The 57,189-nt window shown below is 67.3% G+C and carries 53 protein-coding genes and 1 pseudogene (2 of these 54 cut by a window edge); 23 read left to right on the plus strand and 31 right to left on the minus strand.

Features of this window, described 5'->3' with window-relative positions; all coding sequences use genetic code 11:
- Both ACJEIK_RS14830 and ACJEIK_RS14835 read right to left on the minus strand, forming a co-directional pair.
- Positions 1-91 carry the start of a hypothetical protein gene (locus ACJEIK_RS14830; protein WP_061007381.1) on the minus strand. Its footprint begins 473 nt before the window's first position, so 91 of the gene's 564 nt are visible here — the first part of the coding sequence; the start codon lies at positions 89-91; the stop codon falls past the left edge of the window.
- A 10-nt stretch (positions 92-101) separates the two neighbouring features.
- Positions 102-593, minus strand: coding sequence for a universal stress protein (locus ACJEIK_RS14835; protein ID WP_061007371.1), 492 nt, complete (start codon positions 591-593; stop codon positions 102-104).
- 233 nt (positions 594-826) lie between these two features.
- Between ACJEIK_RS14835 and ACJEIK_RS14840 the strand changes: the two genes are divergently transcribed.
- Positions 827-1,510: a VC0807 family protein gene (locus ACJEIK_RS14840; RefSeq protein WP_064858237.1), complete on the plus strand. Its 684-nt coding sequence runs from the start codon at positions 827-829 to the stop codon at positions 1,508-1,510.
- Here the strand turns inward: ACJEIK_RS14840 and ACJEIK_RS14845 are convergent.
- Both ACJEIK_RS14845 and ACJEIK_RS14850 read right to left on the minus strand, forming a co-directional pair.
- Positions 1,458-2,456 (minus strand): Gfo/Idh/MocA family protein, encoded by a 999-nt coding sequence (locus tag ACJEIK_RS14845; protein ID WP_135355287.1) that lies wholly within the window; start codon positions 2,454-2,456, stop codon positions 1,458-1,460. The two genes, ACJEIK_RS14840 and ACJEIK_RS14845, sit on opposite strands and share 53 nt — an antisense overlap.
- A gap of 7 nt (positions 2,457-2,463) precedes the next feature.
- Positions 2,464-3,840, minus strand: a complete 1,377-nt coding sequence (locus ACJEIK_RS14850; protein WP_409429912.1) for an L-serine ammonia-lyase — start codon at positions 3,838-3,840, stop codon at positions 2,464-2,466.
- Positions 3,841-4,015: 175 nt separating this feature from the next.
- Here ACJEIK_RS14850 and ACJEIK_RS14855 point away from each other — a divergent pair, with 175 nt between their 5' ends.
- The gene (locus ACJEIK_RS14855) at positions 4,016-4,795 is read left to right on the plus strand and encodes a DKNYY domain-containing protein (protein WP_409429913.1); all 780 of its coding nucleotides are present in this window, start codon (positions 4,016-4,018) and stop codon (positions 4,793-4,795) included.
- Positions 4,796-4,854: 59 nt separating this feature from the next.
- Entirely contained in the window at positions 4,855-5,247 is a 393-nt protein-coding gene (locus ACJEIK_RS14860; RefSeq protein ID WP_226521989.1) for a hypothetical protein, read from the plus strand.
- Between the two features lie 9 nt (positions 5,248-5,256).
- Here ACJEIK_RS14860 and ACJEIK_RS14865 read toward each other — a convergent pair whose 3' ends face one another.
- Positions 5,257-7,113: a DUF222 domain-containing protein gene (locus ACJEIK_RS14865; protein WP_409429914.1), complete on the minus strand. Its 1,857-nt coding sequence runs from the start codon at positions 7,111-7,113 to the stop codon at positions 5,257-5,259.
- A gap of 95 nt (positions 7,114-7,208) precedes the next feature.
- On the opposite strand from ACJEIK_RS14865, the gene ACJEIK_RS14870 reads away from it, so the two are divergent.
- The 3 genes from ACJEIK_RS14870 (at position 7,209) to ACJEIK_RS14880 (ending at position 10,554) form a co-directional block, all read left to right on the plus strand.
- Positions 7,209-8,411: an MFS transporter gene (locus ACJEIK_RS14870; RefSeq protein WP_212811442.1), complete on the plus strand. Its 1,203-nt coding sequence runs from the start codon at positions 7,209-7,211 to the stop codon at positions 8,409-8,411.
- Positions 8,412-8,571: 160 nt separating this feature from the next.
- Complete coding sequence (locus ACJEIK_RS14875; RefSeq protein ID WP_061006101.1) at positions 8,572-10,005, plus strand: glyceraldehyde-3-phosphate dehydrogenase; 1,434 nt, start codon at positions 8,572-8,574, stop codon at positions 10,003-10,005.
- Positions 10,006-10,149: 144 nt separating this feature from the next.
- Positions 10,150-10,554, plus strand: a complete 405-nt coding sequence (locus ACJEIK_RS14880; protein ID WP_061006066.1) for a YybH family protein — start codon at positions 10,150-10,152, stop codon at positions 10,552-10,554.
- Positions 10,555-10,560: 6 nt separating this feature from the next.
- Here ACJEIK_RS14880 and ACJEIK_RS14885 read toward each other — a convergent pair whose 3' ends face one another.
- Positions 10,561-11,235 (minus strand): TetR/AcrR family transcriptional regulator C-terminal domain-containing protein, encoded by a 675-nt coding sequence (locus ACJEIK_RS14885; RefSeq protein WP_061006067.1) that lies wholly within the window; start codon positions 11,233-11,235, stop codon positions 10,561-10,563.
- Positions 11,236-11,309: 74 nt separating this feature from the next.
- Here ACJEIK_RS14885 and ACJEIK_RS14890 point away from each other — a divergent pair, with 74 nt between their 5' ends.
- The 3 genes from ACJEIK_RS14890 to ACJEIK_RS14900 all read left to right on the plus strand — a co-directional run bounded on the left by ACJEIK_RS14890 (position 11,310) and on the right by ACJEIK_RS14900 (position 15,894).
- Positions 11,310-12,323, plus strand: coding sequence for an NADP-dependent oxidoreductase (locus tag ACJEIK_RS14890; protein ID WP_409429915.1), 1,014 nt, complete (start codon positions 11,310-11,312; stop codon positions 12,321-12,323).
- A 7-nt stretch (positions 12,324-12,330) separates the two neighbouring features.
- Positions 12,331-13,452, plus strand: a complete 1,122-nt coding sequence (locus tag ACJEIK_RS14895) for a hypothetical protein (protein WP_409429916.1) — start codon at positions 12,331-12,333, stop codon at positions 13,450-13,452.
- A 111-nt stretch (positions 13,453-13,563) separates the two neighbouring features.
- Positions 13,564-15,894: a sulfatase-like hydrolase/transferase gene (locus ACJEIK_RS14900; protein WP_267325860.1), complete on the plus strand. Its 2,331-nt coding sequence runs from the start codon at positions 13,564-13,566 to the stop codon at positions 15,892-15,894.
- A gap of 69 nt (positions 15,895-15,963) precedes the next feature.
- Here the strand turns inward: ACJEIK_RS14900 and ACJEIK_RS14905 are convergent, their stop codons facing one another.
- From ACJEIK_RS14905 to ACJEIK_RS14950, 10 genes are all read right to left on the minus strand, one after another.
- A complete protein-coding gene (locus ACJEIK_RS14905; protein ID WP_131808687.1) occupies positions 15,964-16,749 on the minus strand; it encodes a hypothetical protein in 786 nt (261 codons plus the stop codon).
- Between the two features lie 159 nt (positions 16,750-16,908).
- Positions 16,909-18,144: an IS256 family transposase gene (locus ACJEIK_RS14910; protein ID WP_036437208.1), complete on the minus strand. Its 1,236-nt coding sequence runs from the start codon at positions 18,142-18,144 to the stop codon at positions 16,909-16,911.
- 292 nt (positions 18,145-18,436) lie between these two features.
- On the minus strand, positions 18,437-19,489 hold the full coding sequence (locus tag ACJEIK_RS14915) for an LLM class flavin-dependent oxidoreductase (RefSeq protein WP_409429917.1): 1,053 nt from the start codon (positions 19,487-19,489) through the stop codon (positions 18,437-18,439).
- The gene (locus ACJEIK_RS14920) at positions 19,489-19,995 is read right to left on the minus strand and encodes an SRPBCC family protein (protein ID WP_061006072.1); all 507 of its coding nucleotides are present in this window, start codon (positions 19,993-19,995) and stop codon (positions 19,489-19,491) included. The genes ACJEIK_RS14915 and ACJEIK_RS14920 overlap by 1 nt, the downstream gene beginning before the upstream one ends.
- A gap of 4 nt (positions 19,996-19,999) precedes the next feature.
- Entirely contained in the window at positions 20,000-20,596 is a 597-nt protein-coding gene (locus tag ACJEIK_RS14925) for a TetR/AcrR family transcriptional regulator (RefSeq protein ID WP_409429918.1), read from the minus strand.
- A 141-nt stretch (positions 20,597-20,737) separates the two neighbouring features.
- Entirely contained in the window at positions 20,738-22,540 is a 1,803-nt protein-coding gene (locus ACJEIK_RS14930; RefSeq protein WP_061010263.1) for a fatty acyl-AMP ligase, read from the minus strand.
- 61 nt (positions 22,541-22,601) lie between these two features.
- Positions 22,602-23,723, minus strand: coding sequence for an LLM class flavin-dependent oxidoreductase (locus ACJEIK_RS14935; RefSeq protein ID WP_409429919.1), 1,122 nt, complete (start codon positions 23,721-23,723; stop codon positions 22,602-22,604).
- A gap of 3 nt (positions 23,724-23,726) precedes the next feature.
- The gene (locus tag ACJEIK_RS14940; RefSeq protein ID WP_409429920.1) at positions 23,727-25,115 is read right to left on the minus strand and encodes an NtaA/DmoA family FMN-dependent monooxygenase; all 1,389 of its coding nucleotides are present in this window, start codon (positions 25,113-25,115) and stop codon (positions 23,727-23,729) included.
- On the minus strand, positions 25,112-26,281 hold the full coding sequence (locus ACJEIK_RS14945; protein WP_409429921.1) for an LLM class flavin-dependent oxidoreductase: 1,170 nt from the start codon (positions 26,279-26,281) through the stop codon (positions 25,112-25,114). Before ACJEIK_RS14945 ends, ACJEIK_RS14940 begins: the two co-directional genes overlap by 4 nt.
- Positions 26,282-26,663: 382 nt before the next feature.
- Positions 26,664-28,424 carry an N-acyl-D-amino-acid deacylase family protein gene (locus tag ACJEIK_RS14950; RefSeq protein WP_409429922.1) on the minus strand — a complete coding sequence of 587 codons (1,761 nt, stop codon included), beginning with the start codon at positions 28,422-28,424 and terminating at the stop codon, positions 26,664-26,666.
- A gap of 139 nt (positions 28,425-28,563) precedes the next feature.
- Here ACJEIK_RS14950 and ACJEIK_RS14955 point away from each other — a divergent pair, with 139 nt between their 5' ends.
- Positions 28,564-29,199 (plus strand): TetR/AcrR family transcriptional regulator, encoded by a 636-nt coding sequence (locus tag ACJEIK_RS14955; protein WP_064858160.1) that lies wholly within the window; start codon positions 28,564-28,566, stop codon positions 29,197-29,199.
- A 4-nt stretch (positions 29,200-29,203) separates the two neighbouring features.
- Here ACJEIK_RS14955 and ACJEIK_RS14960 read toward each other — a convergent pair whose 3' ends face one another.
- The 4 genes from ACJEIK_RS14960 to ACJEIK_RS14975 form a co-directional block, all read right to left on the minus strand.
- The gene (locus ACJEIK_RS14960; protein WP_409429923.1) at positions 29,204-30,061 is read right to left on the minus strand and encodes an SDR family NAD(P)-dependent oxidoreductase; all 858 of its coding nucleotides are present in this window, start codon (positions 30,059-30,061) and stop codon (positions 29,204-29,206) included.
- 63 nt (positions 30,062-30,124) lie between these two features.
- Positions 30,125-30,550: a hypothetical protein gene (locus ACJEIK_RS14965; RefSeq protein WP_133427382.1), complete on the minus strand. Its 426-nt coding sequence runs from the start codon at positions 30,548-30,550 to the stop codon at positions 30,125-30,127.
- Positions 30,551-30,607: 57 nt separating this feature from the next.
- A complete protein-coding gene (locus tag ACJEIK_RS14970) occupies positions 30,608-30,958 on the minus strand; it encodes a hypothetical protein (protein ID WP_409429924.1) in 351 nt (116 codons plus the stop codon).
- A gap of 106 nt (positions 30,959-31,064) precedes the next feature.
- Positions 31,065-32,222 (minus strand): acyl-CoA dehydrogenase family protein, encoded by a 1,158-nt coding sequence (locus tag ACJEIK_RS14975; RefSeq protein ID WP_020100487.1) that lies wholly within the window; start codon positions 32,220-32,222, stop codon positions 31,065-31,067.
- 86 nt (positions 32,223-32,308) lie between these two features.
- On the opposite strand from ACJEIK_RS14975, the gene ACJEIK_RS14980 reads away from it, so the two are divergent.
- Positions 32,309-32,938, plus strand: a complete 630-nt coding sequence (locus ACJEIK_RS14980; protein ID WP_073696716.1) for a TetR/AcrR family transcriptional regulator — start codon at positions 32,309-32,311, stop codon at positions 32,936-32,938.
- A gap of 45 nt (positions 32,939-32,983) precedes the next feature.
- Here the strand turns inward: ACJEIK_RS14980 and ACJEIK_RS14985 are convergent, their stop codons facing one another.
- From ACJEIK_RS14985 to ACJEIK_RS15005, 5 genes are all read right to left on the minus strand, one after another.
- The gene (locus ACJEIK_RS14985) at positions 32,984-33,373 is read right to left on the minus strand and encodes a hypothetical protein (RefSeq protein ID WP_064858133.1); all 390 of its coding nucleotides are present in this window, start codon (positions 33,371-33,373) and stop codon (positions 32,984-32,986) included.
- A 77-nt stretch (positions 33,374-33,450) separates the two neighbouring features.
- Entirely contained in the window at positions 33,451-34,497 is a 1,047-nt protein-coding gene (locus ACJEIK_RS14990) for an alcohol dehydrogenase catalytic domain-containing protein (RefSeq protein WP_409429925.1), read from the minus strand.
- On the minus strand, positions 34,494-35,738 hold the full coding sequence (locus ACJEIK_RS14995; protein WP_409429926.1) for an LLM class flavin-dependent oxidoreductase: 1,245 nt from the start codon (positions 35,736-35,738) through the stop codon (positions 34,494-34,496). Before ACJEIK_RS14995 ends, ACJEIK_RS14990 begins: the two co-directional genes overlap by 4 nt.
- Before the next feature lie 170 nt (positions 35,739-35,908).
- Positions 35,909-36,538: a TetR/AcrR family transcriptional regulator gene (locus ACJEIK_RS15000; RefSeq protein ID WP_064858163.1), complete on the minus strand. Its 630-nt coding sequence runs from the start codon at positions 36,536-36,538 to the stop codon at positions 35,909-35,911.
- 13 nt (positions 36,539-36,551) lie between these two features.
- Entirely contained in the window at positions 36,552-38,165 is a 1,614-nt protein-coding gene (locus tag ACJEIK_RS15005) for a PucR family transcriptional regulator (RefSeq protein ID WP_138249260.1), read from the minus strand.
- Positions 38,166-38,280: 115 nt separating this feature from the next.
- On the opposite strand from ACJEIK_RS15005, the gene ACJEIK_RS15010 reads away from it, so the two are divergent.
- Genes ACJEIK_RS15010 through ACJEIK_RS15040 form a run of 7 tightly spaced genes read left to right on the plus strand, consistent with a single transcriptional unit; the run spans position 38,281 to position 46,644 of the window.
- On the plus strand, positions 38,281-39,780 hold the full coding sequence (locus ACJEIK_RS15010; protein WP_409429927.1) for a CoA-acylating methylmalonate-semialdehyde dehydrogenase: 1,500 nt from the start codon (positions 38,281-38,283) through the stop codon (positions 39,778-39,780).
- A 27-nt stretch (positions 39,781-39,807) separates the two neighbouring features.
- Positions 39,808-41,190 carry an aspartate aminotransferase family protein gene (locus tag ACJEIK_RS15015; protein ID WP_409429928.1) on the plus strand — a complete coding sequence of 461 codons (1,383 nt, stop codon included), beginning with the start codon at positions 39,808-39,810 and terminating at the stop codon, positions 41,188-41,190.
- A 15-nt stretch (positions 41,191-41,205) separates the two neighbouring features.
- Positions 41,206-41,934, plus strand: coding sequence for a (Fe-S)-binding protein (locus tag ACJEIK_RS15020; protein ID WP_409429929.1), 729 nt, complete (start codon positions 41,206-41,208; stop codon positions 41,932-41,934).
- Positions 41,931-43,394: a LutB/LldF family L-lactate oxidation iron-sulfur protein gene (locus ACJEIK_RS15025; RefSeq protein WP_409429930.1), complete on the plus strand. Its 1,464-nt coding sequence runs from the start codon at positions 41,931-41,933 to the stop codon at positions 43,392-43,394. The genes ACJEIK_RS15020 and ACJEIK_RS15025 overlap by 4 nt, the downstream gene beginning before the upstream one ends.
- Positions 43,391-44,008, plus strand: coding sequence for a lactate utilization protein C (locus ACJEIK_RS15030; protein ID WP_409429931.1), 618 nt, complete (start codon positions 43,391-43,393; stop codon positions 44,006-44,008). Before ACJEIK_RS15025 ends, ACJEIK_RS15030 begins: the two co-directional genes overlap by 4 nt.
- On the plus strand, positions 44,008-45,498 hold the full coding sequence (locus ACJEIK_RS15035) for an adenylate/guanylate cyclase domain-containing protein (protein WP_409429932.1): 1,491 nt from the start codon (positions 44,008-44,010) through the stop codon (positions 45,496-45,498). Before ACJEIK_RS15030 ends, ACJEIK_RS15035 begins: the two co-directional genes overlap by 1 nt.
- Before the next feature lie 21 nt (positions 45,499-45,519).
- Positions 45,520-46,644 (plus strand): epoxide hydrolase family protein, encoded by a 1,125-nt coding sequence (locus ACJEIK_RS15040; RefSeq protein WP_346414768.1) that lies wholly within the window; start codon positions 45,520-45,522, stop codon positions 46,642-46,644.
- Between the two features lies 1 nt (position 46,645).
- Here ACJEIK_RS15040 and ACJEIK_RS15045 read toward each other — a convergent pair whose 3' ends face one another.
- The 4 genes from ACJEIK_RS15045 to ACJEIK_RS15060 form a co-directional block, all read right to left on the minus strand.
- Positions 46,646-48,022, minus strand: coding sequence for a cytosine permease (locus ACJEIK_RS15045; RefSeq protein ID WP_064858141.1), 1,377 nt, complete (start codon positions 48,020-48,022; stop codon positions 46,646-46,648).
- Positions 48,023-48,026: 4 nt separating this feature from the next.
- Positions 48,027-48,911 carry an EamA family transporter gene (locus ACJEIK_RS15050; protein ID WP_409429933.1) on the minus strand — a complete coding sequence of 295 codons (885 nt, stop codon included), beginning with the start codon at positions 48,909-48,911 and terminating at the stop codon, positions 48,027-48,029.
- Positions 48,912-49,044: 133 nt separating this feature from the next.
- Positions 49,045-49,290: a hypothetical protein gene (locus ACJEIK_RS15055; protein WP_082934594.1), complete on the minus strand. Its 246-nt coding sequence runs from the start codon at positions 49,288-49,290 to the stop codon at positions 49,045-49,047.
- Between the two features lie 108 nt (positions 49,291-49,398).
- Positions 49,399-50,220 (minus strand): acyl-CoA thioesterase domain-containing protein, encoded by an 822-nt coding sequence (locus ACJEIK_RS15060; protein WP_409429934.1) that lies wholly within the window; start codon positions 50,218-50,220, stop codon positions 49,399-49,401.
- An 85-nt stretch (positions 50,221-50,305) separates the two neighbouring features.
- On the opposite strand from ACJEIK_RS15060, the gene ACJEIK_RS15065 reads away from it, so the two are divergent.
- From ACJEIK_RS15065 to ACJEIK_RS15075, 3 genes and pseudogenes are all read left to right on the plus strand, one after another.
- Positions 50,306-51,229, plus strand: coding sequence for a LysR family transcriptional regulator (locus tag ACJEIK_RS15065; RefSeq protein WP_409429935.1), 924 nt, complete (start codon positions 50,306-50,308; stop codon positions 51,227-51,229).
- Positions 51,226-52,068 carry a tat pathway signal sequence gene (locus ACJEIK_RS15070; RefSeq protein ID WP_409429936.1) on the plus strand — a complete coding sequence of 281 codons (843 nt, stop codon included), beginning with the start codon at positions 51,226-51,228 and terminating at the stop codon, positions 52,066-52,068. The genes ACJEIK_RS15065 and ACJEIK_RS15070 overlap by 4 nt, the downstream gene beginning before the upstream one ends.
- 9 nt (positions 52,069-52,077) lie before the next feature.
- A pseudogene (locus ACJEIK_RS15075) lies at positions 52,078-52,551 on the plus strand (RDD family protein).
- A 3-nt stretch (positions 52,552-52,554) separates the two neighbouring features.
- Here the strand turns inward: ACJEIK_RS15075 and ACJEIK_RS15080 are convergent.
- The gene (locus ACJEIK_RS15080; protein WP_409429937.1) at positions 52,555-54,066 is read right to left on the minus strand and encodes a carboxylesterase/lipase family protein; all 1,512 of its coding nucleotides are present in this window, start codon (positions 54,064-54,066) and stop codon (positions 52,555-52,557) included.
- A 79-nt stretch (positions 54,067-54,145) separates the two neighbouring features.
- Here ACJEIK_RS15080 and ACJEIK_RS15085 point away from each other — a divergent pair, with 79 nt between their 5' ends.
- Positions 54,146-54,844 (plus strand): hypothetical protein, encoded by a 699-nt coding sequence (locus ACJEIK_RS15085; RefSeq protein WP_138249248.1) that lies wholly within the window; start codon positions 54,146-54,148, stop codon positions 54,842-54,844.
- Positions 54,845-54,847: 3 nt separating this feature from the next.
- Here ACJEIK_RS15085 and fadD11 read toward each other — a convergent pair whose 3' ends face one another.
- Positions 54,848-56,671 carry a fatty acid--CoA ligase FadD11 gene (gene fadD11 / locus ACJEIK_RS15090; protein WP_409429938.1) on the minus strand — a complete coding sequence of 608 codons (1,824 nt, stop codon included), beginning with the start codon at positions 56,669-56,671 and terminating at the stop codon, positions 54,848-54,850.
- Positions 56,672-56,807: 136 nt separating this feature from the next.
- Between fadD11 and ACJEIK_RS15095 the strand changes: the two genes are divergently transcribed.
- A protein-coding gene (locus ACJEIK_RS15095; protein WP_267325872.1) for a class I SAM-dependent methyltransferase crosses the window boundary here: on the plus strand, positions 56,808-57,189 show its 5' portion. It continues 452 nt past the right edge of the window; only the first 382 of its 834 coding nucleotides appear in the window; it begins with the start codon at positions 56,808-56,810; its stop codon lies beyond the right edge, outside the window.

Consider the following 57,189-nt stretch of genomic DNA (forward strand, 5'->3'; position numbering starts at 1 on the left):
CGAAGCCATCGGCAACGCGATCGGCGGTGACAGCGACCTCGAAGAACTTTCGGCCGAATTCCTCGTAGGTGGCAAAGTCGTGGGTCGACATCGGCACAAGGTCAGTCGACGGTGTGCACGATCAAGATGTCGATCTTGGCCTTGCGCGCAACGTCGGCGGGAACCGAGCCCAACAGGCGTCCTGCGGTCGTGTTCAGGCCGACATCGCCGACGACGATCAGGTCGGCGGCAACGTCGCGCGCCAGCGTAGTCAGCGCTTCGACGGGCGCGCCGATGACCGACCGCTCTTCCACGTCCTGGGCGCCCGCGCCACGCGCGAGTTCGCCTGCGTCGCGCAGAATTTCGTACACGTGCGCGTCGCCGTGCACCCGGTAGCCGGCGTCACGGCCGAGTACGTCCTCGGCGCGACGATCACTGGCCTTTTCCGGTGCGGCCGCTCGTGCCCAACTGCCCTTTTCGACTTCGTGGAAATGGGCGGTCGCAATCACCAGCTTGGCGCCCTGCTGAGCGGCGAACGTAGCGGCGTGCTCAACTGCCTTCATCGAAGAGTCTGAGCCGTCAGTTCCGACCAGGACCGTCCGATAGCTACCCATGGCTGTCTCCTTACGGGAGTGACGTCGAGACGACACTAGCGCGGACAGTCCGGTTGACGTGGGCTTTTGGCGTGCCTCGGAGGTACGCGCCGCCAGCGGCTCCGCCGATCGGTGGACATCGGTTTCCTCCCCCTCATCAACCGGTCGCCCGACAGACCCGGGACCGCCCGAGCGAGACGCTGTAGGCATCGCTGCACGGCGACGCCACCGACTCGTCCGGGAAGGACATCTCCATGACCGCCATGTCGATCGACACCATCGAACCGGAGCCGGTCGACCGCCCGGATGCCGCCCGATCCGCCGCCAAACGCCGCGCGATCGTCCGGACCGTCCTCGAGATCGGCACGCCGCTGGTCGCCTTCTACGGCCTCCGCGCCACCGGGCATTCCGAGTACTTCGCGCTCCTGGCCGCGACGGTCGTCGCCGGTGTCCCGGTCGCGTACGGGCTCGTGCGGGTTCGTCGGCTCGATCCCTACTCCGGGTACCTCATGCTGATGTTCGGGCTCACCCTGGCCGTCGCCCTGGTGACGACCGATCCCCGGCTCGTGCTGGCTGGGCAGACGCTCGTCGGCGGTGTGGCGGCGGCGGTGTTCCTCGCCAGCTGCCTGCTCGGCAAGCCCATGACGCAGTTCGTCGCGGCCCGATTCATGCCGGCCACCACCGAGCACACTCCGACCACCGCGTTATTGGCGTTGCACGTCCGACTGAGCGCCGTCGTCGGCGTCGGCCTGCTGATTCAGGTGGCCGTCCTGCTCGGCATCATCTTCACGTTCCCGTTCGACGTCGCCAACGGCCTGGTCAACGCCGTCGGTTCGGTCGTCGTCCTGGCCATCGGCGCCGTGGTGGCCCTCATGGTCCGCCGCTTCAAGCAGGCTCTCGCACCGGAAGTCCGGCGGCCCGGTACACGGCATCGATGACGGTCATGTTCTCGACCGCGTCCTGCGGAGACGTCTTGACAGGTTCACCACGCAAGACCGCACCGGCGAAGGCGTCCAGCTGATAGTCATAGGATGCGCGCCGCGGAAACCGTTCCACCCGTTTGCCTTTCACGGTGCGGACCGTCAGGCGGTGGTACAGCTGGGGCAGCACGGGATTGAACACCCGCAACTCGCCGTGGTCCCCGACGACCCGAGCGCTCATCTCGAGGAGACTCGTCGACCACATGCTGCAACGTATCCGTCCGGTATGCCCTGCGGGGTAACGCAATTCGGCGGTCATCGCACGGTCGACCTGCCGGTCCCGGAGTTTCGCCTGCGCCGATACGACCTCGGGAGTGCCACCGCCGAAGATGCGCGCCATGTGGATGGCGTAGCAGCCGGCGTCCATCGTCGCGCCGCCCGCCAGCGCGTAGTTGTACCGGATGTCGGAGAATTTGGGCAGCGGGAAGCACATCGCCGTCTCGACGTGCTGCAGCTTCCCCAATTCGCCTGAGGCGATGGTCTCCTCGACGCGCAGCGCCAGCGGGTGGTAGCGGTAGTGGAACGCCTCCATCACCACACGGTCGGAAGTGGCCGCGCGTTGGGCGATGTCGGCCGCCTCAGCGGCGTTGGCGGTGAACGGCTTTTCGCAGAGCACATGTTTACCTGCCTCGAGGGCAGCCCGAATCCACCTGCCGTGCAGCCCGTTCGGCAGTGGGATGTACACCGCGTCCAGCTCGGGATCCGCGATCAGGTCCTCGTAGGCGCTGTACGCCGTACCGATGCCATGGCGGGTGGCGAATGCGGCGGCCCGCTCTTCCTCGCGGGCTGCGACCGCGGCCACGACGACGTCGCCGCGGCCATTGGCCGGTTTGATGAGCGCCAACGGCGCGATCCGGGCTGCGCCGAGGATGCCGATTCGTACCGGCGCGACTGTCTCGCTCATCAACGGCTCAGCATTCGACGACATTGACGGTCACTGCGAGGCCGCCAGTCGAGGTTTCTTTGTACTTGGAGCTCATGTCCATGCCCGTGGCGCGCATGGTTTCGATGACCTGGTCGAGGCTGACCCGATGGGTGCCGTCACCTCGCAGCGCCATGCGTGCGGCGTTGATGGCCTTGCCCGCGGAGATGGCGTTGCGTTCGATACAGGGGATCTGGACAAGGCCGCCGATCGGATCACACGTCAGCCCCAAGCTGTGTTCCATGGCGATCTCGGCAGCGTTCTCGACCTGTTGCGTTGTGCCACCGAGAATTTCCGCGAGGCCGCCCGCCGCCATGGAGGCCGCGGATCCGACCTCGCCCTGACAACCGACCTCAGCGCCCGAGATGGATGCGCGTTCCTTGTACAGCGACCCGATGGCTCCGGCGGTCAGCAGGAATCGAACCGTCGCGTCATCGGGGTCGGCCTTACCCGCCGCCGTGTAGTGCAAGGCATAGTGCAGCACGGCCGGAATGATGCCCGCGGCGCCGTTCGTCGGAGCCGTGACGACGCGTCCGCCCGAGGCGTTCTCCTCGTTGACCGCCAGCGCCACCAGATTCACCCAATCCTCGGCGAACGCCGGATCCCGCTGCGGGTCTTCGGCATTGAGCCGCACGAACCAGTCCTTGGCCCGGCGACGGACCCGCAGGTTGCCGGGCAGGTAGCCGTCGCGCGACATCCCGTTGGTCGCGCAGGCGACCATCACGTCACGGATGTGCAGCAGACGCTCGCGCACCTCTGCCTCGGTGCGGGTCGCGGACTCCTGCGCCATCATCGCATCACTGATGGAGATGCGCTCACGGTCGGTGAGGGCCAGCAGTTCGGCTGCCGACGTGAAAGCGGCGGTCTCGCTGGTGCTTTCGGGTGAGGCGGCCATGGCCTCCTCGGTGAGGACAAAGCCACCGCCGACCGAGAAGTACGTTTCTCGGTACAGCACCCCGCCGTCCGCAGAGGTCGCCGTGACCGTCATCGCGTTGGGGTGACGGTCGATTTGCTGCGTCGGGTGCAGAGCGATATCGGATTCGGTGAGGGCAAGCACGATTCGGCCACCGAGCCGGATCTTCCCTTCAGCCCGGATGACCGCCAGCCGCTGTTCCATCTCATCGGTCTCGATGGTGTTAGGCCGGTAGCCCTCCAGACCGAGCAGAATCGCCGGCATGGTGCCGTGGCCGCCGCCGGTGGCAGCCAGCGACCCGTACAGGTCGACGCGGACATCGACGACCTGGTCGACCACATTGCGCGCGCTGAGTTCGTCGACGAACATGCCGACGGCTCGCATCGGCCCGACGGTGTGTGAACTCGACGGCCCGATCCCGATGGAAAACAGATCGAACACGCTGATCGTCATGACAACTCCAGATTGGGCGGGAACTGTTCGCCAGCGTACGCAGAAGCGCCAGCACCGAGACTCGGTCGCCGACATTGATCGTCATCGCCGCGCGGTACACCGCGAGTAGCGTCATCACGGCCGGGCGAACCGCTCTGCTCGAGAGACTGCGGACGGGTCATCGAAAGGGGTCGACATGCGTCGGTTGGCTGCCGTGCTGTGCATCGCCGCGTCCGCACTCGTCGGTGCGTGCAGTCCCAAGGTCGTCGGCGGGTACTACGTCGAGGACGGCAAGGTCTATTGGACCGCCGGCATCGACTCGTCACCCCGGGTGGTGGCAGGCGCTGACGCCGAGTCCTTCCACAAACTCTCGAGCGGCTACGCACGGGACAAGTCGCACGCCTACTACCGAGGGGCTCAGATCCCCGGTGCCGATGCCGCCACATTCGACTGGCTGAATTACGGCTGGGCCAAGGACCGCAACCACATCTGGGCCGGCACTCTGCCCCTCAGCAACGACCCCGACCATTTCGTGCCGATCAACAGCGATCTGGCAAAAGACGGTCGGAGTGTCTATTGCAAGGACCGCGAGATTTCGGACGACCCAGCGCACTTCGAGATCCTGCGATTCTCCCCCGACGACCGAAACCTGGACTATGCCAAGGACATTCACACCGCCTACTACCGCTGCGAGGCGATCGCCGGGGCGAACGCGGCGACTTTCCGTCGCCTCAACGACAGCGTGTTCAATTACGCCGTCGATGATCAGCGTGCCTACTACCAGGACCGGGCTATCGTGGGCGCCGACCCACATACGTTCCGGGTGCTGTACGACACCGCCAACGAAGGGTGCGCCGCCGATGCGCAACACGCGTACCGCTGGGACACCGTCATCCCGAACGTCGACCCGCATGACTTCCCATCCGGCAAGCCTGTGACCGGGTGCGACGCGACGCAGGTTACGTTCGGGCCATGACAGCTGACCACGGAGAGCGTCGTCGTGCGCGCCGGCTCCTCATCATCGCGGCAGTGTGTGTGCTGACGCTGGCGGTCCTCGCGGTGATCGGCGTGAAAACCCGCGGTTTCGGCCTCATGGGTCCGGAGCCGCGTGCTGCGCAAGACGTCGCCCGCGACAGATGCCAGGCCGACGTGCGCAAGCAATTGGCATCGCCCGATTCAGCCCAACTTTCCGGCGTTCGGTCGGTTGCCGGCGCGCTGGAGACGGATGGACAGGACATGTTTCCGCTGATGATGGACAAACCGCTGAAAGGCGTTGACCGCAGCCGCATTACGGTGTGGAACGTGTCGGGGACGATCGACGCCAAGGCCGAAGCCGGCGGCACGATTCACGACCCCTTCACCTGCCGCGCCTACTTCGTGGACGGCAACCTGGCCGACACCTTGGTTCTGTTCGACCACGCACACTAGCCATCTGATTCACCGCAGTGGCGGGATGTCTTGTTGCTCTGCCGATTCGGCAGTGGCTGCGGCCTCGGCGGCCTCTGCGGCTTCCCGTTCTTCTCGTTCTTTACGTTGGCGGGCGAACGCTTCCCGGGCGGCCTCTTGTGCGTCGATGTCGGCTTGGTTGAGGGCGCGCTCGTAAGCGATCTGCTGGGCCTGGTCTTGCGCGCGGGTGCGGCGGCGGATGGGCATCATGATGCTCCGGCCGGGGGCCGTGGTGGTGTCCAGATCGACGGTCTCTGGTGGTGGATTGGGCAGTGGCGTGTCGGTGATGTTGCGGGGGAACAGGATTCGGCTTTCGGGCACGCTGATGTAGGTGTGCCCGGTCGGTGCGGTCCACACGATGGTGCCGTCGGGGTGTTGACGGTCCTGCCACCCGTCGGGGCCGCCGTAGAACGTTTTCAGTAAGTGGTGTTTGCGGCACTTGGGGTTCAGGTTGCCCGGATGGGTGGGACCGGCCGGCCACGGCACCGTGTGGTCGATATCGGAGGCGGTGGCCGGGTGATCGCAGCCCGGGAACATGCACGTCATCGCCCGCATCCGCACGAACTCATCCATCGCGGCCGACGGCCGGTACCGCGGCACCTCATCCAAATCGGCGGCGGAGGCGACCGTGCGAACCTTCGCACCACGAGCCACCAGATCCGCCAACACTGTCGGCGGCACCACACCGCCGCCGAGGACATAACCGACCGGCGCCCGCACCGGCGCGGTCGCCGGCGTGGGCGCCGCGTCGGCCACCGGTGTGGACGTGCTGTCGCTGGCTGGTTCGAACGCAACAGGCGCCAGGGTTTCGGCGGCCCGCGAATCGGCCACCGGCGCAGGGTCGGACATAGGCATGGGCGTCGACGCCATGTCGTTCGCCGGCTCGGCTGCTGGCGCAGGTGCAGGTGCGAAGACCGGCTCAGGCGCGCGATCAGGTTGGGGCGTGAACACCGGCTCCGGCGCAGACGGGGCCGGCGTGGGCACCAACGGCGCGGCCGGGTCCCCGCTGAGCAGCGGGTCAGGCACCGGCGCCGGCAGCCCATTGGTCAGCACATGAATCATCACCGCCGTCGCCCGCGCATCAGGCCCAGCCGCCGGGCAGTCGGGATTGCCGCACTGGCAGGCCAACCGATCCCCGCGTGCTGCCAGCACCCCCAAGGCGTCAGCGCGGCGCTGCCCGAACGTCCGCGGATCGTTCTCGCACACCTGCCGGGCCATCTCGGTCAGCACCCGATCCAGCAGTTCGGCATCAGTAGCCAGGAGTGCACCCCAGATCGAGGCCACCCCGGTCTCGTCATCGGGTTTGCCCACCCCGACGCCGCGGCGGCGCGCTGCTGAGCGGACTTTCAGGACTGCGGCGGGGTCGAACTTCTGCACCCAACCATCGATCTTCTTCTCGATCTTCTTGCGCGACAACCCCGCCCACTCCGACAGTGCTCCCGCCAACGCCGCATCGATCACGGCCAGGGTGTTGGGGTCCTCGACCAGACGAGTACGCCAGCAGATCGTGCCGACCGTCCGCGCGGAGACTCCACCGTCGGCGAACACCGCCGCCACCCGAGGTAGCCGGAACCGCAACGCCACCGCGATCGACAACTGCCCCGATGCTTCGCGCTTCCCGATCCCCAGCGCGGCGCCGACTTCGGCGACGGCGGCGTCCCAACCATCGCACGCCCACCACTGTCGGCCCTCCTGATCATCGACACGCAACGCCACGAGGTCCGCGATGGCCCGGAACTTCCCGCACTCGGCGACGTTCGACACCCGCGCGAAGTGGATCATCAAGTCGACCACGCCGGCATCGTGGACCGGCACACCGCCGGCCCCGATGCCAGAATGTTCGAACATGTGTTCGAGTCTACCGCCGGATTCGATGATTGTCACGTGTTATGTCTCAGGGACATCGGTGACACTTCCGCCTGGGTCCCGTGCACAATCGGTGCGTGACCGGCCGACCACTCAAGCCCTGGCACTTTGTCCTCGTCTTCGGCGTGGTGAGCCTGCTTGCCGACATGGTGTACGAAGGCGCACGCAGCATCATCGGCCCCTATCTGGCCACCCTCGGGGCGTCCGCCGCCGTCGTCGGATTGGTCGCCGGCGCAGGCGAATTCATCGGATACGGGCTGCGGGTTGTCGCCGGCTATGCCGTGGCCCGGACCCAGCACTACTGGAGCTGGACGATCACCGGCTACGCACTGACGGTGCTGAGCGTCCCGTTGATCGGCGTCACAGGATCGCTCGTACCGGCGCTGCTGCTGTATGGCACCGAGCGCCTGGGCAAGGCGGTCCGCTCGCCGGCCAAGGACACATTGCTGTCGCACGCGTCGACGAGCACGGGTCGCGGCAGCGCCTTCGGCGTACACCAGGCCCTCGACCAGACCGGCGCCATCGCCGGGCCGCTGCTGCTGGCCGCGGTGTTGAGCGCTCACGCCGGCGACTACCGGATGGCGTTCGGAGTACTGATTGTTCCGGGCGTACTCGTCCTGATCCTGCTGGGTTGGCTCCGCTTTCGCGTTCCCGATCCGCGGAGCTACGAAGAGGAGGCCATTCGGGAAGCAACCGAACCCGACGCCGGTAGCCCTGCGGTACCGAAGCGGTTGCCCGCTCGGTTCTGGCACTACGTCATCACGATCGGGGTGCTGTCGTGCGGCGTCGCCTCGTTCCCGTTGCTCGCATTCCACGCCCAACGCACCGGGCTGCTGTCTGACGCTCAGGTCCCCGTCCTCTTCGCGGTTGCGATGGCGGTCGACGGTGCGGCCGGCCTCGTGATGGGTCGGGTTTACGACAAGCGCGGGCCCGTCACTCTGGTCGCGGTGCCCATTGCCGCCGCGTTGTCCGCGATTGCCTTCACCGGCGACCGGACCCTCGTATGGATCGGCGTTGCGGTGTGGGGCATCGTCAACGGAGTCCTCGACTCCACCGTGAAGTCAGTCGTCACCGAGCTGGTCCCGGTGCACACCCGGGCTGTGGCGTTCGGCTGGCTCGCCTTGTTGCGCGGTATCGCGTTGCTCATCGCCGGTGGGCTGCTCGGTGCGGTCTACGACATCTCCCCCACCTACACGATCGCGCTGATCGTGGTGGCGAACGTCGTCGCACTGATCGGTTTGGTGCCCATCCTGCGCAGGATTCAGCCGGCCATCCACTGAGTAGTCGCCTGCTGGGACACAGTTTCGGCCCACGGGCCGGCGTGCCTGTCAACCCCTACGTGCCCTGCCAGCGGGACGACCTGCAGAGCCGGAAATACCGATCGCTAACATGAATGCGCTGCTCAGCGCGATCGGCCAAGCGACCCGTAGGACAGATGAGTTGAATACACCAGAACTTGCCAATTGGAACACCCAGGAAGCCCTGGCGGAGGCGATGATTCCGATCGTCGGCACCTTGCACCGCACGCGCGGCGTCACCGTCCTGCTGCACAGCCGGTCGCTGGTGAACAAGTCGGTGATCAGCATCCTGCGCACCCACCGCTTTGCCCGGCAGATCGCCGGCGAGGAGCTCTCGGTGGTCGAGACCTTCCCGTTCCTGGAGGCTCTGGCGAATCTGGACCTGGGTCCGGCCAAGATCGACCTCGGCCTGCTGGTGCACGCCTACCGCGCCGACGAGCGTGGCCTTTCGGTAGCCGACTTCGTCGCCGACGCGCTGTCCGACGTCACCGGCGACAACAAGGCCGAGCCGCAGGGCCCTCGTGACGTGGTGCTCTACGGCTTCGGCCGGATCGGTCGCCTCGTGGCCCGACTGCTGGTCGAGAAGGCCGGTGGCGGCAACGGCCTGAACCTGCGGGCCGTCGTGGTGCGCAGCGGTGGCGCCGACGACCTGAAGAAGCGCGCTTCGCTGCTGCGCCGCGACTCGGTCCACGGGCACTTCAACGGCACCATCAAGGTCGACAAGGAGAACAACCTCCTCATCGCCAATGGCAACGTCATCAAGTTCATCTACGCGAATGACCCGTCCGAGGTCGACTACACCCAGTACGGCATCAGCGACGCCATCCTGATTGACAACACCGGCAAGTGGCGCGACCGCGCCGGCCTCGAGCAGCACCTGCGTCCGGGCATCTCGAAGGTCGTCCTCACCGCACCGGGCAAGGGCGATGTGCCGAACATCGTGCACGGCGTCAACCACCTGGGCCAGGACGTCAACCAGCAGATCTTCTCGTGTGCGTCGTGCACCACCAACGCGATCGTGCCGCCGCTCAAGGCGATGGACGAGAAGTTCGGCATCATCCGTGGTCACGTCGAGACGGTCCACTCGTTCACCAACGACCAGAATCTGCTGGACAACTACCACAAGGCCGACCGTCGTGGCCGTTCCGCGCCGCTGAACCTGACCATCACCGAGACCGGTGCCGCCTCGGCCGTCGCCAAGGCGCTGCCGGAGCTCAAGGCCAAGATCACGGGTAACTCGATCCGCGTCCCCACCCCCGACGTGTCGATCGCCATCCTGAGCCTGCAGCTCAAGAAGGAGACGACGAAGGATGAGGTGCTCACGCACCTGCGTGAGACGTCGCTGTCGGGTCCGCTGAGCCGCAACCTCGACTACACCGCGGCGACCGACGCCGTGTCGAGCGACTTCATCGGTTCGCGTGCGGCGTCGATCATCGACGCCAACGCCGCCATCGTCGACGGCGATCAGGCCATCCTGTACTGCTGGTACGACAACGAATTCGGCTACTCGTGCCAGGTTGTTCGCGTCGTGCAGTTCCTGTCGGGCATCGAGTACCCGACGTACCCGCGGAGCTGACCAAGCCGCAAAGCTGACGACGATCCGGCCTGTCTGGGTGCCGCTACGGCGCCCGGGCAGGCCGGATTCGTTTCGCCACCGGGTGGATTGGGCGATGCTAATGTGACGCATTGCCACGGAACGCCGACGTTTGGATCAGACGCAATGAGTGCGACGCCGCTAGATGCCATCCAGTCCTACGTTGACGCATTCAACGCCGGTGACGCAGACGGCATGTCGGCCATGTTCTCTGTCAACGGTTCGATCTTGGACGGGATGGCACCGCACCAGTGGCTGGGGCCAACGGCCGTAGCGGACTGGTACCGCGACGTGATGGCCGAGAGCGAGCACCTCGGAGCCTCGAATTATCATGTGGCGGTGGGCGATCCGCTGCACAACGACATCAACGACGACGCAGCGTACGTCGTGCTGCCCGCGACAATGACGTTCGATCTCAAGGGAACTCGGATCACCCAGACCGGAGCGGTCTTCACCGTCGCGATGCGCCGGGAGGGCATCAGCTGGCGGATCGCATCCTGGGCGTGGTCGAAGGGTCAGCGCGCGACCTGACCGGGATCAGGGCTCCGGCGACAGCCCGTAATGGGCCGCGATGCCGACCAGCAACAAGGTGATTCGATGCTGGAATGCCTCGTCGCCGAACGGATCGTCGCCCGATTTCGCGATGGCACGCAACGTCGGAAACTCCGACGGCGCACGCTTGGCGGTGAGCGCGAGGATCCGGGCCAGCCACGGCTGCCCACTTTCGGAGTACAGGTATTCGCGATGGGCCTCGGTGACGCTGCCGACCGCCATGGTGCTCACCGACGCCCACACCGCAAGCGCATCGCTCGGTGACAAACCTTGTGCGGCAAGAGCTTCGACCGCGTCGGCGGTGTACTCCATCTCGACATCGTGACCGACCGCACCACTGACGAACTTCTCCACCAACGCGGGTTCGGCGGCCAGCACCGTCCGGATGTACGTCGCGTAGTCGCGGAGCCAGGTGGCCCAGTGCTCGCCGGTGTAGCGCGGCGGCGGTGAATTCGTCAGGGCGCTGACGGTCGCCAGGCGCAGTAGGTCGTGCTGGTTCTTCACGTGGTGGTAGAGCCCCGGCAGGCTGACGCCGAGGTGTTCGGCGACCCGGCGCATCGTGGCGTTCTCGGTGCCGATCTCCAAAACCGCTGCGGCAATGGCGCTCTCGTCTATGCGCGGCGGTCGTCCCCGCCGGCGCGCTGAGTTGTTCACGGCCATCGGGGTTGACGATAACCGAGAGGACTTTTAATAATCAATATGAAAACTCGCCGATCCTCCACAGAAACGACACGATGAACCGAGAAAACCGTCAGATCCTGCTGCGGCGCCGTCCCAACGGTCTGGTCTCCCCCGACGACACCGAGATGGTGACGGTGCCCGCGCCAGTCCCCGGCGAGGGGGAAGCGCTGCTGCGGACGACGTACGTCGGCATCGACGCCGCCGCCCGCACCTGGCTCGACGGCGAACCCGGTTACCTCCCGGCACTCCAGCTCGGCGAGGTGGTGCGCGTGGCCGGAATCGGCGAGGTGGTCGAATCACGTTGCAACGCCTATAGAGTCGGCGATCTGGTCACGACGCTGACCGGGCTGCAGGACTACGCGATAATCCGCGACGACCTGTTCAGCACGCCGGTCGTCGGGTACACCGACCCCCTCGCGGTGATGTCCATCTACGGCCCCACCGGAGCGACCGCCTACTTCGGCATGACGGGCGTCGGAAAGCCCCAACCCGGTGAGACAGTCGTCGTCTCGGCCGCGGCGGGCGCCACCGGATCGGTGGCCGGGCAGATCGCCAAGATCGCCGGCGCGCGCGTCGTCGGCATCGCGGGCGGTCCGGAGAAGTGCCGCGTCGTGGTCGAGGAGTTCGGCTTCGACGCCTGCGTCGACTACAAGGCCGACGACTTCCCGGCCGCCTTGAAGGCGGCGTGTCCGGGCGGCATCAACGTCTACTTCGACAACGTCGGTGGTGACATCCTCAACGCCGCGCTCAGCAACCTCGCCCATCGGGCCCGCGTGGTCATGTGCGGCATCATCACCACGTACCTCAACGGCGACCACCCCGGCCCGTCCAACTACGTGAACCTGCTCGCCACGGCGTCGACGATGCAGGGCTTCATCGCACTCGAGGAGTGGTCACGCTTCGATGAGGCGTTCGCCGCGCTGAGCGGCTGGGAGCAGCAGGGCCTGCTGGTGCATCGCGAAACCGTCTACGACGGACTGGAATCCAGCATCGACGCGCTCAACGGGCTGTTCACCGGAGCGAACATCGGCAAGATGCTGGTCAAGATCAACGAACCGGCGCGGTGACGCGACCGTGCTGACTCCGTTCGACGACTATCCGATCCACGCGTCCGCCGACCCGGTAGGCGTGCCGGCCAGCGGCGACCCCAATCACTACGACCGCTACTGGTTCAACGGCCACCAGCGCGACGGCGACTTCTACTTCGGTGCGGCCATGGGGCACTACCCCGTCCGCGGCATCATCGACGCGGCGTTCAGCGTGGTGAAAGATGGTGTCGAGCATTCGGTCTTCGCGTCAGGAGCCATGCCCCTGGACCGGTCGGCGACCATCGGCCCTTTCCGCATCGAGGTCATCGAACCGCTGCGGACCATCCGCTACGTCGTCGAGGCGAACGAACAGAACATCTCCTGCGACCTGACCTTCCGAGCCACCACCGTGGCCGTGGAGGAGCCGCGTCAGCAGCGCCGCACCGCCGAAGGCATCGTGCTGACAGACCACACCAGACTGACGCAATGGGGGACGTGGGAAGGGACGATCAGCGTCGACGGCGAAGACCTTGCGGTCAAGGCCGGGGGCGAGGTGCCGGGGACCCGGGATCGGTCCTGGGGCATCCGGCCTGTCGGCGAGCAACTCGCCGTGTTGCGCCAGCCCATGCCCTTCCAGGTCTTCTGGCTGTGGGCACCATTACATTTCGGCGACCGATTCACCCACTACGCGTTCCACGAGCACGAGGACGGGCGCCGGTGGCTGGAAACCGCCGCGATCCTGGACCCGCTGCCGGACGGTGCGTCACCGTGCAGCCGGGTGGGAGTACGCGAGTGCTACAACGTCGGCTACGAACTCGACTGGGAACCGGGGCGGCGCGAAATCCGGCGGGCCCATCTGTGGTTCACCGACCCCATCGAGGGTGAGACCCACATCGAACTGGAGAAGCTCTACACGTTCCGGATGCGCGGCATCGGCTACTGGCACCCGCACTGGGGGCACGGGTCGAATCACGGCCAGTACGAAATCGGCCGGGAGTCAATCCGTTTGGACGATTTCGATCCGACGGACTTCACATCGTTGCACCTGCAGAACGTCGTGAAGGCGACCATGGGTGAGCGCACCGGGATCGGCGTCGTCGAACAGATCGCCATCGGTCCGCACACCCCGTCGGGACTCACCGGATTCCTGGACGGCCATCAGGGCTGACCCGGCACGGCAAACATCTCCCCCGCTGACGCGACCGTAAGTACCGTACGGCACAGTAGACCCCGGATTCGGGAACAGTCTCTTGCAGCATCAGCAGAAAGAGGGGTCGAGTTGTCTGACACTAGTGTGGTGGCTCCGGTGCTGCCGAACGGTGGCGTCTTGCCGTTCCCACCGGTGCCGTCGGCCAGCATTGCCGGCCGGACACTGCAGGAGTCGACGTACCAGCCGCGCACTGTCCCCAAGCGGTTGCACGACGACACCCCCAACATCGTCATAGTCCTCATCGACGACGCGGGTCCGGGTCTGCCGTCCGCATTGGGCGGTGAGGTGACCACCTCGACCCTCGACCGCGTGTGCGCGGAAGGCGTCTCCTACAACAGGTTTCACACCACGGCCATGTGCTCGCCGACACGGGCGTCGCTGCTGACCGGCCGTAACCATCACGAGATCGGTAACGGGCAGATCGCCGAACTCGCCAACGACTGGGACGGGTACGCGGGCAAGATTCCGCGATCCAGCGCGACGGTCGCCGAGGTGCTCAAGCAATACGGCTACGCCACGTCGGCATTCGGCAAGTGGCACAACACGCCTGCCGAGGAGACCACCGCGGCGGGCCCGTTCGAAAACTGGCCCACCGGTTTGGGTTTCGAATACTTCTACGGCTTCCTCGCCGGCGAGGCGTCCCAGTACGAGCCCAACCTGGTCCGCAATACCACGGTGGTGGCGCCTCCGAAGACGGCCGAAGAGGGCTACCACCTGTCCGAGGATCTGGCCGACGACGCCATCTCGTGGCTGCGCCGGCACAAGGCCTTCAACGCCGACAAGCCGTTCTTCATGTATTGGGCGAGCGGTTGCCTGCACGGGCCGCACCACATCATGAAGGAATGGGCCGACAAGTACGCGGGTAAGTTCGACGACGGCTGGGATGCCTACCGGCAGCGGGTGTTCGAGCGCGCCAAGGACAAGGGCTGGATCCCCCAGGACTGTGAACTCACCGAACGCGATGAGACCCTGCCCGCATGGGACGACATCCCCGAGGACGAGAAGCCGTTCCAGCGGCGCCTGATGGAGGTCGCCGCCGGCTATGCCGAGCACGTCGACGTGCAGGTCGGCCGGATCACCGACGAACTCGACGCCCTCGGCTACGGCGACAACACGCTGCTCCTGTACATCTGGGGTGACAACGGCTCCTCTGGCGAAGGCCAGAACGGCACCATCTCGGAGTTGTTGGCGCAAAACGGAATTCCGACGACCGTCCGCCAGCACATCGACGCTCTCGAGGAGCTCGGCGGCCTGGATGTCCTGGGCTCTCCCCTGGTCGACAATCAGTACCACGCGGGTTGGGCCTGGGCAGGCAGCACGCCGTACAAGGGCATGAAGCTGTTGGCGTCGCATCTGGGCGGCACCCGGAATCCGCTGGCGGTGCGCTGGCCCGCGAAGATCGCGGCCGACACCGTGCCCCGGGAGAACTTCCTGCACTGCAACGACATCGTGCCGACGATCTACGAGCTGGTGGGCATCGAGCCGCCACGCTCGGTCTACGGGGAACCACAGATGCCGCTGGCCGGCGCCAGCTTCGCGCGAACGCTGGTGGACCGGAATGCGCCGGGCGGCAAGAAGACCCAGTATTTCGAGATCATGGGCAGCCGCGCGATCTATCACGACGGCTGGATCGCGTCGGCGCGTGGGCCGCGGTTGCCGTGGGTGCCGGGACAGCCGCCGGGCATCGCGACGTGGACACCCGATCTGGACGTCTGGGAGCTCTACAACCTGGACGAAGACTGGTCGCAGGCCAATGATCTCGTCGAGCAGCAGCCGGAGAAGCTCGCGCAAATGCGGGAGATGTTCGCGATCGAAGCGGCCCGCAACGCCGTGCTGCCCATCGGTGGCGGGCTGTGGGTTCCCGTCTACCACCCGGAATTGCGGATCGCACCGCCGTTCCGGGAATGGCAGTTCTCCGGCGACATGATCCGCATGCCCGAGTTCTGCGCCCCGGCTCTGGGCAACAAGAACAATGTGGTGACCATCGACGCCGAGGTCCCGGAGAACGCGTCCGGAGTGCTCTACGCACTGGGCAGCGGCGCAGGTGGCCTGACCTGCTACCTCGAGGACGGCCACATCCGCTATGAGTACAACCTGTTCATCCTGCAGCGCACCAAGATTCAGTCCGAGTCCGTCATCGCGCCCGGCCGTCACACCATCACGGTGACCACCCGGTACGCCGAGCCACGCCCCGGCGGTCCGCTGGACATCACCGTCGCCGTCGACGGTGAGACGGTGGCCACCGGACAGGTTCCGATCAGCGCGCCGCTGCTGTTCACCGCGAACGACTGCCTCGACATCGGCACCTGCCTGGGGTCGCCGGTATCGATGGACTACCGCGAACGCGCACCCTTCCCGTTCGAGGGTCACATCCACAACGTCCACGTCGCCTACACGTAAGCGGACGCCGCCCTGCCACGGCCCGGCACCATTGCCGACCGTGGCAGGACGCCCCCGAGTTGGGTCAGGTCACCACGTCACCGACGTCTCGACGTGGCCCATCTCCGACTTCTGCTTACCACTGGCGTCATGGCAGGACAGCACGACGTTGTAGGTGGAGAGAGTCGGTGCACCGCTGAAGTTCTCGGTGTGGTTCCCGTTGGCAGGGACGTTGAACTGGCGGGTGGTCTTGCGCGGCGCCAACGGATTGATCGAGTTCGTGGTAGCGACGTAGTTGCAGGTGGCCGAGAGGTTCGACGTGTTCGTGACGTTGAAGGCGACGCTCGTCGCACCCGGGGCGCCGAATGAGGCCTGGATCGCGTTGGTCACCTCGGGAATCGCGGCGCATTGCTGCCCGGCCGGAACCGTCGGAGTCGGCGAGCCGTCAGGGCATTTGATGTCTGCCACTGGCGCTGCTTCACACTGCTGGCCCGCGGGCACCGTCGACGTCTTCGATCCCGCCGGGCATTTCACGGGTGCCTGCTCCTGCGGTTTGGCGGGCGGCGTGTAGTTGTAGTCGGCCCACGGGCCGCACCAGTCGCCCTCGAGGTCCTTCTTGCGACAACCTTGGACACCGATCTTGAATGCCTTGCCACCGTTGTCATGTCCCCACCGCGCGGTGGCGCCGTTGATGCACTTGAAGTCGTACTCGGACTGGATGCCGTTCCACATGACGTGCACGGCGTCGATGACGTAGTCGCCGTGCACGCGAGCGCAGCCACCGATGATGCAGGTCACATGCACGTCGCTGTCGGGCGTACAGGTCGCGGTGAGCCCGTTCGACAACTGATCGGCGGCCGCCGATGGCGGCAGCATCAGGCCGAACGTACACAGACACGCGACCAGAATCGGCGTGACGACGCGTCTCACATTTAGCCGTCGACTGGGCATGACATCTCCGATAGCGTCCCGGGGAGTGGTGGACTTCGGATCTGGCGTGGTTCACGCGTTGTGATCAACGAGTCATGGTGAACGCTAGGCGATTTGGTGTTGTTTGGCAAGTGCTGCCGCGGCGTGTTTGGCGGCGATCACGGCGCGTAGTTCGTCCATGGAGACATCGGAGAGGTAGCGGCGGGTGACCTGCCACTCGTCGTGGGATTCGATGACCACCGCGGTGGCCAGGCGAAGGAACGCCGCCGGATTGGGGAAGATCTCCACGACATCGGCCCGACGCTTGATCTCTTTATTCAGACGCTCTATCGGATTATTCGACCAGATCTTCTGCCAATGCGCCTTCGGGAACGCAGTGAACGCCAACACGTCGGTCTTGGCCTCGCCCATCATCGCGGCCACCTTCGGGAACGACGCGGCCAGGGTGTCGGCGACCCGGTCCCACTGCGCGGCGACCTCGTCGGGTTCGGTGTGAGCGAAGATGGTCTTGACCGCCGCGGTAACCGCCGGGGCGTGTTTGGCCGATACCGCGGTATGCAGGTTCCGCATGAAATGCACCCGGCACCGCTGCCACGATGAGTTCGTGAACTGCTGTGCCACAGCGACTTTCAACCCAGCGTGCGCATCGGAGATGACCAGGTGCACCCCCGATAGGCCGCGCGCCTTAAGCGAGGCGAGGAACTCGCGCCAGAACTCGAACGACTCGCTGTCACCGACCGCGGTGCCCAGCACCTCACGGGTGCCGTCGATCGACACGCCGGTCGCGACCACCAGGGCCTGGGAGACCACGTGCGCCCCCACGCGGACCTTGCAGAAGGTGGCATCGCAGAACACGTAGGGGAAGCTGGTGTGGGTCAGCGAGCGTTCCCGAAACGCTGTGATCTCGCGGTCCAGGCCGGCGCAGATCCGCGACACCTCCGACTTGGACACCCCGGTCTGCACGCCCATCGCCGTCACCAGGTCATCGACGCTGCGGGTGGACACCCCGTGCACGTAGGCCTCCATGATGACCGCGTGCAGCGCCTTGTCGATACGCCGGCGGGGTTCCAGCAGCGACGGGAAGAACGATCCCGCCCGTAGCTTGGGGATCTGCACCTCGATGTCCCCGGCGGTCGTGGAGACGGTCTTGGGGCGGTGCCCGTTGCGGTGCACCGTGCGGCCGTCGCTGCGTTCGTAACGGCCCGCGCCGATCGCCGCGGTGGCCTCGGCCTCGATGAGCTGCTGCAACCCGGAACGGATCAACTCGGCGAACACCGCACCCGAGTCAGCGGACTTCAGTGCATCGAGCTGAGCGAGCAGGGCAGAATGGTCAAGGGTCATCGCGCGGTTTCCTTCGGTGAGTCACTTTGGTACGTAACTCACTGACCACTACGCGATGGCCCACCCCAACACCGGCACCGACACGGCCTGAACATCTCCGCCCACCTCAGCCCCGTCCCCGAATTCCCACCACCCCAGGGGACTTAGCCACATCTCCTCGGGCGCTGGAACATGGCAGACGAATCGCGGTGTGCTGGCCAGCTCGAACCACGGTTCGACGCTACGTCCGCGTCCCCATCCAGCAAATAAGGGAAATCCCTATGATGTGCCCGCCGCCGTCAGGCCTGTCGGATCACCGCTCGATCGAATGCACCATGTCGATCGCCGCGCCGAGGGTGGTGAACCGTTCCTCCAGCGTGTCGCCCGCCGGGTAGATCCGGACGGTGTCGACGCCCGCGTCGCACCACACTTGCAGGCGGTCACGCACCATGTCCGGGGTACCGATCAAGGTGGTGGCCAGGATCATCTCGTCGGTGATCAGCGCTGCCGCGCCGGCGCGGTCACCGGACTGCCAGCGTTCGCGGACCGCGGCCGCGATCTCGGCCCAGCCCTGCCGGCTGTACGCCTGGTTGTAGAAATTTGTCGAGGCCGAGCCCATGCCACCGAGACTGAACGCCAACTCGGACTTCCGGGCGTCGATCATCGTCTTGAGGTGGGCCTCGTCGCGAGCGAACGACACCTCGGCGCCCTGGCAGATGTCGAGATCGGCGCGGCTGCGTTGTGAACGGGTCAGACCCTCGTCCAGGTGCGCGAAATACGCCTCGTCCGCGCCTTCAGGAACGAAGCTGGTGCCGAGCCAGCCATCGGCGACCTCGCCGGTCAACCGCAACATGGCGGGCGTGAGACTGGCGATGTACAGCGGTATTTCGTGCTCCGCCCGCATCGACAGCCGCATCGGCTTGACATCGCCGCCCGGCAGCGGGACCTGGAACTGCTTGCCGGAGTACGAGACCCTGTCGCCGGCGGCGGCTTGGCGGATGATGTCGATGGTCTCGCGCATCCGGCCCAGTGGCTTGGCGAACGGCACGCCGTGCAGTCCCTCGATGACCTGCGGTCCCGAAGCACCGAGGCCCAGCAGGAAGCGCCCGCCGGACAGATTCGACAGCGTGATCGCGGCCTGCGCGATGGCCACCGGCGTGCGGGTGCCGAGCTGAATGATGCCGGAGCCCAACAACATCCGCTCCGTGCATGCCGCGTAGTACCCCAGTGCAGACGGCGCGTCGGATCCCCATGCCTCGGCGACCCAACAGATGTCCAGACCCATCTTCTCGGCCTCGGAGACGAAAAGTCTCTGGTGGTCCCAGTTTCCGAGGCTCGCAGCCTCGACCGTCGTCGCCGCGCGCATCAGCTCTCGGCCCGCTGCTTGATGTGCGCGAGGACGCTCTGCATCCCGGACTCGAATTCGCGGAGACGGTTGAAGACGATCTTCTGTTCCTTGTCGGGCATCCGGGTGATCGCCAGCGACAAGCCCGACGGCGCGGGTCCCATCTGAGCCCACTCCACCAGGCGGGTTCCGGTGCCCTCGGGACGCAGGCTCAAGCGCCAGGTTGCGGTCGGATTGCCGGCATCGCCGATGGCCCACGCCATCACGTGCTGTGGTTCGTACTCGACGATCTCGCACTCGGTCGACCAGTCCCCGAGTGCGGGGTGGCTGTTGTGGCCGACGAAGCGGGCACCGAGACACGGTGCGTCGCAGTCCCCGAGCCACTCGACTCGCTGCAACTCGGAACTGCACTCGGGCATCACCGTGATGTCCGAGGCCAGTTCCCACACCCGTGCCACGGGCGCGTCGATCCACGTCGAGACCTCGACGGTCGGGGCGTCGGCATACACCGCACCGGTCCACTCCATGAGTTCAACTTCCCTTCGGTGTACTTGCGCCGGCCGCAAAGAGGGTCCGGGCCGCCAACAGCAGCTTCAGTTCGGCGTTGACATCATCGAGTGGCTGCAGGCTCGATGTGGCGCGGCACATGGTGATCGCACCTTCGATGGCACCGAGCGACATGGTGGCCAGCCGGCGGGCAACGACGGTGCCGACGCCATCGGCCACGAGGCAATCGGTGACCAACTGATGCCAGGTGCGGAAAATCTGATTGGCATGCTGAGCCAGTGCCGAGCCCGGCGCGGCACTGACGGCAATGGACACCACCGGGCAGCCGACCGCGAACTTGTTCTGGCGCAGAAGCTTCCGCCAGAAGCCCGTCACGGCGTCGACGACGGCGGCCGGACCGTCAGGTGCCGCTTTGGCGATCAGCCGGGAGATGGCATCGCCGCTGAGCTGCGCGGCCTCGTCGATGATCTGGGCACGTCCATCCGGAAAGTGGTGGTAGATGGAGCCTCGAGGCGCGCCGCTGCGGCTCAGCACAGCATCGAGCGTGACACCGTCGACGCCGCGCTCGCGCAACAGCTCGACTGCGGCGAGCACCATCGACTGGCGAGTGTCGGGCGGCATCGGGCGACTCCTGGCGGGCGCAAGTATTGACCCGAATTATGATCGTGTTCATATCGAGGAGTCAAGAAGAGGCGCAGTGATGCCTCAAGGACGCGATCAGCGACTTTCGGCGGGCTCGAATATGAGGGCGGTCATAGCGGACTACAGCGCGCCGTCCAGATAAGCGGCTCGACAGGCGCGGCGCGCGAGCTTCCCACTGGTGGTTCGCGGGATGCCACCGGCGGGCAGCAGCCGAACGTCGGCGACGGCCACGCCGTGCCGCTCCGCTACGAGTGCACCGACCGACTCGATCGCCGGCTGTGGATCATGGCGGGCCGTGCCCGACGCTCGTTCGGCGATGATCACGAGCTGTTCACCACCGTCGCACGGCACGGTGAAAGCCGCCACATAGCCTCGCCGCACCAGGGGTGAGGCATCGGCGGCCGTCGTCTCGAGGTGTTGCGGATAGTGGTTCTGCCCGCCGACCGTGATCACGTCGGCCAGCCGGCCCGTGACGTACAGCTCGCCGTCGAGGTAGAAACCGAGATCGCCTGTCCGCAACCAGGATCCGTCGACGTCGGAGCCGTCGGCGTGACTGTTCAGCGGCAAGGCGCCGTGCAGCCGGGCATGGAAAACGTCACGAGTCGCCTCCGGCAGACCCCAGTAACCGCGGCCGATGTTGTCGCCCTGCAACCAGATCTCGCCGACTCGGCCGTCGGGTTGTTCGATTCCAGTGGTCGGGTCCACCATCACCACCCACAGACTGCTCGCCGGCTGCCCGCAGGCCACCTGCGCAACCGCACCCGGGGCGTCCTCGGACACCGGCACCGCTACTCCCGACGCCAGCTGCCCGCGGTCGAAGTACCGCACCGTCGCCTCCGCGTCAGGTGCGATGTTGGAGACGAACAGTGTGGCCTCGGCGATGCCGTACGACGGCTTGATCGCCGTCTTCGGCAGTCCGAACGATTCGAAGACCGAGTTGAAGCTCTTGATGGCATCCATGCTGACCGGCTCCGACCCGACGATCATCACCACGTTCGCCAGATCGATGTCGTCATCCGGGGTCGGCGCACCCCGGTGCGCTGCCCATTCGTAGGCGAAATTCGGTGCGGCGGTGACCACTCGGCCCACCTTCGAACCGTCCGACAACGCCTGGATCCACCGCAGCGGCCGGCGGATGAACGCGGTGGGTGACATCAACGTCGAGTGCCCGCCGTACACCGTGGGAAATCCGATCATCGACAGACCCATGTCGTGATACAGCGGCAGCCAGCTGACGCCATGGGTGTTGCGGTCCAGCATGTCGATGGACAAGATCATCTGAATCAGGTTGGTGCCCACCGCTTTATGGGTGATCTCCACGCCGACCGGCGGCCGGGTCGCTCCTGAGGTGTACTGCAGGTGCGAGACGTCGTCAATCTCGAGATGGACGGGTTCGAACGAAACGCCCGCGTCGTCCGGCACCTCGTCGGTGGCGATGACGGTCGGAGTACCCAGATCCGGGTGTGCCGAGAGGAATTCGGTGACCGCCGGCCGCGCCGCGGCCGTCGTCAAGATAGCTGCCGGCCGCGCGTCGTGCAGTGCGGTGTCCAAACGCTCGGCGTGCCCGGGTAATTCGGGCGCGAACAGCGGGACCGCAATGGCACCGGCCTTGATCGCCGCGAAGAACCCGAAGACATAGTCGAGCCCCTGCGGCGCCATGATGGCGACGCGATCACCGCGCTGCGTGACCGCCTGCACCCGGGCCGCGATGGCCGCCAGCCGCACGCCGAGCTCGGACCAGGTCACCTCGAAAGTGCGCGGCTCGCTACCGGAGTAGTCCAGGTAGCGGTATGCCACCATGTCGGGCAGATGCGCGATGTTCCCGTCGATGAGCGCGATCAGCGTCGCGCCGGGCGGCAGCGTCACCGCCCCCGCTTCGTCGACGCAGTCCTCGATCTGGAAAAGGCCGCTGCCCGGTGTCATGGGTCCAGCGTAAGCGCACCCCTGAAAGGGGCTGCGGCGCCAGACATCTATTCATTCTTGTTCACCGTCGGGACCATTCCTCGGCCAACAGCTCGTACGAGCGGACCCGATCCCGGTGGTCGTGCGTGATGGTGGTGATGATCAACTCGTCGGCACCGGTGGCGTCGCGCAGCCGCTCCAGCTTGTCGGCGACCTGTGCGGCGGACCCGACGAACTGGGTGTCCACGCGGTCGGCGACGAGCTCACGTTCGGCGGCCGTCCAGGTGTGCGCCCGCGCTTCGGCCGGCGCGGGAAACGGGATGGCCCCTTCGGCGGTGCGGATGCTGCGCACCCACAGGCCGTATCCGGTGGCCAGCTCGCGGGCGGTCGCCTCATCGTCGGCGACAACAACGTCGGCCGAGACGGCGACGTGCGGCTCGTCGAGTTCGGTCGATGGGCGGAACGCCGCCCGGTAGGCGTCGGTCGCCTCGAGGACCGACGCCGGAGCGACGTGGTAGTTGCTCGCAAACCGCAGGCCCCTGGTGCCGGCGACCTCGGCGCTCTCACCGGCACTGCTGCCCAGGATCCAGATCTGGAGGTCGGCACCCTCCCCGGGCACGACCCGCGCCGCCAGTCCGTCCGCGTCGCGGTAGACCCCGGCGAGCAACGCCAGGATGTCGTTGATCTGGTCGGTGTAGTCCTGCGATTGCGCACCGGGCAGCTGCAGCAGCGCCCGTTGGAGCGCGAACCGCGGAGACTGCAACAGCGGTCGCGGATCGAACTTCGGCGGAATCAACAGGCCATGCGAACCGTTGCCGGCCCGGCTGCCCACCGAGGCACTCACCGGTACCTTGGGTTCGCGCGGCTTCCCACCCGAGCGCCCCAGGCCGAGGTCGAATCGGCCCGGATACAGCGCGTCGAGCAGACCGAACTCCTCCACCGTCGCCACCGCGGTCCGGTGACCCATCTGCACTGCCCCCGAGCCCAGTCGGATCGTCGAGGTCTCCGCAGCGGTCAGCGCGAGAAGCACAGCGGGTGAGGTGCCGGCAATGCCGGGATTGAGGTGATGTTCGGCGAACCAATAGCGGGCGTAGCCCAGGGCCTCCGCCCGCTTGGCGAGGTCGACGCTGTTCCGTAGCGCCTGCGGCGCAGTCGAACCCGACGAGATCGGCACCAGATCGAGCACGGTCAGTGGAGTAGCCATGAGCTACGACGCCACTTCTGCGGAGACATTCGTGCGCACTGCCGGCCGTGGCAGCGGCGCCAGTCCCAGGTGGTCGCGCAACGTGGCACCTACGTAGTCGGTGCGGTACGTGCCGCGCTCCTGCAGCAGCGGGACCACCCGGTCGACAAAGGCATCGAGTCCGCCCGGGGTGAGGTGCGGGACCAGGATGAACCCGTCACTGGCATCGGCCTGAACGAACTCGTCGATCGTCGCCGCGATGGTCTGGGGCGATCCGATGAACGATTGCCGACCGGTGACTTCGACGATCAGCTCGCGGGTGGTGAGGTGCTGCGCCTCCGCCTTGGCCCGCCATTCGGCGGCGATCGCGAGCGGGTCCCGGAACATGCGCACACTGGCCCGGCCGCGCGCGATGGTGTTCTCCCCCACGACCGGGTCCACCGCCGGCAGCGGTCCGTCCGGGTCGTGGTCGGAAAGGTCGCGATTCCAGAGCTGTTCGAGAAACTTGATCGCGGTCTGCCCGGACACCTGGGCGAGCCGGATCTCGTGGGCGAGGTCGGCCGCCTCGTCATCGGTGTCGCCGATGACGAACGTCGCAGCCGGCAGGATGAGCAACTCGTCATGGCGCCGTCCGTAGCGTGCCAGCCTGCCCTTGACATCGGTATAGAACGCCTGTCCGGCCTCAAGGGTGCTGTGCCGGGAAAAGATGGCGTCCGCCGCGGACGCCGCGAACTCACGGCCTTCGTCCGAGTCGCCCGCCTGGAAGATCACGGGACGCCCCTGCGGGCTGCGCGGCACGTTGAACCGGCCCTGGATGGCGAAGTGACCGTCCGTGTGCTCGAACGCGCCGGCATCGGGATCGGACAGGAACACGCCGCCGGTCTTGTCGGCCACGATCTCGTCGCCGCGCCACGAGTCGAACAGCTCCAGCGTCGTCTGCAGGAAGGTCTTGGCCCGCTCGTAGCGCTGGTCCTCAGCCAGGAACCCACCGCGGCGAAAGTTCTCGCCCGTGAACGCATCCCACGATGTCACGACGTTCCAGGCCGCGCGACCCTCGGAAAGGTGGTCCAGCGACGCGAACTGCCGAGCCACCTCGTAGGGCTCGTTGAAGGTCGAATTGATGGTGCCTGTCAATCCGATTCGCTCGGTCACCGCGGCCAGCGCCGCCAGCACCGTGAAGGTGTCCGGACGCCCGACGACGTCGAGATCGTAGATCTGTCCGTTCTGCTCCCGCAGGCGCAATCCCTCGGCCAGGAAGAGGAAGTCGAATTTCCCGCGCTCGGCCGTCTTCGCGAAGTGCGCGAACGAGCTGAACTCGATGTGGCTGCCGGCCGCCGGGTCGCTCCACACCGTGGTGTTGTTGACGCCCGGAAAGTGCGCCGCGAGGTGAATCTGCTTGACCGGCTTGCTCATTGGCTGCTCCTTGCATAACGGTTGGCCGGACGCGACAGCCCGAGCAGTCCACGCAATGTGTTCGATTCGTAGCCGCCGCGGAAGAGTCCGCGGCGCCGCAGTTCGGGCACCAGTTGTTCGGTGATCTGAAGCAGGTCGTCCGGCAGGGTTGCCGGCCGCAGCCGAAATCCCGTCAGCCCGGCACTGTGCCATTCCGTCAGCACGTCGGCCAGCTGCGCGGCGGTGCCGGCGAAAACCGCTGCGTCGCTCCGATATTCGGCACCGGCAACATCATCGAGCCGACGCCGGCGGGCCTGCGCTGCCGACTCGCTGTCGTCGAGAAACACCACCACATCGCCGAAGATGTGCAGGGTCTCGGACCCGCGGCCCGCATCATGTTGCAGCCCACGGACTTCGTCGACGACCTCGGCGGCCTGCGCGGCATCTCGAGGGGTGACGAACCCGACATCCGCGCTTCCGGCGATCACCTCGTGGCCGGCTCGGCCGTGACCCAATGCCGCGACGATCGGCTGGCCCTGCGGTGGGCGCGGTGTGATGGACGGACCCTTGACCGAGAACCAGCGGCCGGTGAAGTCGATGTAGTGCAGCTTGTCCCGATCGATGAAGCGCCCGGTGGCAGCATCCCGGATCTCGGCGTCGTCCTCCCAGCTGTCCCATAACCGGCGCAGCACCTCGACGTAATCCGCAGTCTCGGCGAGGTATTCAAGCGCCTGCGACCGGTCCGCGGCCTCACGTCGCCCGAAGTGCGCAGCCACATCCGGACGGCCGGCGATCTGGACGCGCACGCCGGCCCGGCCGGAGCTCACGTAATCGAGCGTCGCGATGGATTTCGACACATGGAACGGCTCCGTGTGCGTGACAACGGCGGTCGGCACCAGTCCGATGCGCTGGGTACGGGGCGCGATCCGCGCCGCGATCAGCACGGCGTCCAACCGGCCCCGCACCCGGTCGACGCGCCGGTCCGGAACGAAGGGGTCGTCGGATTGCACTGCCAACGAGTCCTCGATGGTCACGAAGTCCAACGCGCCGCGTTCCGCCTCGAGAACCAGGTCGGTCCAGTAGCCGGCGTCGAAGAGGTCTGCGGGTCGCGCGTCGGGTTCGCGCCAGGCGGCCGGATGCCAGCCGGCGCCGTCCAACGCCACGGCCAGATGAAACGAATCGGACATACGACCACTGTGCCGAGCCGCGCGCAGATCGCAGCGGCTGCGGCACCGTCAGTGCCAGGTAAGGGAATAGTTGGCCGGCTGTGCGGCAGGTCCGGTCCGGCTCACATGTGTCGGCGGCACCGCCGCTCATGTAGCCAGGCCGATCAGATCACCGAGGGCGCGCGAGCAGCATGGCGCGCGTCATCAAAAGGGGCTGCTGCCAACGCCTTTCATAAGACGGGTCGGCGCGTCGGCAACGTACCTCGTGCCGAATGACAGCCGTCTCAGGCACCCGACATGAAAGGCATCGGCGCGGCCGTCCGCACCGGTGCTCCGCTGTCGACGTCGCGCGGGAGGCACCCTGGAATCATCGGGATTCCAATCCCTGTCTGGGCGCGTAAGCCTAGCGGATGCCGCGGACCAACCGGCCCGGCCGCGCACCGGTGTCGATGCCATTCCGACGGGTCACGGTGCCGCTCACGATCGTCGCGTCGTAGCCACTTGCGCCCTGCACCAAGCGTTTTCCGCCGGCGGGCAGGTCGTGCACCATCTTCGGCGCGTGCAGGGTCAGCGCGTCCAGATCGATGACGTTGAGATCGGCCTTCTTACCGACGGCGATGACGCCGCGGTCGGACATCCCGTACAGCTGGGCAGTGTCATGCGACTGCTTGCGGATGACGTACTCCAGCGGCAGCTTCTCGCCGCGGTGGCGATCGCGGGCCCAGTGCGTCAGCAGGAAGGTCGGGTACGACGCGTCGCAGATCATGCTGCAGTGCGCGCCGCCGTCCGAAAGGCCGAGCACCCCGGCGGGATGCGTGAGCATCTCGCGGATGGCGTCATGGTTGCCGTCCGAGTAGTTGAACATCGGATACATGAGCATGGCGCCGGCGTCGGCTTCCAGCATCAGGTCGTACATCGCCGCCAGCGGGTCCACGCCGCGGCGCTCCGCGATCGCCGCGACCGTGCGCTCGACGGTCGGCTCGTAGTCGGGCGGTTCGCCGATGTGGTACAGGCGATTTGCCGCATTCTGCGCCAGCATGAACATGCCGTCGAACAACTTGGTGGGGTCGATCGGCAGGTCATCCTCGGCCAGGATCGCGGCCCGCACCGCGGGCTCGGCCAGCTTCTCGGCCAGCTCCTCGCGCGTGCATTCGGCGACCAGCCGACGGTAGGTCGGCCGGTGGGTGAAGGCGTGATGGCCGGGGAAGCCCAGGAGCATGCCGAACGGGCGCGCCGCCACTTGCGGGAACAGCCTGCTGCCCGCCTGGTGCGCGGCAGCCGACAGGTCGAGTTGTTCACGCCACAGATTGGGGTCGGCGTCGACCTGGATGAGCGCGAAACTCAGGGCGCAGTCGATCTCCTCGCCGAGCCGGCGCATCCAGTCGAGTTCCTTGCGCGGCGCGATGATGTCCTCGCCGGCCGCGCCCTGCGGGGCCAGCTCGAAGACCGCCGCGCCACCGGCCGCGGTGGCCCGGCCCAGCGCGAACAACTCATCTTCGGCGGCGAACGTGCCGGGCACCGGTTCGCCGTCCATGGCGCGGTGTGCCAGTGTCCGCGACGACGAAAAGCCCAGGGCGCCGGCCTCTATCGCCTCCTGGACCACTTTCGCCATGGCTTTGATGTCGTCGGCGTTGGCCGGTTCGTTGCGGGCGCCGCGCTCTCCCATGGCGTATGCGCGGACCGCGCCGTGCGCGATCTGGGTGCCCATGTCGACGGCAAGTTCACGCTGCCCGATGACGTCGAGGTACTCGCCGAAGCTCTCCCAGCCCCATGTGATGCCCTCGGTCAGGGCGGTGCCCGGGATGTCCTCGACACCCTCCATGAGGGCGATCAACCACTCCTCCTGGCCCGGGCGCACCGGTGCGAAGCCGACGCCGCAGTTGCCCGCGACGACCGTTGTCACTCCGTGGTTGCTCGAGGGCTCCAGCACGCTGTCCCAGCTCACCTGGCCGTCGTAGTGGGTGTGGATGTCCACGAACCCGGGCGCGACGATCTTGCCGCCGGCATCGATCGTCTGGGCCGAATCACCCGACAGCACAGGGTCGTTCGGGCCGCGGCGGTGCACTTCGACGATCTTGCCGTCCTTGATCGCGACATCGGCGGTGAACCGGTCGGCCCCCGTGCCGTCGACGACAGTGCCACCGGTGATCTTCAGATCGAACACATCTGCTCCCTCGTTGCCGCCCCCGAACGTCCGCCAGCGGCAGTACTGTAACAGTGTTACACCGTGATGGGCCGCAGATCCAGAGGCAGGACGCGGCCCCGGTGTGATTAGGTGTTCGGCGAGGCTGAAGGAGGTGGTCATGGCTGAGGCAACCCAGCGCGGGTCGGAGGGTCCGTCGAAAACTGTTGACGCTCAACTCATCCTGGATACCGCCGCGGCGCTTCTGGAGCGCGACGGTGTCGAGGGCTTCTCCATGCGCAGCCTGTCGGAGCATCTCGGTGTCGCCGTCACGTCCATCTACTGGCACGTCGGGGGCCGGGACAAGCTGTTCGACCACCTCATCGACCGGCTGATCGAGGTGATGGCGAGCCTGCCGGCCACCGGTGACACCCCGGAGGAACGCATCGTCTCGCTGGCCCGCGCACAGCGCATCGCGCTCATCGAACGCCAGCATCTGATGGCCATCGCACACGAACGCGACCGGACACCGTCGCTGTTCCAGTCGGTGCAGCAGACCCTCGCCGCCGAACTCGCCGCGCTGGGGATCACCGGCAATCAGGCGGCCCTGGCCTTGCGCTCCATCGAGGTGCACGTGATTTCGTCTGCGCTGATGCAGTTTTCGGCGATTCGCAGTGGCGAGCACGAGGAAGAGGACGCCTCGCTGTGGGGCGACGACTGGCCGGATCAGCAGCTGGTCGACGCCCTTCGCTCCCCCACCGACTACGACGCGGTGTTCGAGTACGGACTGGCCGCGCTCCTGGCCTCGCTCGTCTGATTTGTCACTTGGCGGCGAACCGGCGGGACCGCAGCTTCGGGATCGCCTGCTCGCGCAGGACCCGGGCGCGTTCGGTCATGGCACCGGCGACGGCGTCGGGGTGGGTGGTGAGGTAGAAGCCACCGGCGGCCGACTGATCGAAGATGATCTCCGCGGCGGTCATCGGATCCATGGCGGTGATCTGGTGCATCGCGGTGCGCTCCGACTCTGACGCGTCGGCGGCGTCCCCTTTTCCGCCGTCGACGCCGCCGGCCGCGGTGAAGATGTTCGACTGCACCGGTCCGGGCAGCACCGCCTGCACACACACGCGCTCGTCGTGGCCGGCCAGCTCGACCTCGACGCGCAGGCACTCGGTCAGGGCCAGCACGGCGTGCTTGCTGACGATGTACGGCGCCTGCAGTTGCACCGTCGAAACCCCACCGACGGACGACATGTTCCACACCCACGCGGGTTCCTCGGAGGCCAGCATGGCCGGCAGGAAAGCCCGCACGCCATGGAAGACACCACTGACATTGATGTCCATGACGCGCTCCCAGTTGGCGACCGGGGTGTCCCACAGGTAACCGAACTGCTCGATGCCGGCGTTGTTGACCAGTAGGCGCACCGGCCCGATCTCACCATTGACCCGGTCGGCCAGAGCCTGCACGGCCTCGGCGTCGCGGACGTCGCATACCGCGTCGACGGCCGTCGCGCCGGCTGCGGACAGCTCGTCGCGCAGGGCAGCGACCGCGGCCGCGTCGACGTCGGCCAGCACCGTCGTCATCCCAAGTTTCGCCGCGTACCGGGCCAGACCGGCCCCGATCCCCGAGCCGGCACCCGTGATGACCGCGACGCCACCACCGAACAGTTCCTGTGCACCCATGGCCGAAGTAAATCGCAGGGCGGGGGCCCGGACAGGCCCGACGTCCGATCAGTGGAATGCCGGTCAGGCCGGCTGGACCTCGGCCTCGGCTCTCGGCGCCGCACGCAGCACACACCGCGCATAGCCGATCCAGCTCACCACGCAGGCCACGACGCCGACGACGATCATCGGGTATACCGCCTGGCCGAGAACGACTGCGACGGAATCACTTCCGGCGAGCCGCCGGTCGACCGCGCCGCCCGTCATCAACGGCAGCAGACTGACCACGAAGCAGGCGATGGCGGCGGCCAATGCGGTGCCGAACCTCGCGCGCACCGCGGCGACGATCATCGTGCCGGCCGCGAGCACGATCAGCACGGCAAAGGGCAGCGGGCGCAACTCGGCACCGAGATTTCCGCTGATGTCCCAGATTCCCCAGCCACTCATCGAACCGTGGCCATGGTCGTTGTGCGCGGTGTACCACGGCAGGACAGCCGCGACGACGATCATCGCGAAGGCGATGACCCCGATCGCCCAGCGCGTCAGTACGTTCTCGATCTCGACTCCTCATACCCCCGTGAACGTCGGCTGCATCAGCGTGAGCATGGCCATCGCCAGGCTGATCAGCAGACACAGACTCAACACGATCATCGCACCCACCAGCATCCAGCGGCCCAGCCTGCGGCGAACGCGCGCCCATTTGGCGTTGTGGCATTCCTCGACATAGCCCACCGCGACCATCGCGAATGCGACATCGATGTGTTCGTCCCCGACGGTGGCGGCACCCGCCGCGATCTCCTGGAGGCGGCCGGGGTCGATCTGGACGCCCGCGACGGCGAAGCGCCGACTGAGCCGGCGTGCCTGCCCCCGCGTGAGCGGGTGGTCGCACACGTGCACGTGGTGTCGTGGGGCTGCCACTTGCGTCGTTCCCTCGATTCGGGCACCTCACCCGAGCCGAAAATGCAGAAGGCGCCCAAGAGTGAAGTTACTCCGACGGGCGCCTTCGCACACTGCGACAGTCGATTTAGAGCCCCATGTCCTTCGCGATGATCATCTTCATGACCTCACTGGTGCCGCCGTAGATACGGCCGACGCGGTTGTCGGCATACAGCCGGGCGATCGGGTACTCGTTGATGTAGCCGTAGCCACCGTGCAGTTGCAGGCAGCGGTCGATCACGCGCGCTGCCGCGTCGGTGCAGAACAGCTTGGCCTTGGCGGCGTCGGCGGCGGACAGCTCGTCGAGGTCGTGCGCCTCCATGGCACGGTCGACGACGGCTTCCATCGCATCGACGTCGGCCTGGCAGGCGGCGAGCTCGAACTTGGTGTTCTGGAACGACGCGACCGGCTTGCCGAACACGGTGCGGTCCTTCGTGTACTGCACGGCGAACCGGACGGCGGCCTTGGCCTGCGCGTAGGCGCTGACGGCGATACCGAGCCGTTCCCGCGGCAGGTTCTGGCCGAGGTAGTTGAAGCCTTGGTCGGCCTCGCCGAGGATGTCCTCGACGGGGACCTTGACGTCGGTGAAGTTGAGCTCGGCGGTGTCCGAGCAGCGCAAGCCCAGCTTGTCGAGCTTGCGGCCGACCGAGTAGCCCTCCAGCTTGGTGTCGACCACCAGCAGCGAGATGCCGAAACGGCGGTCGTCTTCCTTGGGGGCCGAGGTACGGGCACAGACGATCACGCGATCGGCGTGCACACCACCGGTGATGAAGGTCTTGGAGCCGTTGAGGACGTAGTGGGTGCCATCCTCGGAAAGCTTTGCGGTGGTACGCATTCCGGCGAGGTCGGAACCGGTGCCGGGCTCGGTCATCGCGATCGCGAACATGATCTCGCCGCTGAGCATGCCGGGGAACCAGCGCTTCTTCTGCTCTTCGTTGCCGATGTCGCGGATGTACGGCAGACACAGGCCGACGTGCACGCTGGAGCCGCCGAACGACACTGCGGCGCGCGCCAGTTCCTCGGTCAGGATCGCCTGGAACTTGTACGAGGTCAGGCCCTCGCCGCCGTACTCCTCCGGGATTTCCGCGCCGAAGATACCGAGTTCGCCGAGTTTGTAGTAGAACTCGCGCGGCACCAGGCCCTTCTCGAACCACTCGTCGTAGACGGGACTCACCTCGGCCTCGACGAAGGCCCGGATCATGGCCCGGTAATCCTCGTGCTCTTCGCTGTAGACCTCGCGTTTCACAGACATCTCCTCAGAAGTGGTGAACAGTGTTAGCTTGTTGCTGTCACAATAAGCTAACGACGTTCGCTAATTCAAGGGAGACGCAGATGGGCAGGCCCCGCGTACCGCTGCTCAACCGCGAACTCATCCGTGACACCGCATTGGAATTGATCGATCGCGACGGCCTCGCCGAGATGTCGATGCGCAAGCTGGCCGCCGAACTCGGCGTGCAGGCGTCGTCGCTGTACAAGCACTACCCCACCAAGGACGACGTGCTCGACGCCGTCGCGAGTCGCGTTGCCGGGGAAATCGACACGTCCGGGTTCGACCGCGGCGACGACTGGCAGGACGCGCTGGCCGCGTGGGCGCGCTCGCACCGCGCCGCGCTGGCAGCACACCCGAATCTCGTGCCCTACCTCGCGACCGGACCGGGCCGACGCGATGTGAGTCTGCGGATCGCCGACGCCGTACACGGCGGACTGGTCGGCGCCGGCTGGCCACCGCGCGAAGCGACCCTGATCGGCGCCGCCACCCGGTCACTGGTGCTCGGGTCGACCGTCGGCTCCTTCTCACGCGGGTTCACCGACGACGTGCAGGTCTACCGCGACCGCTACCCGCACATGGGCCAGGCACATCTACTGCGCGGCAAGGCCGACCAGATCGACACGGCCGGTTTCGAGCTGGCCCTCACCGCATTCATCGACGGACTGGCGATCCGCTTCAACGCCCTGCAGTGATTTGTGCACGATTTTCCGCGCTGGCCGCGGAAAATCGTGCACAAATCACTTGTCTTGCGGCGGCTTGGGCCCACCGCCGAAGGGGTTCAGCCTCGACACCCCAGGAATGTTCGACAGCAGCCGGAACACCTCGTTGCCGGTATTGACCAGGGCTTCGAGTTGCGGCAGCAGGGCGTCGAGCGTGCGGAACATGGGATCGGCCATGGCCATGACCCGCTCGGTGCGGTCGATCGTCGCGTTGAGCCGCTCGGTGGCCACCGCCAGATTCTCGATGAGATCGGGGACCTGGGCGGCGAGTTGGACGGAGGCCGGCGGAATGCGCAAGGCACCGCTGGCCACCGCCTGCGTCATCTCGACGGCGGACTGGGCAGCATCGACGGCGGATTGGGCCGCGGCCTTCAGGTCGCTGGGCTTCGGAATCATTTGACCGGCCATACAGTTAACTGTGCCGCACCCGGGCCCGCCTGTCCCGTGATCGACACGGCTACACGTCGGTAACGCTGCTCACGATCTCAGGACGGCAGTACCAGGATCTTGACGTGCTCGTCCGGATTCCGCAGTGCCGTGAACGCATCTGCGATGCCGTCGAGCCCGGTACGTCCCGTGATCAGGGCTTCTGCGTCGATCTCACCGGCAGCCAGTCGAGCCAGCACCTTCTCGTACGCCTGCTCATAGGGGCCGTGACCGAAGTTGATCGCGATCTGCCGCATCTGCGCCACCACCGGGATGATGGTCTCCTCGGCGAACGGCGATGCCACCACCTGAATCCGCGAACCCCATGGCAGCGTGTGCGTCAGGGTGTTGAGCGTGCCGACCCGGCCGCTGCACTCGTAGGCGATCAGCAGGCCGCCGCCGGTCTTGCCGCTACCCAGCAACTCGTTGTAGACCTCGATGGGGTCCTGCTCGCCCGGGTCGACGACGATGTCGGCGCCCATCTTCGTGGCCAGTTCGCGCCGCTTCGGCGACGGCTCGGACGCGATGACCAGGTGCGCGCCGGCAGCTTTCGCGGCGAGGATCGTGCCCAGACCGATCGAACCGCAGCCGATCACGAGTGCGGTATCCGCGGCCGTCAGCCCGGACTGCTGCATGTGCATCTCGCCGACGTGTAGCGGCTCGGCCAGAGCGGCATGCTCCAGCGACAGGCCGTCGGGCACGTGCCGGACCCAGAACGCGTCGACGACGATGTACTCGCCGAAGGCCCCGTGGTAGTCGTTCGAGTAGCCGATGATGGTCGGCATCCCGTTCTGCTCGGTGGTGATACCGAGGCCGGTGACGCGGTCGTCGACCGTGAAATCCTCGACGCCCTCGCCGGTTTCGACGACGACGCCCGCCCATTCGTGCCCCAGCACCACCGGACGGGTGGCGTCGAAGACGGCGAACGGGAAGCCGGCGCCGGCGGCGACGGACACGAACCGGCACGGGTCCTTGGACATGCTCAGGTCGCTGCCGCAGATGCCGCATGCGGCCACCTTGATGCGCAGCTGGCCGGGTCCGGTGGCCGGGGGCTCCGGCACGTCGGTCACGGCGAACTGGCCGTCGATGAACTGTGCTGCCTTCATGCGCGCGCTCCTGCGGTGTTGAGTTCGTTGGCGGGTGCCGGGGTGGCCGGCAGGTCCGTCGGCTGCCCGTAGTAGTCGGTGTAGGCCTTGGTGATGGCGCCGACGAGGTTGCCGATGAGCACCTCGGAGTTGTCCTGCGCGAACTGCAGGCTGGCTTGCCGGGCGACATTGCGACGACGGAAGTGCGGGATGACCTCCGAGGCGAACAGCTCGTAGCTGCGCTTGGTGTTCTCCCAGTCGGCGAGGTCGACGTGCATGATCAGCAGGGTGCCGAAGCCGCCGGTCTTCTCGATCAGACGGTCGATCTGCGCGATGGCGTCCTCCGGCGTGCCGATGATCGCCTGACCGAACTCACCCAGCGACTCGTTGCGCCAGTAGTCGATGATGCCGGCCGGGGTCTGGGCCCAATCCGGATTGATGTTCTGCTGCCGGTTGACGTACTCGGCGATGTGGTGGATGCGACGGCTGACGGCGCGCTCGGCCTCCGCGCGCGTCTCGGCGATGAACATCGGGTTGACCAGACGCCACGTCGACCGGTCGGCGACGTAGCCGTTCTCGGCCGAAACCTGTTCGTACACAACCCAGTTGCGGTCGAGTGATTCGTAGCCGGCCTGCGAGCTGGCCGCCAGGGACAGCAGCGAGAGGCCGTGCTTGCCGGCCAGCACCGATCCGTTGGGCGAGATGGTCGACGCGGTGACGACCTCGATACCGGCGGGGTTGTAGGTCGGCAGCTGCGCGCGGGCGTCGCGCAGGGTGAACCAGTCGGTCTCCATGTTGACCACCTCGCCGCGCAGCAGTGCGAGCACGGCCTCGAGGGCCTCGCCCTGCATGCGGCGCTGGTTGGTGGTCGTGATGCCCATCATGTGCGCGTCGAGCGGAATCTTGCCGGGACCGGTGCCGACGATCAGCCGACCACGGGTCTGCAGGTCCAGCTGGGTGATGCGGTCGGCGGTGATCAGCGGGTGGTGGTACGGCAGCGACATCACACCGGTGCCGAAGCGGATGCGCTCGGTGCGTTCGGCCGCAGCGGCGATGAAAACATCTGGCGCCGGGACGATCTCGGCACCGGTCGAGTGATGCTCCCCCATCCACGCCTCTTCGAAGCCGAGGTGGTCCAGGTGCGTCATCAGGTCGATGTCGCGGCGCAACTGCAGCGCCGGGTCGGCGTCGAGCGGATGGTACGGGGCGAGGAACGCCCCGAACTTCATGGACGTCGGGCTCCACTGGGCAACGCTGCTCACGGTGGTCTCCTGGTTCTCGGTGCGGGCTGTCTCGGCTTGCCCGGCCGACTGTAATCCGATCACTCGATTGGATCAAGTGATCCACAAATATCGGCGCGCTCAGCAGCCGCGAGCGTGACAAAAGTGCACGTAATTCACGGCGTGTTGCGTGCAGACACGCACGCTCGCGGTTAGGAGTTGAGGAGGCGCTCGGTCCCGCCGACGACGAACGTCACGAGGTCTTCGTAGAACGCTTCGAGGGCGGGCGCCGACAGCTTGGCGCGGTCCCATTCGTCGGCGCGGCTCAGGCCCTGCACGAAGCCCATGATCGACACCGCCCAGCGCGCCTCGAGCCGGTCCGCGTCGGCGTTCGGGAAGGCCCGCCGGACCTGCGCCAGCAGGGCGATCCGCAGCTTGGGCTCGATGGTTTCGTCGGCCGGGCCGGCCTGGGTGATCTGCGCCATGATCTTGATCCAGCGCATCCCGCGGGTACGCTGCCGGCGCAGCAGATCCAGGTAGGGCGCCGTGACGGCGCGGACCAACGCGTCGGGCGACGGCGCGGCCGAATCCGCCGCCAGCACATCGACATTCGCCTGGATGGCCGAGCCCACCGCGGCGCCGAGGTCCAGGACCACCGCGCGCAGCAACTCGTCCTTGGAACCGAAGTGGTAGTGCACCGAAGCGGCCCCGAGGCCGGCCGCGGCGTTGACCGAGCGCACCGAGACGGCGTCCACGCCCTGCTCGGCGAAGAGCTTCTCGGCCGTCTTCACCAACTTGGCGCGGGTGGCATTGCCCTGGCGGTTCTGCGATGTGCCCGACACGGTCAGAAGCATGTCACAGCGGCGCGCCGGCGCCACCGAAAGCGTTGCGTGTCTCCAGGATCAGCAACGCCACGTGCAATGAGGTAGCCGACTCGCCGTCGGCCAGATCGACGCCCAGAATCTGCTCGATCCGGTTCAGCTTCGCGTACAGCGACGGGCGGCTCAGATGTAGTCGCGACGCCAGCGCCGTCTTGTTGCCGCCGAGTTCCAGGTATCCGCGCAAGACGTCGAGAAGCGCGTCTCCGGTTTCGATGTCGTGCAGGATCAGCGCGCGCAACTCCCCTTCGGCGAAGCGCTGCACCCGCGGGTCGGACCGCAGCATCGAGAGCAGTCCGCGCAGCCGGATGTCGGCGACCCGGAAGCAGACGCGCTGCGACGCGGGCAGTGACAGCGCCGCCTCGGCGACGTGGGCGGCATCGGTGATGCGGTGGATCGCCTCGATCAACGCCGGCGCCGGGGTGCCGAGACCGAGCACCAGGCCGTGGGCGTCGACGGCGCGCTCGGCATCGCGCCGCAGGGCCCGGCCCAGCGGCTCCAGCGCGCTGCCCACACGCGTGTTGAGCGACAGCACCATGGCGATTTCGCCGGGCCCGCGAAGTGAGAACAATCCGGTGTGCCCCAATGCCTTCACCGACCGCGTGACGACGTCGAGCAGGCGCGCGCTGCGGCGTTGTTCGGAGACCGGGTCGGCGTCAGCCGCCCAGCCCGCGATCCGCAGCGTCGCGGGCAGGTACTGCGCCGCCGGCCGCAGGCCCAGCGCGAAGGCACGCGCGGTCGCCTCGTCCTCGAACCGGATACGCTCGCGCGCAACGTCTTCCAGCAGGCCGGCCTGCGCCTGGTGTTCGATGTCAGTGCGGCCGCGCTCGGCCATGCGGTGCAGCACCAGCGCCTGGGATGCCCGCTCCAGCACCATGGTGAACCTGGCCGCCACACCTTCGGCGGTGCTCAGCGCGATCAGGCGGCCCCATGCATCGTCGCCGCGGCCCACCTCACTGATCACCCAGTCGTCCGTCCGCTCGGCCCCGGTCTCGTGCTGACGCGACCGACGTTGCCAGTCGCGCAACACATCTGGGGTGGGACGGCCGGCCGTCGCCACCGCGATCGCCTGGTGGTTGAGGTCCTCGAGGACCACGGGTGCACCGAGCAGATTCGCCGCGGCCTCGGCGATTCCGGCGGGCGTCGCCCGGCGCATGCTCAGGTCGGTGAACACCTCGTGCGTCTGTCGCGCGAAATCGACCTCCTGGTACTGGTCGGCGACGATCACCCGGTGCACCTGTTCGGTCACCTCGACGAACTTGATCACTCGGCGCACCGCCACCAGGGCCAGCCCCAGTTCCTCCGCGATCGCGCCGACGTTGACCGGCAGCGGCACGGCGCCCGCACCGAGTTCGACGACGACGCCGACGGCCTGCGCGGCGGCCACCGACCGCAGGTAGTCCAGCGGCGCGGCGCGCAGCGCGGCACCCGTGGTCAGCACCAGTTCGCCACCCTGCAGGACCTCCGAGAGATCCGGGACATCACTGACGTGGACCCAGCGGATCGGGCGATCGAATCCGGTCGCGCAGAGAATCTCGGGTTCGCCCTGCTGGATGACCGGCAGGGCGACGATCTCGGCGACGGTCGGCATTTACAAAGTGTAAATCCACATCCGGAACCTGATACAGATTGTCGGCCGATTCGGAGGTCGCCCCGGGGCAAGCTGAGTGCACACCCCGCACCGACCAGGAAGGCCTACTTCGACGATGACCACCTTGCAGACCATCTCGCACTGGATCAACAACGACGTCTTCACCGGATCCTCGGGACAGTCGGCACCGGTGACCAACCCGGCCACCGGCCAGGTCACCGGACAGGTCGCACTGGCCAGCGTCGAGGACGCCCAGACCGTCATCAATGCCGCGGCAGCCGCCTTCCCAGCCTGGCGCGATACCTCGATCACCAAGCGCGTGCAGACGCTGTTCGCGTTCCGCGAGCTGCTCAACGCCCGCCGCGAGGAGCTGGCCGCGATCATCACCGACGAGCACGGCAAGGTGCTCTCCGACGCCATGGGCGAGGTCGCCCGCGGCATCGAGGTCGTCGAATTCGCCTGCGGCATACCGCATCTGCTCAAGGGCGGCTACGCCGAGAACGCCTCCACCAACGTCGACGTCTACAACATCCGGCAGGCCCTCGGCCCGGTCGCCATCATCGCGCCGTTCAACTTCCCGGCCATGGTGCCGATGTGGTTCTTCCCCATCGCCATCGCCGCCGGCAACACCGTCGTCGTCAAGCCGTCCGAGAAGGACCCGTCGTCGTCGCTGTGGATGGCCGAACTGTGGAAGGAAGCCGGCCTGCCCGACGGCGTCTTCAACGTCCTGCAGGGCGACAAGACCGCCGTCGACGAGCTGCTGACCAACCCCGCCATCAAGGCCGTCTCGTTCGTCGGCTCCACCCCGATCGCGCAGTACGTCTACCGGACCGCCACCGCTTCCGGCAAGCGCGTGCAGGCCCTCGGCGGCGCCAAGAACCACGCGGTGATCCTGCCCGACGCCGACCTGGATCTGGCCGCCGACAGCATGGTCAACGCCGGCTTCGGTTCTGCCGGTGAGCGCTGCATGGCCATCTCGGCCTGCGTCGCGGTCGGTCCGATCGCCGACGACCTGGTCGCCAAGATCGTCGAGCGCGCCGCGGCCATCAAGACCGGTGACGGCGCCAAGGGCTCCGACATGGGCCCGCTCATCACCAAGGTGCACCGCGACAAGGTGGCCTCCTACATCGACGCCGGCGAGGCCGAAGGCGCCAAGGTCGTGCTCGACGGCCGCAACGTCACCGTCGAGGGTGCCGAAAACGGGTTCTGGCTGGGCCCGACCCTGCTCGACAACGTCACCCCCGAGATGAGCGTCTACACCGACGAGATCTTCGGCCCGGTGCTGTCGGTCGTCCGCGTCGAAACCTACGACGAGGCACTGGAACTGATCAACAACAACCCGTACGGCAACGGCACCGCGATCTTCACCAACGACGGTGGCGCGGCCCGCCGGTTCCAGAACGAGGTCGAGGTCGGCATGGTCGGCATCAATGTCCCCATCCCGGTTCCCATGGCGTTCTTCAGCTTCGGCGGCTGGAAGGCCTCGCTGTTCGGCGACACCCACGCCTACGGCCCCGAGGGTGTGCAGTTCTTCACCCGCGCCAAGGCCGTCACCCAGCGCTGGGCCGACCCCAGCCACGGCGGCATCAACCTGGGCTTCCCTGAGAACAACTGATCACGCCACCCAGACAGAGGACCCGACATGACCCTCGCCGCAGACCACGTCCTGCCCGCAGGCCACACCATCGACTCGATGCGTGCCGAAGCCGAGCGTGCCTACGCGCTGGACCGCGCCCACGTCTTCCACTCCTGGTCGGCCCAGGCCGCGCTGAACCCCATGACCATCACCGCCGCCGAAGGCAGTTACTTCTGGGACGGTGACGGCAACCGGCTGCTCGACTTCTCCTCGCAGCTGGTCAACACCAACATCGGCCACCAACACCCGAAAGTTGTTGCGGCGATCCAGGAGCAGGCCGCCAAGCTGTGCACCATCGCGCCACAGCACGCCAACGCCGCACGTTCCGAGGCCGCCCGGCTGATCACAGAGCTGACCCCCGGCAACCTGAACCACGTGTTCTTCACCAACGGCGGCGCCGACGCCAACGAGCACGCCATCCGCATGGCGCGCCTGCACACCGGCAAGCACAAGGTGCTCGCCCGCTACCGCTCCTACCACGGTGGCACCGACCTGGCGATCAACCTGACCGGTGACCCGCGACGGTTCGCCAACGACCGCGGCGCGGCCGGCGTCGTCCACTTCAACGGACCGTTCCTGTACCGCTCGGTGTTCCACGCCGAGACCGAGGAGCAGGAATCGGCCCGCGCCCTCGACGAACTGCAGCGCGTCATCGAACTCGAAGGCGCGTCGACCATCGCGGCGATCATCCTGGAGTCCATCCCGGGCACCGCCGGCATCATGGTGCCGCCGCCCGGGTATATGGCCGGCGTCCGCGCGCTGTGCGACAAGTACGGCATCGTGATGATCGCCGACGAGGTCATGTCCGGCTTCGGCCGCTCCGGAAAGTGGTTCGCCATCAACCACTTCGATGTCGTCCCGGACCTGCTGACCTTCGCCAAGGGCGTCAACTCCGGCTACGTGCCGCTGGGTGGCGTCGCGATCAGCGACGCCATCGCCGCCACCTTCGCCGAGCGCGCCTACCCCGGTGGCCTGACCTACTCCGGCCACCCGTTGGCGACCGCGGCCGCGGTCGCGACGATCAACGCGATGCGCGACGAAGGCATCGTCGAGAACGCTGCCCATCTGGGTGCCGACATCATCGGGCCGGCTCTGCGGGATATGGCGCAGCGGCACCGCAGTGTCGGTGAGGTTCGCGGCGCGGGCGTGTTCTGGGCCGTCGAACTGGTGAAGGACCGCGAAACGCGCGAACCGCTGGCGCCCTACGGTGGCAGCAGTGCCGCGATGAACACCGTCATCGCGTTCTGCAAGGAGAACGGCTTGATGCCGTTCACCAACTTCAACCGCATCCATGTGGTGCCGCCGTGCAATGCGAGCGACGATGAGGTCCGGGCCGGGCTGGAAATCTTGGACCGCGCCCTCGACGTGGCGGACCAGTACGCCCAGTAGGGGTACTGTCGGCCGGTGCGGATAGCCCTGTTCGCGACCTGCCTGGCCGATGCCATGTTTCCGGCTGCCGCCATCGCCACGGTGCGGCTGCTGGAACGGCTCGGCCACCAGGTGGAGTTTCCGGCCGAGCAGACCTGCTGCGGGCAGATGCACGTCAACACCGGGTATCTGCGCGAGGCCGTGCCGCTGGTGCGCAACCATGTGGAGGCATTCGGCGGCTTCGACGCGATCGTGGCGCCGTCCGGGTCCTGCGTCGGGTCGGTGCGACATCAGCATGCGATGGTGGCGCGGCGCGCCGGGGACGACCAGCTGGCCACGCAGGCCGAATCGGTTGCGGCACACACCTTCGAGCTCTCCGAGTTCCTGGTGGACGTACTCGGCGTCGACGACGTCGGCGCCTACTACCCGCACCGCGTCACCTATCACCCGACGTGCCACTCGCTGCGGATGCTGGGCGTCGGTGACAAGCCGCTGCGACTACTGCGCAACGTCCGGGGCCTGACACTCGTCGAGCTGCCCTCGGCCGAATCCTGTTGCGGCTTCGGTGGCACATTCGCCTTGAAGAACGCCGACGTGTCCACGGCGATGCTCGAAGACAAGATGGCGAACATCACGACGACGGGCGCCGCGGTGTGCACCGCCGGTGACGCATCGTGCCTCATGCACATCGGCGGAGGCCTGAGCCGGACCGGCAGTGGGGTCCGCACCGTGCACCTGGCCGAAATCCTGGCGGCCACATCGTGACCGCGGTGTTCCTCGGGCAGCCGGGTGTGGGGAATCTCCGTGGCGATCATAGTTTTCCGGCGGCGGCGCGGACAGCGCTGGCCGATGAGCAACTGCGCCGCAATATCGGCCATGCCACCGGCACCATCCGCGCCAAACGCCTTGCCGCCATTGCCGAATGCGACGACTGGGAACAGCTGCGTGCGGCCGGCAGTGCGCTGAAACAGGATGTGCTGGCGCGGCTGCCCGAACTCCTGGAGGAACTGGAAGTCAACGTCACCGCGCGTGGCGGCACCGTGCACTGGGCCCGCGACGGCGACGAAGCCAATCGCATTGTCGCCCAGCTGATCCGGAACACCGGCAGCACCGAGGTCGTCAAGGTGAAGTCGATGGCGACGCAGGAGATCGGGCTCAACGAATACCTGGAGGCCCAGGGCATCACGCCCATCGAGACCGACCTGGCCGAGCTGATCGTCCAACTCGGACACGACAAACCGAGTCACATCCTCGTCCCGGCCATCCACCGCAACCGTACGGAGATCCGGGACATCTTCGAACGCGAGATGCCCGGCGCGGGCGACCTCACCGAGGAACCCCGCGTGCTGGCGATGGCCGCCCGCGCGCATCTGCGTCGAAAGTTCCTGTCCGCCAAGGTCGCCGTCAGCGGCGCCAACTTCGGGGTCGCGGAGACCGGCACCCTGGCGGTCGTCGAATCCGAGGGCAACGGACGGATGTGCCTGACCCTGCCGGAAACCCTGATCACCGTCATGGGCTTCGAGAAGGTCATCCCGCGCTTCACCGATCTCGAGGTGTTCATGCAACTGCTGCCGCGGTCGTCGACCGCCGAGCGGATGAACCCGTACACCTCGATGTGGACCGGCGTGCACCCCGGGGACGGACCGCAGCAGTTCCATCTTGTGCTGCTCGACAACGGCCGGACCCGGGCACTGGCCGACGAGGTGGGACGTGCTGCGCTGCACTGTATTCGGTGCAGCGCCTGCCTGAACGTCTGCCCCGTCTACGAACGCACCGGGGGGCACGCCTACGGCTCGGTGTACCCGGGGCCCATCGGCGCGATCCTGAGCCCGCTGCTGACCGGGACCACCGGACACGACGATCCGAACGCGAGCCTGCCGTACGCGTCGTCATTGTGCGGCGCGTGTTTCGAGGCCTGCCCGGTGCGCATCGACATCCCGTCGATCCTGGTGCATCTGCGTGCCGCGCAGGTGGATCAGGAACGAGGTGGGCTCCCGTCCGGGCAGGATCTGGCGATGAGAACCGCGGGCTGGGCCATGGGGTCCGCGGCGCGGTTCGGGTTGGCGGAGAAGGCTCTCGGTGCGGGGCGGCTGCTCGCGGGCAAGGACCACCGCATCAGCAGGCTGCCCTGGCCGGCGTCGAAATGGACTGCGAGCCGCGATGTTCCGGCACCACCCGCGGAAACGTTCCGGCAGTGGTGGGCCCGCAATCGGGGCACCCGGTGAACGACGCACGGGCCGAGGTGCTGGGCCGGATCCGCGCGGCACTGGGGCCGGACGCGCCCGCCGCGGTGCAGGTGCCACGTGACTACGACCGAGAACCGTTGTCCGGCAGCGGTGACGTCGAACGATTCGCCGCGACGGTGGCCGACTACCGGGCGCAGGTCCACCGTGTCGGCGCGAGCGAGGTGGCCGCCGCCATCGGTGCCCTCGTCGGAACCGGAACGGCCGTCATCCCCGCGGATCTGCCGCCCGACTGGGTCACCGGCATCCACACCGTCGTCGACGACCCGCCTGTCGGCCTCGACGCGTTGGACAGCGTCGATGCGGTGGTGACCGGCTGCGCTCTCGGGATCGCGGCGACCGGCACCATCGTGCTGGATGCCGGTGTGGCACAGGGCCGGCGCGCGCTGACGCTGGTACCCGACCATCACGTCTGCGTCATCGGGGCCGACCAGATCGTCGATACCGTGCCGCAGGCCTTCTCGGCGCTCGACCCCTCGCGTCCGCTGACCTTCATCTCCGGGCCGAGCGCGACGAGCGATATCGAACTGCAGCGCGTCGAAGGCGTGCACGGGCCGCGCACGCTCGACGTCGTCATCGTCGGAGCCGGCCGCTGATGACCGAGCCCGCAGCGACCCGGCCGAGCGCCCATTCGATCGCTGTCCGCTACACCGCCGGATTCACGTTCGCCTACCTGCTGACCACTGCCGAGGTCGTCGCCACCGTCGTGGCGCTGTGCGCCGAAACGCACAGCGCGGCCAGCACGTTGCTCAGCCGCGCGAACCTGGCGCCACTGATCGCCATCGTCGCGGTCGGCACGGTGATCGTCACGGTCGGGAGTTACCGCGAGATCATCGGCATCGCCCGCTGGTATGCCGCCGGCGCGGTGCCCGATGACAGCCAACGGCGACGCGCCGTCACCGTGGTCCAGCGACAGGCGGCGCTCTCGGCTGTGGTGTGGACCATCGGCGGCGCCACCCTCATCACGACCAATCATCAGGCGATCCCGGCAACGCTGCTCGCCATGACGGCGATTTTCGGCGCGGTGTCGACGCTGAGCACCGGCATGTTGTTCACCCAGCGCGCATACCGGCCGCTGGCAGCTGCGGCCATGCAGGATCATCTCGGCCGGACCGTCACGCCGGGTGTGCTGGCGCGCCTGGTGATCATGTGGGTGATGAACAGCGCGCTGCCGAGCCTGTTCATCGCCGTGCTGATCGTCTGCCGGCACATGGGCTGGTTCATGCCCAAGTCGGCGTCGGTGGACATCCCCGTCGTCGTGGTGGCGGTGGTATCGATGGCGCTCGGGCTCCGGGCGCTCATCGTGGTGTCGCTGTCGATCTCCGATCCGGTGCGCGACGTGGTCGAAGCCATGGCCGAGGTGGAACGCGGCGTTATCGGGCGGACGGTGCCCGTCTACGAGCAGTCCGAAATCGGGCGGCTGCAGAGCGGATTCAACCGCATGGTCGCCGGGCTGCTGGAACGCGACCGGCTGCGCGACCTGTTCGGCCGTCACGTCGGCCCCGACGTGGCGCGGCTGGCCCTGTCGTCGGACGAACCGGGCGGCGAGGTCCGCGACGTCGCGGTGTTGTTCATCGACCTGACCAGTTCCACCCAGATGGCCGAAACCATGGCGCCCGCAGACATCGCCGCGGTGCTGAACGACTTCTTCCGGATCGTGGTGGCCGCCGTCGATCAGCACGGTGGGCTGATCAACAAATTCCAGGGTGACGCCGCACTGGCGATCTACGGCGCTCCCCTGCGTTCGGACTCCGCGGCCACCGACGCCCTGGCGACGGCCCGCACGCTCGGCGTCGCGCTGCAGCAGCTCCCGGTGGTCGATTTCGGCATCGGGGTCACCGCGGGCAGCGTGTTCGCCGGCAACATCGGCGCCGAGAACCGCTATGAGTACACCGTGATCGGTGACCCGGTGAACGAAGCCGCTCGGCTGGCCGATGTCGCCAAGAAGGAGCCCCACCGGACCCTCGCCTCCGACGCCGCAATCAGCCTGTGCGACAACGCAGAACGCGGGCACTGGCGAAGCAGCGGCAGCCGGATGCTGCGCGGACGGTCGAGCCTCACGCACACCTCGGTACCGGTCGGGTAAGAATGGACCATTGTGACTGACATCGTGCCGTTTCAGATCGCCGTGCCCGACGCCGTGCTGGACGATCTGCGCCACCGCCTGACCAACACCCGCTGGCCGGAAGCCGAATGCGTCGACGACTGGAGCCAGGGCATCCCGCTGGGCTACGCGCGTGACCTGGCCGCCTACTGGGCGGACGGCTACGACTGGCGGGCCCGCGAGGCCGCGCTGAACCGGTTCGACCAGTACGTCACCGAAATCGACGGCCTGGATATCCATTTCATCCATCAGCGGTCACCGCACCCCGAGGCGCTGCCGCTGATCATCACGCACGGGTGGCCCGGGTCGATCGCGGAGTTCCAGAAGGTCATCGGGCCGCTGACCGATCCGACCGCGCACGGCGGACGGGCCGAAGACGCGTTTCACGTGGTGTGTCCGTCCCTGCCGGGCTACGGATTCTCGGGTAAGCCCGCGGCCAGCGGCTGGGGCGTCGAGCGGATCGCGCAGGCATGGGACGACCTGATGGTGCGACTCGGCTACCCCCGCTACGGCGCGCAAGGCGGCGACTGGGGCGGCGCGGTGACCACCCAGATCGGGCGAAACGTGGGTCATTGCATCGCGATTCACACCAACATGCCCATGGGCCGGCCCGCAGCCGGCACCACGGAGTTCACCGCCGAGGAACAGCACGCGCTGGCGGCGTTGAAGCGTTACCAGGACGTCGACTCCGGCTACGCCAAGCAACAGTCCACCCGGCCGCAGACCATCGGCTACGGCCTGGTCGACTCACCGGTGGCGCAGCTGGCGTGGATCGTAGAGAAGTTCTGGTCGTGGACCGACCACGACGGTGACGTCGAGAGCGCACTGAGTCGCGACGAGATGCTCGACGACGTGATGATCTACTGGGCCACCGCCACCGGGGCATCGTCGGCACGGCTGTACTGGGAGAGCTTCCGGGTGTTCGGCGGCGCGCGGCAGAAGGTCGAACTGCCCACCGGTGTCGCGTCGTTCCCGAAGGAGATTCTGCGGGCACCGCGGTCCTGGTGCGAGAGCGGCTACAACATCACCCACTGGACGACGATGCCGCGCGGTGGCCACTTCGCGGCGTTCGAGCAGCCCGAGTTGTTCGTCGACGACGTGCGCACCTTCTTCGCGACGGTGCGCTGACTCACGAAGCCCGCAGCCGCCGGTAGCCGCCGTAGATCACCAGTGCGACAACAAAATTCACGAAGTACGCGATGTCGGCGCCATGCCAGGCGACGGCGACGGGTCCTTGCAGCAGCGTGGTGTTCATGAACGGGATCGCGGCGCCGTAGGCCACGGCGAAAGCGGCGAGCGCGGCGATCGCATCGGCGCGCGGCGTCGTCTCCGCGGCCGGGTCGACGGTCAGCCGGCCGCGGCTGCGACGGCGCCAGTCGACGATCACGATGGCGGCGAAGGCCGGAATCCAGTAGCTGATCAGGAGCAGCACATTGGTGAATCGCGTTGCGGTGTCGCCGGTATGGAGCCAGAGAATCAGACCGAACGCCAGCGCCGTCACCACCAATGAGGACACCGGCCGCCGCACGCGCACGCCCAGCGTCTGCAGCGCAAGGGAACCGCTGTAGTCGTTCATCACGCCCGAGCCGACCGACGCCAGCGCGATGACCGCCAGCGCGATGGCACCCAGGGCTCCCCCGCCCATCACCGACCGCACGCCTTCGGCGGTCTGGTCGGTGATGAGACTCCCCGCAGCGATGCCGATGGTCTCGACGAACACGTAGGCGGTGGCCAGTCCGGCGAAACTGAACCCGAACACCTTGCGCGGCGCGGAATCCGCCGGGAGGTAGCGACTGAAATCGGCGGCATAGCTGGCCCAGGACACGGCCAGGCTCAGCGCGATCGTGACCGCCAGCACGAAGGCACCGGCGAGGTCGGCACCATGCGCGGTGGCCGGCGTGACGACCTGGTGTCCGGCAACGAGTTTGACCGCGAACACGACGAACGTCGCGAACAGCACCACCGTGAGAACGGCCTGCAGTCGATGAATCAGCTCGTAGCCGATGAACCCGACCGCGCCCTGCACGCCCAGCACGATGAGCACGGCCGCCCAGAACGGGATACCGAGCAGCACCGCCAGCGCCTCGCCGCCGAACAGACCGACCAGCGCGTCCCACGCCACCGACGAGAGCCATTGCAGGACAGCGGGTACCGCGATCAAGCCACCGAAAGCCATCCGCGCACCGGGCAATTGCGCGGTGCCGGTGCGAGGACCCAGCGTGGAGAGGTAGCCGACCACCAGTGACCCGAGCACCGTGCCGACCAGCATCGCCAGCATCGCCAGCCAGAATCCCAGACCCAGCGCACCGATCATCGCGCCGGTGAAGACGCACGTCATGTTGATCTGCGGCGCGAACCACACCGTGAACAGCCGGCCCGGTGTGCCGTACCGGCGGTCGGCCGGAACCGGGGCGATGCCATGGGTTTCCACCGACATGTCCCCGGCCCGGCTGGGGGTGCGGCCGGTGAACGACGAGGCGGTGAGCGCGGTGGCCGGTGGCGTCATGCCCCTATTCGACCATGAGGGCCGGTTCCCGGTGGCCTGCCCCGGCCACGGGTCGCGCACCGCGGCGGGCGGCACCGACACCGGCCAGCACGACAAGTGCGATACCGGCGATGGCAGGCAGGCCCGGCACCTGATGCAGGATGAGCAGCCCGAGCATCATGGCGAAAGCCGGCTCGAGGCTCATGAGCGTGCCGAACGCTGCCGCGGTGAGGCGCTGCAGCGCCAGCATCTCCAGAGTGAACGGGATGGCCGGCAACAGGATGGCCAGGCCCAGGCCGGCCAACAGCAGGTGCGGCGTCAGATGGCCGATGACCGACGGCCCGGCCACCATGGTGACGACCAGCCCGGCGACCGGCATGGACACCGCCAGACCGGTGATGCCGGTGACCTCGTCGCCCACGCGCTGGGTCAGCAGGATGTAGGCACCGAGGCAGACCGCCGAAGCCAGCGCGGCCAGTACCCCGACGGGGTCGACGGCGGCGGCCCACGGTTCGGTCAGCAACACGACGCCGGTGCCGGCCATCGCCGGGAACAGCAGACGCCCGCGGCCGCGCCCCTTGGCCACTGCGACGGCAAGCGGCCCAAGGCATTCCAGGGCGCTGGCGGTGCCGAGCGGGATGCGGGAGACCGCCACCATGAACAGCAGGGTGAACCCGGCGGTGGTGATGCCGAGCAGGACGCACGACACGAACGCTGACCGCGTGAAGGACGCCGGCCGCGGCCGGACGAACAGCAGCATCAGCACGCCCGCCCACGCGAGGCGGAGCCACGCCACACCGGCCGGCCCGACACCGTCCATCAGCTTCACCGCGAGCGCCGCGCCCAGCTGCACCGACATCATCGACGCGACGGTCATGAGTGCGCCGTTTCGCGCCGCTGCGGTGGTCATGCGGGTAACTGGAACTGGAACGTTCATGTCCACGTGATAATCGTGGACATATCGTTCGCAATTCATGAATGAAGCCGTTGTTGCAACGACTGCAACAACGGCTCCTTCGTGATCTGCATCAGAACCGGACCGATCAGAACGTCGGAACGAACGTGCCGTTCACCCAGACGCCCCAGTGGTTCCATCCGGCATCCCAGACCTGGGGATTACCCATCGACCACGCCGGTTCAGCCGGCTTCGGGGGTGCCCATGCCGGCGGCGCCGTCACGGTGGGCCCGGGAGGCGGCGTCATGCCGGCCGTGGCCAGGCCTGTGCCGACACCTGCGGCGCCGGCGAACAGTGCACCGGCAACAGCAGTGGTGACAGCTGTTTTCTTCATCCTCATCGCGATCCTCCAATCAGATGATTGCGGGGTGTCCACCCCACGGATTGCTCGGACAGTTCTTGGTTACCGCATGCATCCCATCGCTAAACCTTCTGCAGCGCTTCAGACCTCGCGCCTGATCCGCTCCGGGAACCGGCTGTGGCCGAAGTCGATCTGCGCGGCGGGGTTGCTGACCGCGGTGGTCAGGCCGGTGCCGATCGGTCCAGCGCTGTCGTACAAGGTGGTGGCACCGACCGCGATACCCTGGGCCGCCCAATGCGTCTCGGCCTCGACGCCGACCCAGTCGTCCTGCGGCAGCCGCGTCAACGCCACAGTGAGGTCGCCGTTGATGTAGCCGATGCCCGCGGTGCCCAGATTCGTGACCATGCTGGTGCCCTCGGCCGTCACCGCGGCACGGACGAACGGGGTGTTGACCTGCCCCTCGATGACGTCGATGGGCCGGTTGACGTAACGCTTGCGGCCGGTGTTCTGATGCTGGGCGATGGTTCGCGTCCAGCCGACACCGTCACTGCTGATGTATGGCGCCAGGCCGTCATCGATCACCGCGGGCGGCTCGAAATCGGTTGTGCCGAACCACTCCTCACCAGCAGGCGCCTCGGCGAGCCGATACTGCACCAACGTGGCCCTGGCGACAGTGACGCCGTCCTGCACCACGTCACACTCGGAATTGCGCACCCGCCGCCCGTCCCGAACCAACTTCACCACCGTCGTCGTCGGCACGCCACGCGCGGCGCGGAACAGGTCGACGGTGAGCCGGGCCGGCAGAAAGTCGGGCAATCCGAACGCGGCCTCCAGCGCATGCGCGGCCAGCCCCACCACCGCCGGGCCGTTGAGATGGTCCTCACCCCACAAGCTCTGGGCGAATCGGGTCGGCTGAACCCGATCGGCGTCGATCGGGACGAAGTGCGCGGGGCGTGCGGTCATTTTCGGATCGTCGCACATTGGCTAAATATTCATAACTTCGGGCCGGAACACACAGAATCGTGCAGATTCCCTGGACAATGATGGGATGGACACCCGTCGGCTGCGCCTCCTGCTGGCGCTGTCGCGCCTGGGGTCGATGCGGGCCGTCGCCGAGAACCTCGATCTGACGACGTCGACGGTGTCGCAACAGATCGCGGCACTCGCCAAGGAAACCGGCACTCAACTGATCGAACCGGAAGGCCGCCGGGTCAGGCTGACACCGGCCGGACAGCGCCTCGCCGACCATGCGGTGACCATCCTCGCCGCCGTCGACGCGGCGCGTCTCGACCTCGATTCCGGCGCCGAGCCCGTCGGCACCCTGCGGATCGGCGGCTTCGCCACCGGCATCCGCGTCTCGCTGCTGCCGATCCTGGCGGAACTGACCCGGGAACACCCTGGAATCGATGTTGCGATAAGCGAGTACGAGCCCATCGAGGCGTTCGCGTTGCTCACCGACGACGACCTGGACCTGGCCCTGACCTACGACTACAACCTGGCTCCGGCCTCCCCCAGCCCGCTCCTGGAAGGCTTTGCCCTGTGGTCGATTCCATGGGGGCTGGGCCTGCCGGCCGATGAGGCGAACGGACCCGCCGAACTGTCCGAGTACGCGGACCGAACCTGGATCGTCAACTCGCGCAACACCGCCGACGAGGATGCCGTCCGCACACTGGGTGCGCTCAGCGGATTCACCCCGCGCATCGCCCATCAGATCGACAGCCTGGAACTGGTCGAGGACCTGATCGTCGCCGGGTACGGCGTCGGGCTGCTGCCGCTGGAACGGCCCACCAGCGCGGGCATCAAGGTCGTCCCGCTGGCCGGGCCGACGGTGATCCACACCGCCTACGCCGTCACCCGCAAGGGCCGCACCAACTGGCCACCGCTGCGGGCGGTGCTCGACCGGCTGCGCCCGGGCGACGGGCCGGTGCCGCTGCCGACATGGCCCCGGCCAGAGGCGGTCGGCCCCGAATGACACTGACCGAGATCTGGGAGGCTACCGGCGTGAAACTGCTCAGGGCGGCACTGGTCGCAACGCTTTTGACCGGGACCGCACTGCCCACCGCCCGTGCCGAATGCACCGGCGCCTGCGATGCGCAGCAACGCATCGCGACGGCGGACTCCTACCTCGCGACCCGGCCGGGCACCGTCGGATATGTGCTCCGCGACCGCAAAACCGGTGCGGTGTACCGCAATTCGCATGCCGGCGACATGGTCTGGACGGCCTCGACCATCAAGCTCGGCATGGTGGTGGACCTGTTCGCCCGGCAGAGCGCCGGGCTGCTGCGGCTCACCGACAACGACATCGCCCTGATGGGCAAGATGCTGCACACCTCGGACAACGACGCCGCCGACACCCTGTGGACCCGGTACGGCGGGCCCGACCACACGATCTTCAACAACGACTTCCCCCATTTCGGCATGACCCGGGTACAACCACAGCGCGGATTCGGAGACATGTTCCCGTACTGGGGCTTTCAGAAGTCGACCACCGACGATCTGGACCAGATGGTCAACTACATGCTGACCAAGCTACGGCCCAACGAGACCGCCTGGATCGTGAACGCCATGCAGCACGTCGACCCCATTCAGCAGTGGGGTGTCTGGGGCGCCGGCCCGGGCATGGCGCCCGGCAACAAGGACGGCTGGTCCGACGAGCAGGGCGGCTGGGTGACCAACACCGTCGGATTCGCCGGGCCGGGACAACGTTTCACCCTCGCCGTCATGAACGCGTTGAACGGCGCCGGCGGCAATGCGGACGGCCAGGCCACCACTACGCGGCTAAGCCAGATATTGCTGGCCGATCGGCAGTAAATTGACGCCATGACCTACGGCGAGAACTACCCCACCCCAGGCGCTTACGGCGCACCCACGCCGGTGCATCCCGGTGACCTGCTGCCCCGATTCTTCGCGCGGTTCATCGACGGGCTGATCGTCGGAGTCCTGGCCTTCTTCGGCGCCTTCTCCATCGGCTCGATGTCCGACGTCATGGTGACCGGCCTGTTCTCCGGACTGGGCACTTTCCTGTACTTCGTGCTGTTCGAGGTCCTGGCCGGGGCGACGCCCGGCAAGATGCTGCTGGGCCTCAGCGTTCGCGGACCCCACGGCATGGCGAAGCCCGACTTCAAGCAGTCGGCCATCCGCAACTCGTTCACCCTGCTGCCCATCATCCCGTGAGTCGGCGGGCTGCTGGCGTTCATCGCCTACATCTTCATCGCGGTCACCATCAACTCCAGCCCCTGCAAACAGGGCCGGCACGACGAACTCGCCGGCGGCACCCAGGTGGTCAAGAAGTAGGCCCTAGCCGTGGACCAGTGAAAAGCCTTCCCAGGCCTGACGCTGCTCGGCGCGCGGATCGAACTCGACGCGGGTCTTGCGGTCGAACACCAGCACGGCGCGGTCGGCTGCGTCGTACTGCGGCCAGCCCTCGCCGGGGATGCCCGTCCTGGCGAACGCCCGCCACCGGTTCTGGACGTCATTGCTGATCCGCAGCGCCGACTTGCGGTCCATGGCGGCGGTCAGCACCGAACCCAGCGGGGTCCGGTACACGTCGAACACCGCGAGCAGTTCGGTGGCGTGCGTGGCACCGAGGCCGGTCCAATGCAGCGCCGGCGGCGCGTAGTCGTACCGGTAGGCGTACGTGGGCGCGTGGCGCATGTGCGCCCCGGCGATCTCCCAGGACGCGGTGCCGAAAGCGAAGTCGCCGCCGAGCTTGATACAGGCGTCGGCAGACCGCGGATAGCCCGGATACGCCCCGGTGATCCGGGCGCGCCGTTCCGCAGGGAGGTGAGCGAGGATGCGTTCGATCATGGCCTCGTTGGTGGGCAGCAGCTGCATGAACTTGGTGAACAGCCGGCCCTCGTCGGCATTGCTACCAACGATCAGCGGCACCTGGTGGGCCCGCCCCTCGCGCATCGCGACCATGGGGTCTTCGGGCAGGAACTCGGTTCCGTACGCCGGCCCGGCCGGGAAGGCACCCGGCATGTCGCCGACGGCACCATGAATGACGCGGTCCAGCGCGGCCATCAGCTCACCCGGTCTCGCCGACATCAGCGCGGCGGCACCGTCCCGCTCGCCGGCTCCCAAGGCTTCGGCGAACTGCTTCGCGAACTGGGCGGCCGCGTCGGGTGAGCGCACCATGCCGCTGGCGGGGCTCTCCGCAATCGCCTGGTGGAAAAGGCCTTTCGCCTGCGGCACGGCGAGCAGCGTCGCCACGGCGTGGGCCCCGGCGCTCTCCCCGAAAATGGTCACGTTGTCCGGGTCGCCGCCGAACACGGCGATGTTGGTCCGCACCCACTTCAGCGCCGCCACCAGGTCCCGCAGGAACAGATTGTCGTCCAGCGGGTGCTCCGCCGTGGCCAGGGTGGACACATCGAAGCAGCCGAGCGCACCCAGCCGGTAGTTGGCCGAGACGAAGATGCAGCCGCGCCGCGCCAGCGCGGCACCGTCGTAGATCGGGGTCGCGGAACTGCCGAGGATGTAACCGCCACCGTGGATTAAGAACATCACGGGCAGCGGCTCACCGGTGGACTGCTCGGGCGTCACCACGTTCAGCGTCAGGCAGTCCTCGCCCATCGGCTGGTACTTGCCCACGCTCAGCATCGTGTACTTGCGCTCCTGCGGCGCGCAGTAGGTGAAGCCATGGCAGTAGCGCACGCCGCGCCAGTGCTGGACGGGTTGCGGGGCCCGGTAGCGCCACGGACCCACCGGGGGCCGCGCGTAAGGTACGGAACGCCAGCGGTGCACGCCGTCGCGGGTGAACCCCTCGATGGTTCCGCTGTCGATAGTCACGCGGACGGTACGTTCGTGCATAAATGGACACTATCGAAAATCTGTAATCCTCGGGGTGCCTGAACCGCGTGTTGGGGTGGTGCCGGTTACCCTGGCGGGCATGCGACTTCCGGTGGCCCTCGCGGCATGTGCCCTGGTTGCTGGTTGTGCCGCCAATTCGGACCAGCACGGACAGCCCGGCGTGGCGATCTCCGAGCCGTCTCTGTCGGCCACCGCACCGGCGAGTCGTCCCCCGGCCCCGGCGCCCAAGGCCGCGCCCACGACGCCGCCGCCCGCGGGCGCGCCGGTCGCCGACGTGATCGCCTGGGTGGAGGCCGGCACCCCGGCCGACCCGGCCGGGTTCCACACCGCGACACGCGACGGCGCGCCCACCGATCTGGGCACCGACATCGCGTTCACCACGGCGTCGGGCGCCAACTGCATCACCGACAAGGGCTTCAACGGTGCACTGGCATGCCTGATGCACCTGACGTCCCCACCGCCGCAACCGGCCGACACCTACGGCCACTGGGTCGGCGGCTGGGTCGATTTCGAAGGACCCACCGCGGAAGTCGGTTCGGTACACGGGGATCCAGGGCGTTTCAACGCCGGCACCGGACCCAAACTGAAGGACGGCCAGAGCCTGCGGTTCGGCGACTATCAATGCCGCGCCGACGCCACCGGGCCGGTCTGCGTGAATTACGCGCGCCGTACCGCGGTCCGGTTCAGCAACGCCGGCATCCAGACCTTCGGTTGCCTGACGCCGGTGCTGCCGGCGCCCGAAGGCGTCGGGCTGAAGTTCGCCTGCACGACAGCCTGAGCCTCAATTCGACGCCGCGACAGTCGCTTTCGGTTCGTGGACGGTCGGCCCCGGCGCGGCTTCGTAGAGCGCTTCGATCTCCGCGGCGTACTTCTCGACGATGGGGCGCCGTTTGAGCTTCATCGTCAAAGTGATCTCGGCTCCCCCGGGCTCCCAGAACGTCGGCAACACCGAGAACCGCTTGATCTGCTCGACGCGTGACAACTCGGTATTGCCTTGCGCCACACCGGCGGCGATCTGTGCGATCAGTTCGGGATCGGCCGCCAGCGCCGCCGGCGATGCGTCGGCAAGTCCGCGCTGCGCGGCATAGGGACCCGCCGACTCGGCGTCGAGCACGATGAGCGCGGTGTTGTACGGCCGCGCATCGCCGATGGCCATGACCACGCCGATCAGCGGGCACGCCGCCTTGATGGATTTCTCGATGTTGGCCGGCGACATGTTCTTGCCGGCCGCGTTGATGATCAGTTCCTTCTTGCGGTCGACGATGGTCAGGTAGCCCTCGTCGTCGATCCGGGCGACATCGCCGGTGTGCAGCCAGCCGTCGGCGTCGAGGGCCTCCGCCGTCTTGGCCGGCTCCTTCCGGTAACCCTTCATGACCAGCGGCGCCCGCACCAGAAGCTCACCGTCGTCGGCCAGCCGGCATTCCACGCCGGGCAGCGGCCGGCCGACGGTACCGAGTTTCGTGTCGCGCGGGTGACTCACCGTGGCAATGCAACTCAGTTCCGACATGCCCCACAGCTCGGTCATCGGGAGCCCGAGACCGACGAAGAAACCGAGGGTCTGCACCGGGATCGGCGCCGCGCCGGAGACGGCCCACCGGACCTGGTCGAGGCCCAGCCGGTCACGCAGTTTGGACAGCACCAGGTCGTCGGCGGTGGCCCACTCGGCGGCCACGTCGTCGGGCACCGGTTGGTGCGCCAACAGCGGCGCGGCCTTCTTGGCGCCGACCGACAGGGCCCATTGCAACGCTGCCCGCTTCATCTCGTCGGGCTCGTTGGCCACCGCGAACTCGACTGCGGCCTTGAGCTTTTCCCACACGCGCGGCACCCCGCCCCAGACCGTCGGCCGGACCTCGGGCAACGCCGCGGCGATCGCACGGACGTCCGAGACGGTGGTGAGCTGCGTGCCGAAGACCTCCTGGAAATACAGTCCGGTCAGACGATCGGCGATGTGGGCCGTCGGCAGGTAGGACGTGCCGCGGTCACCGAACTGGATGCCCAGCACATCGTCGACCGCGAACGACTCGAACAGGATGTTGGCGTGCGTCATCTCCACGCCCTTCGGCTTGCCGGTGGTGCCCGAGGTGTAGATGAGCGTGACGATGTCGTCGGGCCGGACCGCGCGCCAGGTGGCCTCGAAGTCGAAGTCCGCCGGCGCGGATGCGAGCAGCTCCGCGACGCCGATGGTCCCGTCGACCGCGCCGTCGATGACCACGATGTGTTCGATGGGCGCGCCGCTGGCGCGAATACGGTCGACGAATTGCGCCTCGCACATCACGACTTTGGTGCCGGCATTGCCGAAGACGTGCGCCAGGTCCGCCGGGGGCAACGTGTTGTATACCGAGAACGACGTGGCGCCGACGTGCTGCGCGCCGACCTCCAGCGGATAGAACTCCACCCGGTTGGCCATCATCAGCGACACGGTGTCGCCGCGGGCCACCCCGAGCCCGCTGAGCCCGGCCGCCACGGCGCGGACCTGTTCGGCGTACTCCGCCCAGGTGAGGGTCGGCCCGCCGCCGGCGGTGCGCAAGGCGACGGCGTCCGGCTCGATCGACGCTGTCTGCTGGAACGCTTCACACAAAGTGGTCGGATGCTGCGCTTCAGACATTCCGGTGTCCCTCCTCGATGGGCCTCATGATCGAAGCACATCGCCGGCGTCTCATGGCACCACAGCGCGAAATCCACAGGGCGCTAAACATTTTGGGCTGAACGTTCAGCGCCAATGGGGGCGTATGGTCGGAACGATGGGAATAGCTGTGACGTCGCTGACGCCTGTCGAACAGACTGCTCTGCTCACCGTGTACGCGCGGGCTCTGGACAACCGCAAGCCCCGCTCGATTCTCCGCGACACCTGGGCGGACGCCGCCGTCGCGGCAATCGACTATGACTTCGCCGCGCTGGGCGTCCAGACCAGCGTGGTCTGCCAGACCGCGCTGCGCGCCAAGATGCTCGATGACCGCGTATCGGCGTTCATCGCATCGAACCCCGATGCCGTCGTGGTCGATCTCGGTGGTGGCCTCGACAGCGGCTTCTATCGGGTGGCCCCACCGCCGACGGTCGATTGGTACACCGTGGACCTGGCCGCCATTTCTGCGCTGCGCGACCAGATGCTGCCGGCGAACCCCC

Source organism: Mycobacterium sp. SMC-16 (assembly GCF_046250085.1).
Classification (GTDB): domain Bacteria; phylum Actinomycetota; class Actinomycetes; order Mycobacteriales; family Mycobacteriaceae; genus Mycobacterium; species Mycobacterium phocaicum.

Bases quoted from the DNA above. Each gene is read 5' to 3' on its own strand.
- ACJEIK_RS14835 (WP_061007371.1), bottom strand. From the start codon at position 593: ATGGGTAGCTATCGGACGGTCCTGGTCGGAACTGACGGCTCAGACTCT.
- ACJEIK_RS14840 (WP_064858237.1), top strand. From the start codon at position 827: ATGACCGCCATGTCGATCGACACCATCGAACCGGAGCCGGTCGACCGC.
- ACJEIK_RS14845 (WP_135355287.1), bottom strand. From the start codon at position 2,456: ATGAGCGAGACAGTCGCGCCGGTACGAATCGGCATCCTCGGCGCAGCC.
- ACJEIK_RS14850 (WP_409429912.1), bottom strand. From the start codon at position 3,840: ATGACGATCAGCGTGTTCGATCTGTTTTCCATCGGGATCGGGCCGTCG.
- ACJEIK_RS14855 (WP_409429913.1), top strand. From the start codon at position 4,016: ATGCGTCGGTTGGCTGCCGTGCTGTGCATCGCCGCGTCCGCACTCGTC.
- ACJEIK_RS14865 (WP_409429914.1), bottom strand. From the start codon at position 7,113: ATGTTCGAACATTCTGGCATCGGGGCCGGCGGTGTGCCGGTCCACGAT.
- ACJEIK_RS14880 (WP_061006066.1), top strand. From the start codon at position 10,150: ATGAGTGCGACGCCGCTAGATGCCATCCAGTCCTACGTTGACGCATTC.
- ACJEIK_RS14885 (WP_061006067.1), bottom strand. From the start codon at position 11,235: ATGGCCGTGAACAACTCAGCGCGCCGGCGGGGACGACCGCCGCGCATA.
- ACJEIK_RS14890 (WP_409429915.1), top strand. From the start codon at position 11,310: ATGAACCGAGAAAACCGTCAGATCCTGCTGCGGCGCCGTCCCAACGGT.
- ACJEIK_RS14905 (WP_131808687.1), bottom strand. From the start codon at position 16,749: ATGCTGCCGCCATCGGCGGCCGCCGATCAGTTGTCGAACGGGCTCACC.
- ACJEIK_RS14910 (WP_036437208.1), bottom strand. From the start codon at position 18,144: ATGACCCTTGACCATTCTGCCCTGCTCGCTCAGCTCGATGCACTGAAG.
- ACJEIK_RS14915 (WP_409429917.1), bottom strand. From the start codon at position 19,489: ATGCGCGCGGCGACGACGGTCGAGGCTGCGAGCCTCGGAAACTGGGAC.
- ACJEIK_RS14920 (WP_061006072.1), bottom strand. From the start codon at position 19,995: ATGGAGTGGACCGGTGCGGTGTATGCCGACGCCCCGACCGTCGAGGTC.
- ACJEIK_RS14925 (WP_409429918.1), bottom strand. From the start codon at position 20,596: ATGCCGCCCGACACTCGCCAGTCGATGGTGCTCGCCGCAGTCGAGCTG.
- ACJEIK_RS14930 (WP_061010263.1), bottom strand. From the start codon at position 22,540: ATGACACCGGGCAGCGGCCTTTTCCAGATCGAGGACTGCGTCGACGAA.
- ACJEIK_RS14935 (WP_409429919.1), bottom strand. From the start codon at position 23,723: ATGGCTACTCCACTGACCGTGCTCGATCTGGTGCCGATCTCGTCGGGT.
- ACJEIK_RS14940 (WP_409429920.1), bottom strand. From the start codon at position 25,115: ATGAGCAAGCCGGTCAAGCAGATTCACCTCGCGGCGCACTTTCCGGGC.
- ACJEIK_RS14945 (WP_409429921.1), bottom strand. From the start codon at position 26,281: ATGTCCGATTCGTTTCATCTGGCCGTGGCGTTGGACGGCGCCGGCTGG.
- ACJEIK_RS14955 (WP_064858160.1), top strand. From the start codon at position 28,564: ATGGCTGAGGCAACCCAGCGCGGGTCGGAGGGTCCGTCGAAAACTGTT.
- ACJEIK_RS14960 (WP_409429923.1), bottom strand. From the start codon at position 30,061: ATGGGTGCACAGGAACTGTTCGGTGGTGGCGTCGCGGTCATCACGGGT.
- ACJEIK_RS14965 (WP_133427382.1), bottom strand. From the start codon at position 30,550: ATGATCGTCGTCGCGGCTGTCCTGCCGTGGTACACCGCGCACAACGAC.
- ACJEIK_RS14980 (WP_073696716.1), top strand. From the start codon at position 32,309: ATGGGCAGGCCCCGCGTACCGCTGCTCAACCGCGAACTCATCCGTGAC.
- ACJEIK_RS14985 (WP_064858133.1), bottom strand. From the start codon at position 33,373: ATGGCCGGTCAAATGATTCCGAAGCCCAGCGACCTGAAGGCCGCGGCC.
- ACJEIK_RS14990 (WP_409429925.1), bottom strand. From the start codon at position 34,497: ATGAAGGCAGCACAGTTCATCGACGGCCAGTTCGCCGTGACCGACGTG.
- ACJEIK_RS15005 (WP_138249260.1), bottom strand. From the start codon at position 38,165: ATGCCGACCGTCGCCGAGATCGTCGCCCTGCCGGTCATCCAGCAGGGC.
- ACJEIK_RS15010 (WP_409429927.1), top strand. From the start codon at position 38,281: ATGACCACCTTGCAGACCATCTCGCACTGGATCAACAACGACGTCTTC.
- ACJEIK_RS15015 (WP_409429928.1), top strand. From the start codon at position 39,808: ATGACCCTCGCCGCAGACCACGTCCTGCCCGCAGGCCACACCATCGAC.
- ACJEIK_RS15035 (WP_409429932.1), top strand. From the start codon at position 44,008: ATGACCGAGCCCGCAGCGACCCGGCCGAGCGCCCATTCGATCGCTGTC.
- ACJEIK_RS15045 (WP_064858141.1), bottom strand. From the start codon at position 48,022: ATGACGCCACCGGCCACCGCGCTCACCGCCTCGTCGTTCACCGGCCGC.
- ACJEIK_RS15050 (WP_409429933.1), bottom strand. From the start codon at position 48,911: ATGACCACCGCAGCGGCGCGAAACGGCGCACTCATGACCGTCGCGTCG.
- ACJEIK_RS15055 (WP_082934594.1), bottom strand. From the start codon at position 49,290: ATGAAGAAAACAGCTGTCACCACTGCTGTTGCCGGTGCACTGTTCGCC.
- ACJEIK_RS15060 (WP_409429934.1), bottom strand. From the start codon at position 50,220: ATGACCGCACGCCCCGCGCACTTCGTCCCGATCGACGCCGATCGGGTT.
- ACJEIK_RS15065 (WP_409429935.1), top strand. From the start codon at position 50,306: ATGGACACCCGTCGGCTGCGCCTCCTGCTGGCGCTGTCGCGCCTGGGG.
- ACJEIK_RS15070 (WP_409429936.1), top strand. From the start codon at position 51,226: ATGACACTGACCGAGATCTGGGAGGCTACCGGCGTGAAACTGCTCAGG.
- ACJEIK_RS15080 (WP_409429937.1), bottom strand. From the start codon at position 54,066: ATGCACGAACGTACCGTCCGCGTGACTATCGACAGCGGAACCATCGAG.
- ACJEIK_RS15085 (WP_138249248.1), top strand. From the start codon at position 54,146: ATGCGACTTCCGGTGGCCCTCGCGGCATGTGCCCTGGTTGCTGGTTGT.
- fadD11 (WP_409429938.1), bottom strand. From the start codon at position 56,671: ATGTCTGAAGCGCAGCATCCGACCACTTTGTGTGAAGCGTTCCAGCAG.